Origin of the sequence: Mucilaginibacter sp. L3T2-6 (assembly GCF_030519355.1) — a bacterium.
GTDB lineage: Bacteria > Bacteroidota > Bacteroidia > Sphingobacteriales > Sphingobacteriaceae > Mucilaginibacter.
In genome coordinates, this window is the sequence record NZ_JAUMKC010000005.1 from 1 (window position 1) to 57,671 (window position 57,671).

Genomic DNA, 57,671 nt, shown 5'->3' on the forward strand with positions numbered 1-57,671 from the left:
CTCGGCTAATGGTTCCCCTTAACGGGCCCATAGCGGACTTGCACCGCCAAGTAAATGCGCCCTGCCGGGCGCACCAATAAAAAGTAAAGTCCGGCTTTCGGACTTTACTGACTTTCCCGACTTTAGGACTATTCCCCTATCTTTGCATTACTATGTCTGACAAAAAAGTTAGGGTACGTTTTGCGCCAAGTCCTACCGGTGGTTTACACCTGGGCGGCGTGCGCACCGTGCTGTTCAATTACCTGTTCGCCAAAAAATATAACGGCGATTTTATTTTAAGGATAGAAGATACCGACCAAACCCGTTATGTAGAAGGGGCTGAGGAGTATATTTTAGACTGCTTAAAATGGTGCGGCCTGGAGCCGGATGAAAGCCCGGTGGCCGGTGGCCCGTATGCGCCTTACCGGCAGAGCGAACGCAAATCGCTTTACCGCGAATATGCCGAAAAGCTGGTGCGCGAAGGCTATGCCTACTACGCTTTTGATACGCCCGAAGAATTGGATAAAAACCGGAAGGAGATCCCTAACTTTCAGTATGGCCAGGCTTACCGGGAGAGTTTACGCAATTCCATCTCATTATCAGAACATGAAGTGGATCAATTACTGGACGCAAAAACGCCTCATGTTATCCGTATAAAAATGCCGGCCGACGGGCGCGTTACCTTTAACGATATGATACGCGGGCCGGTAAGCTTTGAAACCAACCAGGTTGACGACAAAGTGCTGTTAAAGGCCGACGGCATGCCGACCTACCATTTAGCTGTTGTTGTAGATGATTACCTGATGAAGATTACGCATGCCTTCCGCGGCGAAGAGTGGCTGCCGTCTGCGCCGGTGCACCTGCTGCTATGGGAATATTTAGGCTGGAAAGCTGACATGCCGCAGTGGGCACACCTGCCGCTGATACTAAAACCGGACGGGCACGGCAAATTGAGCAAACGTGATGGCGCACGGCTGGGCTTCCCGGTATATGCCATGAATTGGTTCGACCCGAACACCGGTGAATTAACCCCCGGCTTCCGGGAGCTTGGCTTTTTACCGGAAGCATTTTTAAACCTGCTGGTTATGCTCGGCTGGAACGATGGTACTGACCAGGAGATATTCACTTTAGAAGAACTCATCCATAAATTTTCGCTCGACCGCGTAAGCAAGGCCGGCGCGAAATTCGATTTTGAGAAAGCAAAGTGGTTTAATGCAGAGTGGATAAAGAAGCTGAGCGCAGAAAGCTTAGCGCCCAAAGTAAAGGCAGTTTTAGCCGACAAAGGTATTGAGGTAGCGGATGAGGCCTACCTGCTGCAGGTTATTGATAAAGTGAAAGACCGCTGTGTACTGCTGCCGGATTTCTATCACCAATCGGCATATTTTTTTCGTCAACCTGCGGAGTACGATGTCAACGCCGTAAAACCCAAATGGACAGAAGCCAAAACGGATTTTTTCCATGCATACGTCGCTAAACTACAGGCGGTAACCAATATGGAGCCGGTTGCGCTGGAAAGCGAATTCAAAGCTTTCGCCGAAGAAAAAGGCATTAAAGCGGGCGAATTGCTATTGCCACTGCGGGTGATGCTGGTAGGTGGCAAATTTGGCCCGCATGTGTTTGATATTGCGCAGTTGCTGGGTAAGGAAGAGACGATCAGCAGAATTGAGAAGGCAGTAGCGGTGTTTGCAAATTGACCGGCTTTTGCGGTGACATCTTTTTTCTGGCACACGCATGCTGCATGTGCCAGAAAATGGGACGGTATGTTAGATGTTTAGAGGGTACCAGGGACAGCTGTTTTCTGCCAAATCCAATCAAATAATACTTGCGTAACGCGCTCTTCAACATTGACGCCGCTCAATGGCCGGTAAATCCGGACTAAACTTCTGCCTATTCCAAATCAATCCTTTGGTGTTGAAACGGAATTTCAACACCAGTAAAACTTTTGTCCAGGAGCTTCTGCCTGAAATGCTGTTGCACTTCGTACTCGCCATGAACAAGGAACACTTTTTTTACTTTTTTAGGGTCCTGGCAGCTGATAAAGCGCAGCAGATCTTCATAGTCGCCATGGGCGCTCATTGATTTAATCGATCGAACTTCGGCTTTTACCTCATAACGCTCGCCAAAAATATAAACGTCCGGATCGCCATGCAGCAGGTGGCCGCCAAGCGAGTTGGGTTCGCAATAGCCTACCATCAAAATGGTGTTCTTCTGGTTGTTTATGTTATTTTTTATATGGTGTTTTACCCTCCCGGCCTCGGCCATGCCAGATGATGAAATAATCACGCATGGTTCAGGGTTGTCGTTCAGCGCCTTCGATTCTTCCGTTGATTGTATAAAGCTCATTCCTTTAAACCCGAAGGGGTTCGCATCCACCTTCAAAACATCGGTTACATCTTTATTGTATACTTCGGGGTGATCCAGTAGAACCTGCGTGGCCTTTTCTGACAGCGGGCTATCCACATAATATTTAAAGTCGGGCAAAGCGCCTTTTAGCTCCAGTGCGTTAAGCGCATATAAAAGTTCCTGAGTGCGGCCAACGCTAAAGGCAGGGATGATCAGCTTTCCTTTCTTTATTTCGCAGGTATGTTTAATTTCCTCTAATAAGGCGTCCTCTATAGCGCCCACATCCTTGTGCAGCGAATCGCCGTATGTCGATTCCAGCAGAATATAGTCGGCCTGCCGGAACGGCTGCGGGTTTTTCAATAACATATCGCCATAGCGGCCCACATCCCCGCTAAAAGTTATCGCCGTTTCTTTGTCATCTTCATTTATCCATAAGTGTACTGCGGCGCTGCCTACCAGGTGGCCTGCGTCGGTGAAGGTAAATTTTACGCCGGGCTTAATTTCGTATTCTTCATTATAGTCTACTATTTTAAAAAACCGCAGCGATTCCATAGCCTGTTCTTCGGTATAAAGCGGCTTGAGTAAAGGCAGTCCTTTACGTTCGCGGTGCTTGTTACTGTACTCGGTATCCTGCTCCTGTATCCTGGCCGAATCCATTAAAAGTATTCGCGCAAGGTCCATTGTGGCCGCAGTACAGAATATCGGACCGTTAAAACCCTCGGTCGCCAAACGCGGAACCAAGCCGCAATGGTCGATATGCGCGTGAGATAATATCATATAGTCCACTTTTCCCGGGTTAAAACCGAAGTGTTCGTTCATATCTTCGGTATGTTCGCCCAGGCCCTGGAACATCCCGCAATCAAGCAAAATGCCTGTTCCGTCATTTAATCTTAACAAATGTTTGCTGCCGGTTACGTTTCTGGCAGCGCCGTGGAAGGTTATATTCATTTACTGAGTTATTTGCAGACGCAAGGTGAGAATATATTTTTCAAAACACTTGCAAAACTAATGCCGTAGTTTTAACTTTAGCTTTTGCGAGCCAATTAAAATAAAATAATAATATTATAATATTATTTATCTTTATTTACTAAAAAATATTAGCTGATACTCAAGAAATGGGCCGGTGCCTGCCGGCCGTAAAAACGGGACAAAACAAAAAAAACATGGAAATCAAAGAATTAACGCGAGCCGAAGAACAAATTATGCAGGTGCTGTGGCATTTGAAGAAGGGATTTGTAAAAGATGTGCTGGATGTGCTGCCTGAACCTAAACCTGCTTACAATACTGTATCTACTATTATCCGGATTCTTGAAAACAAGGGATTTGTCGGACACAAGGCGTTCGGCAAAAGCCACGAATATCATCCGGTCATCAGCAAAGACCAGTATCAAAATTTTGCGACCGACAAATTAATGCACGGTTACTTTGACAACTCGGTTAAGCGGATGTTTTCTTACTTTGTAAAGAAGGAGAAAATCGATCTTAAAGAAGCTGATGAAATAATGAAACTGATTGAGAAACTCAAAGAAAAATAAGTATGACCTGGTGGCATTATTTATTGCTGGTAAATATTTACCTGCTTTTGTTTTATGGGTTTTATTTTTTGCTGCTGCGAAAAGAAACCTTTTTTCAACTTAACAGGATTTACCTTATTCTTGCCTCCATTTTATCTTTCTTTATCCCGATGATACAATCAAGCTGGGTAAGGAACTTATTTATTACCAAAGAGGTTCAACTCACCATTTACAGCAGCCCGCTGGTTATTTATCGCTTTAAACCGATCATACAAAACACACAAGTAACATTTGGCGACATATTAGCCGCCCTTTACCTGCTGGGGATGCTTTTTTTGACCGGTCGGTTTGTTTGGCAAATGGTAATATTGCGAAAGATAATAAACCAGCCCCCCCAAACCCCGTTTTCGTTCTTTAAAAAAGTCCGCTTAAACGCAGAACACCAGGACAACGATATTATTGCCGCCCATGAGCATGTGCACGCCAGGCAGTGGCATAGCGCCGATGTGTTGCTGATGGAAGCTGTTATGATTGTAAACTGGTTTAATCCGATCGTGTATCTTTACCGCTTTACGATAAAGCACATCCATGAGTACATTGCCGACAGGCAGGCCGTAAAATTCGGCACCAATAAAAGCGATTATGCCCTGCTGCTGGTAAGCCAGACCTTTAATGCGCCCGCTCACAAGCTGGTTAATCCGTTCTTTAACCACAGCCTGCTAAAACAGCGTATCCTTATGCTGCAGAAAAACCATTCCAAAAGGGCTGCACTGATAAAATACGGATTATCAGCCCCGCTGTTTATGCTGATGCTGGTATTATCGTCGGCCACGGTATATAACAGCAAAACGGTTGGATTTGTAAATAGAAAAGTTGAACAGGTATTAGAGTTGCCAGCCAGCGTACCGTCTGTTGTGCCACATAGCAGCACAATGGTTATGGATGTTAGTCCTAAACCAAACGACCAGCCTGATAATACTGCAAAGCGTACCAGCATTCCTGACGTTATTACTGCATCAGCAGGAAAGGCCACTACTAAAGAGATAGCCGGGCCGGAGCCTGCAACGCCGGAAAAAAAAGACATTGACGACAATGAGAAAAGCCCTGTGTTTATTGCTGTGGAGAAGGTTCCTCAGTTCCCGGGGGGGATCGATGCGTTTTACCATTACCTGGCCAAAAACATCAGGTACCCTGCAGCTATGCGGGATGCCGGGGTACAGGGGAAAGTGATCGTAACTTTTGTAGTTGAACGGGATGGATCGTTAACCGACGTACGGGTTACCCGCGGGGTTGCGGCAGATATCGACATGGAAGCGCTGCGTGTTATCCAGGAGTCGCCAAAGTGGACACCCGGCATACAAAACGGACGCCCCGTAAGAGTAGCATACTCTGTACCCATCGCTTTTAACCTTGTAGACAATGATTATTCCTCATCTGCTGCTCCAGCTAAGCAAAATGTCAAAGTACCCGCCGTCCGCGTAAATACGGTTTCCATTAAACCGGATACCATTGCCAGGATCGCTCCTCAAAATCTGAAGGAGTCGTCTGCAGGAGCCCCGGTTAAACCCAATAGTAAAGAGGCAGAGAATCCTAACAAGGGAAACCACGGCACAATTGACAAGCTAGGGGTTTTGCTGGATAAAGAAGCAAGCAATGGCGCCGGTGTTAAGGCATCCGGCGGAGCTGTCCTTCATCGCACGGCCAGTCCTTCGTTAGGCCGGTACTATACTTATTAAAACAAGACTACTTAGCAATAAAATGGTAAAATATAAAGGCAGCCGCAGCATTGTGGCTGCCTTTACATTGCAACGGCATATTTTATCTGGATTATGTATTACATTTATACCTGTTAATCTTTTCACATGAACTGGAAACTCATTTTTCAATTATCAATTTTCGGTTTGATAATGGCCTTTGGCACAGTGTCCCTGATACCCCAAAAGGTTGAGCCTGTGTTCTGGGTGCTGATCTTTGCTTTTTGTGCCGCTGTAATTGCCAAAGCATGCAATGGAAAATTTTTTCTTTATGGCTTTTATACCGGCCTGGTAAATTGTGTATGGATAACCGTTGTACACTTCTTATTTTATAAAAAGTATATTGAAAGCCATAACCAGCTCGACAGCATACTAGCCTCGTTACCGCCTTCGTTCTCTACTCATCCAAGGGTGGCAACCGCGCTTGTTGGGTTAATTCCGGGTGTAATATCAGCTTTGATATTCGGCGTTTTTGCGTTTTTGGGAGCCAAAATAGCCCCCAAAAGATAAGTCCTTCGCTTTCATTGTAAAAATTAAGCTTTTCCATCCAATAATTCTAAAGAAATCGGTTCCGGATAATTTCAAAATTTATACCTTTGACCACAAATACCGTTCGCGCGGTATATTGATAAAGAAAATATAAATTAAAAATATGAAACCGTTTATTTCGACAGCTTTTTATGGCGTTTTAAATTATATCCTCGCGCTTACCATGATAGCGTCTCCATGGTTATTTGATTTGGTAAATGTTTCAAGCGGCGCATTGTTTTTACCGATCTATATCGGTTGGCTGCAGCTAATCATGGCGATATTCACCAATATTGAAACCGGTTTTATAAAACAGCTCCCTATCAGGATAAAATTGGTGCTCGACGTATTGATGGGCTTTGTGCTGTGGGTATCGCCGTTTTTATATGGCTTCGCTTTCGATTCAGTTCGTGCAGGAGGCAAAGTATTTAAAGGCGTATTTTGGCCAGAATTGTTGTTGGGCGGCTTATTATTTATCATGGGGCTGTTCACCAAGCACTCGCCATTTACAACCCGTGTTCCGGCACATCAGCCCGAAGGCCTGGTAACTTCTACAGATTCAATATAAATCCCGGCATTTATTAGCCGTATAAACGAGAAAGCCGTTGGAAACGAGATTGTTTTCAGCGGCTTTTTTAGTATGATACGATTATTCCGCCGCCAACAAGATGACCTTTACGTTTAACGCCATTCATCTGTGTTTTATCAACCTGGCCGGATGACAGGTAAAGCTGATCAGTACCATTCCCGGTTTCCCAGTTAAAGTAGCTGTACCCCGCATCGATGGCAATGTTTGGCGTGATGCTATAAGCCAGGCCTATAGATGCATTCACTCCGTATCCGTTAGCCGAATGACGGTAGCTTACCGGATGCTGAAATTGACTGATCAGGTTCCAGTCGCCGCGGGCGCTATAAGTAACCTGGTTGTAGGCAAGGTCCGCCGTCAGCTTTAAATCCCGGACTATTTTTACTGATGATTTAATCTCCAGAAACGGCCCCTTCCACTCTGTGTCGTACCTGCTGTCAAGGCCGGGGAACCGGCCGGTAAGGTCAACGATATAAAGCGATTGCGCGTTAATGCCGTAGCCGGCGAATGGGACCAGGCTAAACAAGCTGCTGTTGATAACTGCATATCCCGCTCCGGCAAACCAGGCGGAAGTATAGCCCTTTTTATCACTAAAGTTTTGATTATAGTTGGGCTGTGTCCGGTTATCAGACGTATAATCAATATCGCTGACATTGCCTGAATGCACCGATACGCGGTTATATCCGCCTGTTATAAAAACTTTCTTCCAGGGGTTCCATTGCAGCGCTGCAGCGTAATTTTGCCCGCTTACCTTTTGCCATTTAAGCTCCGAGAGTACATTAGGGCTTTGCCCGCTAATATTGCCGGCTATCGACCAACTGAAATCTTCAACCTGGCGGCCGGTGGTTAAAGACAGTTGCAACGTCTTTTCAATCCCCTGGCCATAGTCTGGGTGTGAAAAGCAAAAAAATGCTGAGCAAAAGAGAATTGAAAGGATCCGCGATTTCAAATCAAGGGGTTTATTCTGCTTTGTAAACTCTTACATAATCTACATACATTTTTGCCGGCAGCTTGCTCTCATCCACTGTCTGGCCCGGAAAATCCCCGGCTACAGCAAAGTTCAGGATGATGAAAAACGGCAAATGAAAAGCTTCTGTGCTGTTGATATTGTTTTTAATGTTGCCGGTTAGATATAGCGCATCATCAACATACCACCTAATCTCTGTCTCGTCCCATTCCACAGCATAAATATGGTAATCATCAGTGCTGGCGATAGTTGTTTGCGCGCCGTATTGTGAATGCCCGCCGCCTGCCTGCCAGTGCATGGTACCATAAATGTCATGGTTATCATTTATATGCTCCATAATATCTATTTCACCGCAGCGGGGCCATCCATAGGTATTGATATTTGCGCCCAGCATCCAGAAAGCCGGCCAAAACCCAAGACCCGAAGGCAGCTTGATCCTGGCCTCAACACGACCGTATGTCGCCGAGAATTTGCCAAGTGTATTCATCCTGGCCGATGTATACGGCATGCCGCCCACGTTCTCCTTTTTTGCCGTAATCACCAAATTGCCGTCCTCAATAGCGGCGTTTTGCGCCTGGTAATATTCCTTTTCATTATTTATACCCAGGCTGCCGGTTTCCATATTCCAAACAGCCGTATCAATGGCGGGGCCGCTAAACTCTTCCGACCAGGAAAGCGTGTACTTTACGGCCGGCTTCGGATCCGGTTTGTCGGGCGTTGTAGCGGTGATTGTTTTGGCTGGTGTATTGCTTTTGGAGCACGACTCCGCAAAAATTACAAGCGCCGCAAAAATGAGGGCGCTTGTAGTCATTTTCGAAAATATTATTCTCATAAATACAATTGGTTCACTAATATAGGAAATTTAGAAGAGGCCAGAGATCAGAGGCTGGTTTTCTCCTAATCTCCGATCTCTGGCCTTTGATCTTTCTTTCCTTTATTGATTCACCTTAAACGACTCCCATCCCGAGGCCGTGGTGCGGTTACAGGTCATGGGCTGTGTGCCGTTTTCTGACGAAACAAACTTACCATTGTTCCCTTGCAATGTTATCGTTCCATCGGCATTGGTTCCCCAGGTAAATTTCTCCCAGTCGCCAATAGTTGTGCGGTTACAGGTGATGGCCTGGGCGCCGTTCTCGCTCGATACGTACTTGCCCATGCTTTGCAGCGCCACCTTACCACCCCCGGCATCAACAATTGTAAACTGCTCCCAGGCCTGTGCAGTGGTGCGATTGCAATTCATGGCCTGCGTACCATTCTCGCCAGACACATATAAGTTGTTAAAACCTTTCAGGGTAATAGTTTGCCCTATTGGCGCGCCCGAACTGGTTACCGCTTTATATACATGCACATAATCAACCAGCATGCTTGCAGGGAGTGCGCCTGTATTAACCGTCTGGCCGGGCAAGTCGCCACCGACAGCAAGGTTAAGAATGATGTAGAACGGGTTATGAAAAGCGCCGGTATTATTGATATTATCTTGAATATTACCGGTTACATACAAGGTATTATCAACATACCAGCGGATGCTGTTGGTATCCCATTCTACGGCGTAGATATGATAGTCGGTTGGAGTAGTGGTGGTGCTGCTGCCGTATTGAACGTGTCCGCTACCGCCGTTCCAGTGCATGGTGCCCAAAATAGTGCTGCTGGTATTTACCTGTTCCATAATGTCAATCTCGCCGCAGTTGGGCCATCCAACGCCCGGATCATTGATATTTGCGCCCAGCATCCAGAATGCGGGCCAGCTGCCCTGGAACGCCGGCAGCTTAATGCGCGCCTCGATCCTGCCATAAGTGGTGGTAAACTTGTTAAAGGTCTCCAGCTTGCCCGAAGTAAAGGGCTGGCCGCCTACACTCTGGTTTTTGGCAGTAATAACCAGGTTTCCGCCGCTAACGCTGACGTTTGACGACTGATAATACTCCCGCTCGTTGTTAACCCCGGGATTGCCATTATCGATATTCCATTTGGAGCCATCTACGCTCGTGCCGTTAAATTCGTCCGACCAAACCAGCTGCCAGGTGGTGGCACGTGGTTCGGTGGTCACATCAGTATTAGCCGATGGGCTGTTGGGGTTCTTCATCTGGTTGTTGGCATCCTTTTTACAGGAGCTCACCAGCATTGCCAGCGCCATGCCTGCAATAGCAAAATAGTTAAAGAGTTGTCTTTTCATAATGGTTGTATTTAGTTAACAAATTGGTTTTGTTTTAAAGTAAGGGCCGTATTGCTCACCCCAACCCCTCTCCAAACAACTACTTGCTGCTTTCTTTCTCCTTTGGAGAAGGGGGCTGAAGCCGGATGAGGCAAGAGAATTATTTCATGAGGACTTCCCCGTTTAGGTGAGGCGGCCTCAAAGCGGCGTGTGCAATACGGCCCTGCAATTATCATCTTAACATCACTGATTCACCTTAAACGATTCCCATCCCGATACCGAGGTGCGATTACAGGTCATGGGCTGGGTGCCATTTTCGCTGGATACGTATTTACCGTTGTTACCTTGCAGCCAGATGGTGCCATCGGCGTTAGTTCCCCAGGTAAATTTCTCCCAGTCGCCAACCGAGGTGCGGTTGCAGGTGATGGCCTGCGTGCCGTTTTCGCTCGATACATATTTGCCCATACTTTGCAGCGCCACCTTGCCCGAGCCTTCGTCAACTACAAGAAATTGCTCCCAGGCCTGCGCCGTAGTGCGGTTGCAATTCATGGCCTGGGTCCCGTTTTCGCCGCTCACGTATAAATTATTAAACCCTTTAAGGGTGATGGTTTGCCCGATTGGCGCGCCGCCACCCCCGCCTGTCGACTGTGTGCCGGCCCATTTAAAGGTGGCAGCCGCCCCAGCGGGTAAAGTATAAGTGAATGATTCGGCGCCCCATTTAATTTTAAAGCTTGAGCTTGAGCTGCCGTTGTTCATGGCTACTACTACTTTGGTGCCGTCGGGGTTTTTAAAGGCAACGTTTTGTATGCTGCCTGCTATGTTTGATGATATGCGCGTAGCACCCGCCTTCACAAATTCCGACGCGTGCGCAACTGTATAGTACGCTGTATTTTTAGTGTAGTTATTACCAGATATAGTTACCGCACCAAGGCAGTTGGAGCAGCCCCCTGCAGTATGCGGGTTATAATTGGGGTCGGCGGCAAGGTTCCATTCCAGGGCTACCCGGCTCCAGTTACGCGACGCTCCGATAATAACGTTGGTCATGTGCCATGAAAAGTCGCCGCCGAAGTTACCGGGACCTCCAATATATTGCTCGGTAAAATAAATGTTCTTGGCTGGGTAAGCGTTGTGAACCGTTGTAAGTGCGCTGATGTCGCCTGCATAGAGGTGAAAAGCGGAACCATCTACGTAGGGATTTGCGCCGGCATCGCCCAATACCGCTTCCGGGTAATCGGGACGGTCGCAGTTATGATCGTATGCTATTATTTTGGTGGTTATACCATTGGCGGCAAACTGCGGCCCGAGATTGTTCTTAATAAAGTTGGCCTCCTCGCTTGCCTGCATCGTCATCGACGGATTGTTGTAAGGGTTCAGGGGCTCATTTTGCGGGCATACGGCATAAATATTAATACCCTGCCCGGCCATAGCCTGTATGTATTTAACAAAATATCGGGCATAGGCATCATAATACGCCGGGTTTAAGTTACCACCGGTAAAGCCGCCATTGCCGGTTGTGCTTTGTTTCATCCAGACGGGGGCCGTCCACGGCGTTGCTAAAATTTTAATGGAAGGGTTGATGGCGACGATCTTCTTCAGTACCGGCACCAGGTCGGTCATCTCCTGGCTGATGCTAAAATGCGTCAGGCTGTTGTCCGTTTGTCCTGAGGGCATATCGTCATACGTAAAATCAGATGAGCTTAAGTCCGACGCGCCGATGGTAATGCGTACAAATGCCGAACCTACGTGACCCGAAGCCGTTGAAAAAATATCATTCAGAAATGTGGACTGATTAGCGCCCAGTCCGTTGATCAGCGATGCGCTGCCGCCGGTAAGCGCATAGCCAAAGCCATCAATAGTCTGGTAGCCGGTGTTTTCATCAACCGTGATGGTTGTGGCGTTGGTACCCGCATCGGCTGCGAAATTAATGCTGGCCTGTTGTGCCAGCAGCTTGCTTTGGTCAGATGTGGTCATCCAAACGTTAACGGTTTCGTTGGCTGCCCGGGCCACCGTTGTCGCCCCGGTAATTGCCATGCCGGGCGCCTGCCGCGACAGATCTTTCTTGCACGAGTTGAACAACATTGCAGGCAGCAGGAGCAGCACCGCCGGCAATTTAAGGTTGCAGATAATTTTCATAATTGGTTATAGTTTGTTGATTGGTTTAAAATCAGGGCAATTTGAACCTACGATGCAACAGTTAACCCACACTTAAAAACACAGGCGCGCTTGGGCGGTTACCCCCAGGCATTTTACGTGTTTTCAATATACTGGCAGACGTTTGGTTCTGAATTGGTATCACAAAACTATAGTAATACCTGCATTATTTGCAAATAAATTTTAACATAAATAATTGATATTTAGACAGTTATAATAAATTTAATACGCTTTAAACACAAAGTGTATTTTGTACAAAAAGGGCGTTTAACCAGCTATGAGGCAGATTTTTAGATATCAGCTTGCTGAGGCTGATACGGTTAATTCGCAGTTAAAAAAATGGGCGCAGACAGTTATGAAAATTCACTATTGACCGGTTATCAGGGCAGAAAACTTAATTTCTGTAAGGCAAAACGCCGTCAGGGGGCAAGGAGGGTAGCGCACAGGCAACTTTTCCAGCGAAGAAGGCAAGGCGTTGTTTGGAGAGAAATCTGAATTGCCCGCGCAATCAGAACCTCCTCCCCGGAAAGGGCAGGGCGAGGCCACAACGCATATTGTGAGAAGAAAACGGCCCGCCGCAGCAGCAGCAGCCCAAACCCCCTCCCCTGGACAGGGCAGGGTGAGGCCACAACGCATATTGTGAGAAGAAAACGGCCCGCCGACACCGCAGCCAAAACCCTCTCCCCTGGAGAGGGCAGGGTGAGGCCACGACGCATATTGTGAGAAGAAAACGGCCCGCCGCCACCGCAGCCAAAACCCTCCCCTTGGAGAGGGCCGGATGAGGCCACGACGCATATTGTGAGAAGGAAACGGCCCGCCGCCGCAGCAGCCAAAACCCTCTCCCCTGGAGAGGGCAGGGTGAGGCTACAACACATATTTTGGAGAGGGCAGCATGAGGCCACAACGCAGCGCCTCAATAAAAATCAGGCATTAAAATGATACAAAAATACCACCTCGCCTGTATATGCCGGTTTTTTTTCTCCCTCAATCTCCATCGTAACGCCTATGCTGGCCTTGGTAATACCCCGCAGGTTAACAATCGATACCAGCCGCGCAATTAGCCTTACCCTGCTGTTCACTACCACCGGCTGGGCAAATTTTATATTATCAATACCGTAGTTTATCTGCATTTTAAGGTTACGCACGTCCGCAATCTGATGCCAGAAATAAGGGAGCAGGGATACGGTCAGGTAACCGTGTGCTATGGTCGCCTTAAACGGACTTTCAACTGCCGCCCTTTCAGGTTCGGTATGTATCCACTGGTGATCTATCGTAGCTTGGGCAAACTGATTTATTTGTTCCTGGGTGATGGTGTGCCAACCTGAGGTGCCTATTTCTTTCCCTAACAACGCTTCAAATTCGGCATGATTGTTTATAATAACCATTTATTGATATTTAGGATGATAAATAATTGGATTGTAAAAATAGTAAACTGCGCGGATTTGCAAAATGTTTGAAAGCGCGCCGCGTTCCGTTTTTCTGCACACGGAACACCCCAAAACACATGGAACACCCTGATTATCAGAGCACATTCGTTTCACCACTTTGCAACACGCTGATTTTCAGGCGTTAGCCACAGGGTTTACACACTGTAATGCCGCAAATAAATAAACAACTGGCAATCAACAACATACAAAAAAAGGGGTTTACACTTGTAACCCCTGCGCATCCGTTATTCAGCAAGACTGACGCATCACCATTTGAACATGCGCACAGTGGGAAGCCTCTTTTATTCCCTGTTGTTCTAACCAAAACTTTGTTTGTATCTTCCCGCGATAAACCATCACGAAAAATACCGCTGTTATGAGTAAACGTTATGAAACCGTCTTCATACTGTCTCCCGTGTTAAGCGAGGACCAGGCGAAAGAGGCTGCTGCAAAATTCCGAAAAATTCTCACCGGCCTGGGCTGTGAAATTACCCACGAAGAGAACTGGGGATTAAGGGCCGGTCAGCCCGCCAGGCCCGTATCTGAAGAATTGCTGGAACTGACGAAGAAAACCACGGGCTATTACAGGCTTTTGGAGTACACGACAGCCAACCCGAACGCTGTACCCGATCTCGAAATTGCTTTTAAGCGCGATGAACGTGTGTTGAGGTTTATGACCGTTAGATTGGGTAAGTGAAGGCCGGTTTAAGGCAGACCAACTGTGCCGTAAAATGCTATAGCTGAAAACCTTTAACTGTGCAGTTAATTGCAGATAGACCTTTTTCACGCGCCCCGGCGATGAGATGTAGAAGGGTTTACACTTTTTAGGTGCAACCCTGCTGTAATCACTTGACTAGCAGCCAATTTACCTGAAACCCAATGGTTACACCTGAAACCATAAAGCGTTCCGTTTTTACGTGCATGGAACACCCCGAACGCTATGTAATATACTGACTATCAGCATTATTCTATTTTAAACCACTGCAACAAACTGATTATCAACTCGTTCTACAATTGCCGAAATTTCCGTAAGGCGTTTACAGGGTTTACAAGTATAGTCGCCAGACACTTCCTAACGAGATTCAACAGATGCAATAAACTCCTCAATCGAACAGGCACTATGGGCAAGCTCATGATCGTATTCAATACCCTCGAACTCATGCCACGTCGGCTCGAATCTAAAATCGCAGTGCCTAAAAAACAATTCGGGGATGCCCCATTCCTTGGCATAAAACCATGTGCCATCGATTAGTTTGGAACGAATGAGGGATTCAATTTGTGATAGTTCAATTTCCGTTGAATTTGAAAATACTACTGAACCGTATTGCTTATAGCTGCCGCTATCACGATACAGATAATTGAATTTAACATTTGACATTTGGACAAAATCGGGATACTAAACCTTTTCGTCAATCGGATATAGGTGAACTTTCACCCTTTAAATTTTTCATTATGCATCCTCAAAAAATCTGTATCCGGGAAAAATTTTTTAGGCAGTAAGAGTGATTTGCCATCGTAATCAATAAAGTTTTGCTGAATGCTTAGCGTATCCTTTTGCCTGTAAAACTGGGGGGAAACTTTGATTTTCAGGTCTTCGGTTACGGTAATAAGGTGCTTGTCGAAGGCCCTGTCATGCAAAGCATTTAGAGCCAATCCGTTTTGCGGGCTGAGCCGGTTGCCTTTATCCTTGCTCCATGGCACAATATGACTCGCTACAATTAGGTCGAGCATTTGTATTCCGGTTATGCAGCATCGATTGTTAAAGTTGGTTAGGACTATCTTGCGGAAGTGATATTGATTTACCCGTTGCATTATCAATCGCTCACGTTCCTGCCCCTGTACCTTAGGCAAATTTTCGAGGTCCGCCTGATAAACTTTCTCAACCGACGTCTGCTTCTTTTTAGCGAGCAGTTTTTCGCCTTCGAAAAATTGCTCTTCCCAATTTTCCATATATTCGTTCCAAACCTCTAAATCTAATTTACTCGCGTTGGTTAATCCCTTAATTCCACGTTCTTTTAGCTTGGGGTCGAAACTGGCAAAATTTCCCAGCTTTCTTGCAACAGCCGCCTGTGACCTGTTGATAAGGCCTGCCAATTCATTTACATCAGCATTTGAAGCATGCATCTGCCCAAATGGAATTTTGGAATATAGGTTTACAGCCAGTATCAATTGCTCTTTAGTCCAAAGGGTCTGTCCTTCTTTCATTCGTTGTTGTCGTCAACTTCCATAAAAACGCGGTTACAATTGGGGTTTAAACAATGCTGTGCCCACATTAAAAGTTTGGTATAATAAAAAATCGCCAATAACCTCAGTGCGCGCGCTACAATATGAACACATAGGCTGATCTATCATCAAAAAATAGCAGTTTCCGGTGTCCATATTCCAAATATAATATTATTCCTCTCAACCGATTACCTTTTCAAGTCGCTGTGTAACCCATTCCAGGCCTAAACTGCTTCCTCTGTTCCCTCATGTTCACAATTTTCCCGCATAACAATACCGTTTTACCCCGATCTAACCCAAAAGCCATTGGTCAGTCCCCCTACCACTCAGGACTACCGGCTCAAGACTTTAGACTTTTTCCTATCTTCACCTTCATGAAAACCCTCTCCGATCTCCTCCTCCTCGGCGACCCGCGCCTCTACGAAACCTGCGCTCCGGTGGAAAAGTCTGAACTGCCGCTGGTGCCGGGCTGGGTGGCGGATATGGACAACGTAATGCGCGAGATCCGCGCCAGGTACAATTTCGGCCGGGCCATTGCCGCGCCGCAGCTGGGCATCATGAAGCGGCTGGTGTACATGAATATCGGCCGTCCGGTGGTTTTTATCAACCCCGAACTGCAGAACCTCAGCCCCGAACTGTTCGAGCTGTGGGACGACTGCATGAGCTTCCCCAACTTGCTGGTAAAGGTAAAGCGCCACCAGTCGCTCACCATTTCTTACCTCGACGAAAACTGGCAGCGCCAGGAATGGCACATGCAGGGCGCCCTCTCCGAGCTCCTCCAGCACGAGTGCGACCACCTCGACGGCATCCTCTGCACCATGCGCGCGGTGGATGACAAGGCGTTTAAGTGGAGGCTTTGAAAAAGCGGACAGTTGGCAGTAGCAGTTGGCAGTAAGACCTTTTAGATTTCCCGTCAGCAGACAAGCTTCGGACAAAAGGCGAAAAAACCTGCCGGCCTGTGAAGTGGGTTCGGGCATAGGAACTTTTCGGATACAGGGTAAGAAAGCGACAGGGTAGCCCGCCGAAAAGGTTCCAGCCCGCGCAGGTTTTTCGGCTTTGTGCGTAAAAGGCCTTGTGCACAAAGAAGCATTTCTGCTGACTTGATTTTTTTGGTTACTTTTTGTATCAAGACAAAAAGTAACAGCCTCCGCGGCAAATGAGCGGGGTGAAGCCTAAGTTCAACCCTGAATAATAATCGGAGCCTGGCATTAGGCCGCTTCTATATACATTCTTCATTATGACAAAATCATAATACCTTATTTACAATACTAATAATCTAAAAGAAAGATTTCTTTAGTACCCCCGTCAGCAGACAAGCTTCGGGCAAAAGGCGAAAAACCTGCCGGGCTGCGTGTTGGGCAGGGCATAGGAACTTTTCGGATACAGGGTAAGAAAGCGACAGGGTAGCCCGCCGAAACGGTTCCAGCCCGCGCAGGGTTTTCGGCTTTGTGCGTAAAAGGCCTTGTGCGCAAAGAAGCATTTCTGCTGACTTGATTTATTCGTATGTTGTTTGTTTTTTAGTGGCACTCATTATCTCGCTGTTGCTCGGTCTTTTGGTTACTTTTTGTATCAAGACAAAACGGCGCAGCCCTCTTGAGCTCCTATAAAAACAAACACACGCGAAAAACATAACAGCCTCCGCGGCAAATGAGCGGGGTGGCGCTTAAGTTCGACCCTGAATAATAAATTGGAACCTGCCCGCAGGTCGCCCGCTTAATCAACCAAATCAACACATTCAACAACAACCCTTGCAATTCCCAATCGCATCCCCTAAATTGTCACAACCAATTACTGATCTTATGAAGCCCTTTTTCGCCCTTGCCTTCCTGTTGGTTTTTAGCAGCTGCGCTATGATGCAATCGATTGTAAAATCTACCTTCCCCTATACCACCACGGTAACCATTCCGCAGGATTCAAAAGCAGGCGAAGAACTGTCGGTATCGGGCATGGCCACCAGCTTCGACCAGGACTTTAAGAAAAACGGCAATAACGCCGACAAGGTGAGCGAGGTGCGCATGGTTTCCGCAAAAATGGAGGCAATCAGCCCGACAGACTTCAACATCGGCAACCTGAGCATGGTAAAGGTTTACATGGCCAAAGCCGACGGCACCTCAGAAGTCCCGGTGGCCTCGCGCATGGACATCAGCCCCGACGCCGGGAACAGCATTGTGCTTGATATTGACAACTCCACCTTTTTAGACCAGCGTGTGCGCGAGCCGCAGGTAAAGATCAGGGTAGCCTATAAGCTGCGCAAAGCCATTAGTGTTAGCCCCAGCCTGCATATCACCCTGGGGCTGAGCGCATACCCCAACAGGTAATTCATTTTTTCGTTCCCGAATCCACAACCGGCGCTGCTGCCGGCTTGCCAATGCGACTGGTGTCAGAGGGTGCAGCCCCTGCAGCCTGGCTGGAATGCGCCGCTACAGATGTATCAGCCGGCCCGCTGTTTCCATGGGTGGCGCCTGAGTCGCGGGTTGCTCCGCCGGTTTTATGGGTCGCCCCATTGCAGGCGCCGAAGGTTAGCGCAATAAGAATGCCCGCGCTGACGGGTAAATTTTTCATGACGATATTTTAAAAGGTAACAATGGGTATTAAGGCTTGTTTAATCTTTTTGGTAGTGCATGTGTTAGAGACGCGTCAGCAGATAAGCTTCGGGCAAAAGCGAAAAATACCTGCCGGCCGGTGAAACGGGTTCGGGCATAGGAACTTTTTTTGCATTACAGGCTCTCAAAGCGATAGGGTCACAGAGCAAAAACGCAAAGCATCTTGAGCGCGCTAAAAAAACAAACAAAACCGCGAAAAACGATTCCAGCCCGCGCAGGTTTTGTCGCTTTGTGCGTGAAAGGCCCTGTGCGCAAAGAAGCATTTCTGCTGACTTAATTTATTCGTATGTTGTTTATTTTTTAGTGGCACTCATTATCTCGCTGTTGCTCGGTCTTTGGTTCTTTTGTATCAAGACAAAAGAACTAGCCCCGCGGCAATGAGCGGGGTAAACATTAAGCTCTACCTTAAAATAAAATGTCGAAACTACCCGCAGGTGATTTAAAGTCGCCTTTTTTCAATTCTAATGCCATTCTAATCCCGTCAGAAATAATAAAAGGGTATCGCAGCGTGCCGTAGGTCAATGTCATTAAATTAATCCAAAAATGCGCTTTAGGTGCAAAATATTGGTAGAAATAATAAAAGGGTATCGCATGCGTGCCGCAGGCATAATGTCATTAAATTAAGCCAAAAATGCGCCGTAGGTGCAAAATATCGGTAGAAATAATAAAAGGGTATCGCATGCGTGCCGTAGGTACGCAACCTGGCCCGCTGACCCCTGTACGCGGTGTTTCGTACCTACGGCACAGAATCCAGAGCGGCGCCATTTTTCTGTCAATATTTGACCCTGATGGGGTCTTACTGCTTAACTTAATAACATTGACCGCAGGCGGTAAAGAGAGAAGAGAAAAAATCCATTTAATCCAACTCCCGTTCCCTCTTTATGCGCAGCAAAGAGAGGGTGGCCGGGCGAAGCGATGGCCGGGTGAGTCAACTATGCGAGCGGCAATTACACCACAAATCATTATCGCCCTTTTTTCAATTCTAATCCCATTCTAATCCCGTCAGTTTCAGGCCGGCGTAATTTTGCACGTCAAAAAAATTGATGCTATGTGTTTGAGATATGCTGTAACGGCGCTGTTCCTTTTATTTATCACTTCCACCTACCAGGCAAACGCCCAAACCGATACGCTCCGGCTCAATTTCCAGGATGCCGAGAAAAGGTTTTTAGAAAGCAATTTCGACCTGCTGGCTCAAAAATATAATGTGGAGTCTGCCAAAGCACTGATCGAGCAGGCACGCCTGTGGGATAATCCAACCCTTAGCACCGATCAGAATATCTACGACAGCGGCAGCAAGAAGTTCTTTTACCATAATAGCAGCCGCCAGCTGGGGCAGGTATTTGTGCAGCTGAGCCAGGTGTTCACTACCGCAGGTAAGCGCGGCAAACAGGTAAAAGTAGCACAGGACAATGCCAAAGTGCAGGAAGCCGAATTTAACGACCTGATGCGCAACCTGCGCTATAACCTGCAATTAGATTTCGGTCAGCTGGCTACGCTGATAGACCAGGCGCAGGTTTACCAGAACGAGATCACATCGGCGACGAGCCTGGTGAGCTCTATCCAGAAATCGTATGACGCGGGTAACACCTCGATGAAAGACCTGATCAGGCTGAAGGCATTGCTGTTCGGTCTGCAGAATGATATGATTGAAAACAGCCGCCAGATCAACGATCTGCAAACCGAGCTGAAGACCTTGATCCAGGCTAATGAAATGTCCTTCGTTAAGCCTGTGATAAATGATACCCCGAAAAATAACATAGATCTGAATGTAGCGGCGCTGATTGACCGGGCATTGGCCAATCGCGCCGACTACCTTTCAAACCAGTACCAGCTGGCTTCGGCACAGCACAACCTGGAGTTGCAAAAAGCCCTGGCCGCGCCGGATATTACCATCGGCGCCTCGTACGATAAAAACAGCAGCTACGCGCAAAACTACTACGGCCTGCAGATCGGCCTGCCGCTGCCCTTTTTTAACCGCAATCAGGGCAATATCAAATCGGCAAAGTATAGCCTGATGAGCCAGGAGAACACGGTAAAAAGCAATGAATCGAAACTAAAGAACGATGTGGTGGCGGCCGTCAATCAGTACAAACTCAACCAGCAGCTGTTCACCACCCAGCAAACCGAATTTAACCAGCAGTACGACACCCTGTTTAAAGCCATGATGAAAAGCTTTAAAGAGCGGCAGATAAGCCTGGTGGAGTTTGTGGACTTTTTCGACAGCTATAAAGACACCAAGCTGAAAATACTGCAGCAGCAATACAACCTGCAAAAATCTATCGCCGACCTGAACTTTGCCGTTGGCGAGCCTGTAATTAAACCCTGATAAAACTCATACTCCGAATAAACGATAATGAAAAAACAGTTCTATATAACCGGCATTTGCTCACTGGTGCTGTTTGCGGCCTGCAAGGATAAAAAGCAGGAGGCAACGGTGGCCAAACAGGTATGTGTAAGCGATACGCTGGCAAAAATGATAACCATTGATACGGCCAAAACCACCACGATGAAGGACGAACTGAGTCTATCGGGCGAAGTATCGAATGATGATAATCACGTGGTAAAGGTGTTCCCTTTCAGCAGCGGGCAGGTGCTGGAAGTTAAAGTTTCCCTGGGCGATAAAGTAACCAAAGGCCAAACCCTGGCCGTAATGCGCAGTGCCGATATCGCCGGAAACTATACCGACCTTACCTCCACCCAATCCGATGTGGCAGTTGCCAAACGCCAGCTGGAGCAGCAGGAATACCTGTATAAGAACGGCATCGCCAGCGAACGCGACTACACCGAGGCTAAGGAGAATTACAATAAGGCCGTTGCCGCCAATGCCAAAGTAAAATCGGCCATTGCCATTAATGGTGGCGGTAATACCAGCGCCAATGGCATGCTGGTAATTAAAGCGCCGGAAAGCGGCTACATCGTAGAGAAGAACATCACCTCGGGCAGCTTTATCCGCCAGGACAACAACGGCAGCATGTTCACCATATCCAACATGAAAGATGTTTGGATCTGGGCCAACGTGTTCGAGTCTGATATCAGTAAGGTAAAAGTAGGCTACACTGCAAAGGTCACTACTATCGCCTATCCCGGCAAGGTGTTCATGGGCAAGGTGAACGAGATCAGCTCCGTGCTCGACCCGGATAACAAGGTGATGAAGATAAAGATCGCCCTGCCCAACCCGGATATGCTGCTGAAGCCCGAAATGTTTACCAATGTGGTGATCACCAACAGCGAGAACCAGCAATCGGTATCAGTGCCGTCCAGGGCGATCGTGTTCGACAGCAGCAAAAACTACGTGGTGGTTTATAACGACAGGTGCGACATGAAGGTGCGCGAGGTAAGCATCATCAAAACGGTGGACGATGTTACCTACATCGCTTCGGGCCTGAAACCGGGCGAGCGTGTTGTGTCCAAAAACCAGCTGCTGCTTTACGACCAGATAACAGGGGATAATTAATAGTTGAACACCCCAAACAGAACGACCTGACAATGAATAAATTCATTAAAAATATAATCTACTTCTCGTTAAGGCACCGCTACTTCGTGTTTTTTATGACGGCCATTTTGGTGGTGATAGGGATATGGAGCTACACCGAAACGCCCATCGAGACCTTCCCCGACGTTACCAATACCCAGATCATCATTATAGCACAATGGCAGGGCCGCAGCGCCGAAGAGGTGGAGAAATTCATCACCATCCCTATCGAAACGGTGCTGAACTCGGTGCAAAAGAAATCAAACCTGCGCACCACATCGGCATTCGGTTTATCCTATACCCGTATCATTTTTGATGATGACGTGGATGATGCCTTTGCACGCCAGCAGGTGCTGAGCCGTTTGGCCAATGCCGACCTGCCGGATGGCGTAAAACCCGAAATTGAGCCTCCTTACGGCCCAACCGGCGAGATTTACCGTTATACGCTGAAAAGCAAAACCAAATCGCTGCACGAACTGACCGCCATACAGGATTGGGTGCTCGACCGTCAGTTCAAATCTGTTCCCGGCGTGGCCGACGTAAACAGCTTTGGTGGCGAGGAAAAAGATTATGAGGTAAGCGTAAACCCGGCCATGTTGCAGAAATACGGCTTGACCTCGCTCGACGTGTACAACGCCATCAACCGCAGCAACATCAACGTAGGTGGCGATGTGATCGAGAAAAACGACCAGGCCTACGTGGTGCGCGGTATCGGTTTGATCAACAACATCAGCGAGATACAGAACATCATCGTTAAAAATGTAAACAACGTGCCCATCCTGGCTAAGGATGTAGCCGAGATAAAAGAATCCGGTTTGCCGCGTTTGGGCCAGGTGAGCCGTGATAATAAAAAGGACGTAATTGAAGGCATCATTGTAATGCGCAAGGGCGAGAACCCCGCCAGGGTGCTCGACCTGGTGCGCGCCAAGGTGAAGGACCTGAACGATAACATATTGCCCAGGGATGTAAAGATCGACACGTTTTACGACCGCACCAATCTGATGGACTTTTGTACCGAAACGGTTATTCATAACCTGCTGGAAGGTATCATCCTGGTAACGGTTATCGTGTTCCTCTTCATGGCCGACTGGCGCACCACGCTTACCGTGGCCATTATTATCCCGCTCTCGCTGCTGTTTGCCTTTATCTGTATGCGCATAAAAGGCATGAGCGCCAACCTGCTCTCTATGGGCGCGGTAGACTTCGGTATCATTATCGATGGCGCCGTGGTAATGGTGGAGGGCATCTTTGTCGCGCTCGACCATAAGGCCAAAGAGGTAGGCATGCAGAAGTTTAACGGCCTGGCCAAGCTCGGCTTGTTTAAAAATGTAGGCGCCGAGATGGGTAAGGCTATCTTCTTCTCCAAGCTGATTATCATCACCTGCCTGATACCCATCTTCGCATTCCAGAAGGTGGAAGGTAAAATGTTCTCGCCGCTGGCTTACACCCTGGGCTTTGCTTTGCTGGGCGCGCTAATATTTACGCTTACGCTGGTGCCGGCCCTCTCGAGCATTTTGCTGAGAAAGAACGTAAAAGAAAAGCATAACCCGGTAGTTACATTTTTCGAGAATGGCATCCGCCGGATGTTTAACTACACCTACAAAAACCCTAAGATAAGCCTGATCGTTGCCGTTGCCTTTATGGCGCTCACCTTCTTTTCCGCCAGGTTTTTGGGCACCGAGTTTTTGCCCGACCTGAACGAAGGCGCATTGTGGGTAGAAGCCGAACTGCCGATGAGCGTGTCGTTGCCAGAGGCGGAAAGCATCAATCAGAAGATGATGCAGATCCTCCGCAAGTTCCCGGAGGTAAAACAAACCCTGGCGCAGGTAGGCCGCACCAATGACGGTACCGACCCCAAAGGCTTCTTCGACGTACAGATACAGGTGGACCTGAAAAACAAGAAGGAATGGCCCGGCGGCCTTTCTGAAGACGACCTGATTGACCAGATGGACCACCAACTCACCAAAATTCCGGGCGCAGTGTTCAACTACTCACAACCGATTCGTGATAACGTAGAGGAAGCCGTTGCAGGTGTGAATGCCGCCCTCGCCGTAAAAATATTCGGGCCTGACTTTGACGTGCTTGATAAAAAAGCCGACGAGGTACTAAACGTACTGAAAACCGTAAAAGGTGTTGACGACCTTGGCGTGCTCCGCAACCTCGGTCAGCCGGAATTCAGGATCGAGCTCGATCAGCGCAAGATGGCCCTGTACGGCGTAGCCACTGCCGACGCCAATGCCGTTATCGAGATGGCCATAGGCGGCAAGGCTGCTACGGAGCTGTATGAAGGCGAGCGCCGTTTCGATATCCGTATCCGCTACCAGAAAGAGTTCCGCGATACGCAGGAGAAGATCGAGAACCTGATGGTGCCCACGCTTAACGGCTCCAAGATCGCCATAAAAGAGATTGCCACTATTAAAACCATTACCGGTCCGGCATTCATTTACCGCGATAACAACACCCGCTACATCGCCGTAAAATTCTCAAACCGTGGCCGCGACCTGGGCAGCACCATTGCCGAAGCGCAGGCCAAGGTAGCCCGGCAAGTACACCTGGACCAGGGTTACTCAACCACCTGGGCCGGCGAATTTGAAAACCAAACCCGCGCGTCAAACACCCTGGCGCACGTCGTGCCCATCTGCCTGCTGGTGATCTTCCTGATCCTGTTCATTACCTTCGGCAACGTGAAGGACGCCTCGCTGGTGATCCTTAACGTGCCCTTTGCACTCATCGGCGGCATACTGGCGCTGCACATTACCGGCATCAACTTCAGCATCTCGGCAGGTATCGGCTTTATTGCCTTGTTTGGCGTGTGTATCCAGAACGGGGTGATCCTGATATCCGTGTTCCGCAAGAATCTGGAGGCCGGCATGCACCTCAACGAGGCGATACTGGATGGGGTGATCTCGCGCGTGCGCCCCGTGGTAATGACCGCCCTGATGGCTGCCATCGGCCTGATGCCCGCCGCCATATCCACCGGCATAGGCTCCGAAACACAAAAGCCCCTGGCCGTAGTAGTCATCGGCGGACTCATCACCTCCACCATCCTCACCTTACTGATATTACCCGTAATATATGCTTTGGTTTACCGTCTCATCCACCGCCGCGAAAACCGCAAGCTGCTAAAGAAAATGGGCGTGATACGAAACCAATAGGCCATTATTGCCCCGTTAATACCCCTATAAAAAACTAAGCCCCCGGAGAGATCCGGGGGTTTGGTGTTACTGTATCTCCACTAAGCCCATCAATCCTCATATCTCAGCCAACCTCTCCATCGATGGCCAACCCTGTTTCCCGGCTAAAAGCTTTTGCAGGATTACGGCTATCCCTGTCACCGCAGGTTCCACTATCGGTAGAGCCTTGAACTCATTAATAAAGATAATCACCGAAAAGAAATTGTCATTTAAAACATTTTGCTTTCCTATCTTTGTTATACACAATTATCTGGCACGTTATGGTGAAAATGCAGGAGATATTAGATTTAAGCGTGGATGAGCGGTTATCAATGATTGAGAAGATTTGGGATAGCATAGACCAGACTAACATTCCCGTACCTGAAAGTCATAAACAGGAACTGGACAGACGGCTGGAGCGTTTCGAAAAAGGCGAGACTACCTTTGTTACCTGGGAGTCGATCCGTAATGAGTTAAACACAGCCCGTTAATGTATCAATTATTGATATCTGAAGAGGCCCGGCTGGATATCCTCGATACATTTTCATGGTATGAAAGTCGGCTGCCCGGATTGGGGCATGGTTTTGAAAAATGCCTTGATGACGGCTTTCGTCGAATTCTTCAACGTCCGCTTATTTACCAAAAACGGTATAAAGGTGTCAGGGTATACTTTATAGAAAGATTTCCTTACGGCATACATTATTTAATAGACGGCAAAGATTTAAGAGTTTTTGGCGTATTCCACACAAGCAGAAATCCGGGAGAATGGAAGATTCGGCTGAAGGCTTGAAACCTTCCCAAATCCTTTCCGCCCCCGCAGATTCCCCTCATTTATTAAGCCTCACATTCTAGAAGAGATTTCGTCTCGATCCTCCCGTTTTATTTTTCGTGTCCGTAATTTCAACTACGGACGCCTTGGGTCTGTAACCTGCTACCACTATTCATAAAAATTAACCTTACCGGTAAGTATGGTTTTGCAAACGGGGTGGGGAACTCGGCCATGTTAAAATCGCCGGCCGACCTGGCGATAAGCTAGTCGGGCAAGATATATATGGCAGATGAGTATAATCATATGATACGAATGATAGAAATAGGCTAGTAAGATTTTATGGCTGAGTCTGATTTAGTTGCCTTGCCATTTGCTTTTACCCCTTGCGGGGGTATCATCAAAACGGGGTAACCTTTTACCTTTAGCCCAACCAAATCATTACAAAATGAAGAAAGTACTTTTTATGGCGATTGCCTTTTTGGCCCTGTCGCCCGGGGCATTTGCTCAGGAAATAAAATTGAAGATACCCGCGTCAAGCACCGGTCAGCGCATCGAGCAGGATTTCGGTCTTGGCATTATCTCGGTTACTTATTATCGCCCCAATACCAAAGGCCGCAAGATATTCGGCGGGATGGAGCCTTATGGGGCGGTATGGCGTACCGGCGCAAATAATGCTACCGTTATTAAGCTAACCGACACCATACAGGTTGAAGGCCATACGCTGGCCCCGGGCGCCTATGCACTTTTCACTATCCCCGGTGTTGATGAATGGACCATCATTTTTAATAAGAAAGCTGCCCAATGGGGCGCCTACGCCTATGATGAAAAGGACGACCTGTTCCGCTTTAAAGTAAAACCATTTAAGCTGGCGGGCAAGGTAGAGACGCTCACTTTACAATTCGCCGACGTTACACAGGAAAAATGTAAGTTCCAGATATTGTGGGAGAACACCGGCGTGTCGTTCAACCTTACCAATAACCCCGACGACCGCATTATGGCTAACATTCTGGAAGCGATGAAAGGCGAGAAGAAACCGTATTATATGTCGGCTATTTGGTGCTATAACCACAATCGCAACCTGGAGCAGGCCCTTGGCTGGATGCAGGAAGCCGAAAAGGCAAACCCTGCCGCCGATAACATGAAATACTGGCTGGCAAGACTGCAGCTAAAAACCGGGAACAAGGAAGCTGCAATAGCTACGGCTAAAGCCGGCTTAAAACTTGCCGAAGATAGTAGGGATGCCGAATACGCCAGGCTCAACAAAGAGGTACTGCAGGATGCCGGTGTGATGTAACGCGGGAGGCCCTGCTGTCAGGATTTATTCTTTTGTTTGGCAAAATGCGCGCGGGCCTGTTTAAGGCCTGTGGCAATTGCTTCGCCTTCGTTGCCGGTTGTCTTCAGTACCTCGTTGGCAATTTCTGTAGCCTTGTCGCGTATTTTTTTTGGCTGATTTTTGTATGATGGCGGATAGTCGCCGTTGTACCATGGCATAATAATTTCCTCCTTTTAACAATAACTGAATAGGGCGGCTATTTGTTTCTTCAAAATCAATTGGCTATTTCTGTATTACCGGTTTCATCTTTTAAAAACACGCTGTCCTTCTTTGGTCAGGCCTAATATTTCTGTCATTACACCGATCTCCCGGGACGTATCAAAAAAAACAATTTTCGCAACAGAAGTGTCAAAAGAGCTTACCTCCCGGAAGCCTTTGGCCTCAAATTGTGCAATAACCCTGTCCAATTCCTCCGCAGAAGTGGTATAAGCCAGGTGCTGAATACCGCCCGCCGGGTTTTTCTTCAGGTAATCCCGGAATATACTGTTCCCTGAAACCGGCTGGATCAGCTCGATATATGCCCCGCCGGAATAGCCATGGGCAACCAGGTTTTCGGCGTCTGACGGCTTTCCATAATACGTGCCGTTATAATCGCTGGCCTTACTTGTTTCAATTGTGCCGATGCTTATGCCCAGGGTTTCCTTAAAAAATCTCTCTGCCGCGGTAATATCTTTTACCACCCAGGCTACCTGTGCCAGGCTTAAGTTAGATGCTGCGGCCTCCACGTTCGTTATTCTATCAGGATTACTTTTGTATTTCATAATGAAGCTGAACAGTATTTTTGTTCAGTTTGGTTACCTCTAATAAATTGAGTTTTAATTCCAGATCCACATCGTTTAAAAACGGCAGGCCGCTTCCAAAAATAACGGGCTCCATCACGAAGTAAATATCAGTTACTGCTCCGGCTTTTATAAACTCGCTGATGGTTTGGGTCCCGCCAATAATTACAGCTTCCGTATGCCCTTTTGCGGCAAGCATTTCCACTATTTTGCCGGCGCCATCTTGTGTAAAAACAACGGTTGAGTTTTCTGACCTCTCGTGCGGGTTGGTTGTCAGCACAACGGTAGTGCCGTCTGTTTTCAGAGGCAGGTAATCGGGCGCAAGAATGTTATAGGTGGTTTTGCCCATAATTACCGCTTTATATTTTTTACAGATAGCTTCAAAACCCTGGCCGTATTCGGCCGACAGCCAATCGGGTACATTTCTTTGGTTGGAGATCTTGCCATTGGCGGCGATTGCTATATAAATACTGATTTTCATTAGGAGATATTAATTTGTTTTTTGTTCAGGAATGTTGTTTTATTTTTATTCAAAATTGCGCAGCTACACAATGGCACGCAATAACTAACAAAATTGTTAGTCGACAACCAGCTGATTATGAGAAAAGAACAATCAACAAATTATGCTAACGAGCAGTTTTTATCCCAGGTGTGCGAGCGTAATTCTGCTATAAGCATGATTAGCGGACGATGGAAGGCTCAAATTGTTTATTACATATACGAGGGCAGCAACCGGTTCAACCTGTTACAGAAAAAATTACCTAAAATATCAGAAACAGTATTGGCGAGACAGTTAAAGGAGCTTGAAAAACATGCTATTTTGGTAAAAGCAGAAGTTCCCGGTACGGTCCCCACCGGTATAAAGTATATATTGACCAACAAAGGGCTGGACTTGGTGCCTATTTTAGAAAGCCTGTGCGATTGGGGCAAAATATATGCCGAAGGTAAAGAAATTTTTGCCGGTACCGAAGCTGAAAACGCTTAGCGATTGCAGTCATCACGTCATAAATAGCTGCACCCTATTTCTTCGGAATTGTTTAGTTTCTCAAAATTCACGCTTAACAGCATTCAAATAATCAGGCCGGTTACACTTGGCAAATGTCACATCCCGGCATTGGTTAAAATGAATAAACTCTTTCAGCGTATTAGCGAGCTTCCCGATCATGTCCTCACTAAGCGTCACGTCCTCAAAATGGAGGTTATGGATGATAAGCACCTTATTTTTTCGGTCGGCTTTTGAATCCATGCGCGCCACAAAAGTATCGCCTATCAATACCGGCAGCGAAAAATAGCCATATTTGCGTTTGGGCGCGGGGACAAAACATTCCACCTGGTAATCAAAATCAAAAAAGTCGCGCAGGCGGTGGCGAAATACATTCAGGATATCAAAAGGGGATAGAATAAAAGCATCACCGGCCAGTTCAATATCAGTTGGCTGGTCTGGCAGCATGTAAAGCGGCCCTTTTAAGCCTTCCACAATAACCGTTTGAATCAGGCCCTCCTCAACCATTTTCGGCAGTTCTTTTTTTACAAGGTTGTCTTTCACATACCGTGCCCGCCAGGCCATTTCCTTTACGTAGCCGATACCCAAAGCGCCGAGCGTCCGCCGGATTACAAAGCGGGCATATTCTTGTGGCGAAGGTTCAGTTAAATCCGTTTCATGCGGAACCAAATTCAGCGGTAAATCATATACTTTGTGAAATTTCGGCGTCCGGCAGATCATCAGATGACCTCCTAAATAAAGTCTTTCCAGCGCTATTTTTGCCGGCCGCCAGTCCCACCAGCCGGAGCTGGCTTCTGTACGGTCGTTTTCAAAATCGCCTACCATCAACGGTCCTTCGCGTTCAATACGATCAAGCACTTGCTTAGCCAATTGTGACTCGGCTTTGGTTTGATTGTCCCATCGTTTGCCAAAAGCCGCTTTTACCGGCAATGAAAATCGGAAATCCTGCATGGGGATGAACCCTGCGTCAGAGGTAAAATATTCATAAATCCGGCCGTCTTCCCGCAGCTCGTCCAGCCATACCAGTTCATAATCAGGCACCCGCGACCACATCACCTGGTGATGCGCCCGCTCTACGGTATAATTAGTGTCCAGCTGAACAAACCCTAAATGATCAATCAACTGGTAAACAGCCTCTGCACCCATGCCAAACTGCGCTTTCCGCGCCAGGCCGGCAGCATGAATAATGATCTTGCGGGCTTCGGATTGGGTGAGTTGAACAGGTTGCAGGGCAGGCATAATGAAGTTTGATATTCTTCAAAAATAACAAGTTTACGGAAGTAATGAATAAACATGGATTTGGCACGCTGATACACTTACACTACAGCCACTTCGCTGACATCACTCAAGATTTCAACTGCCTGATCGATGCTGTTTACGCCATCAATGCTTAGGCGTAGGGTGTTTTTTACCTCCTTCAAATTGGTGCGTCGCGGGTTGGCCTGCACAAAGCTTAGTACGTTCCGGAAGGCTCCCGTTTCAAAGTATGGCGATTGCTGATCCGTGATAAAATAACCGCGCAGTACATTTTTCTTGAGAGATATTTTTTCAAAACCAATAGCCTTACCCAGCCATTGCAGGCGCATGGTATTCAGCAGGTCGTTAACCTGGGGCGGCACCGGGCCAAAGCGGTCATGCAGCTGCTGCTCAAAGGCACGCAGTTCGGTTTCGTTTTCCAGCTTGGATAACTCCGTATAAAGGTTATACCGTTCAGACACGTTGGTTACATACTCATCGGGTATCAATATTTCCTGGTCGGTATCAATCTGGGTGAAAGATATAAACGGACGCGGCTTATCCTCGGGGAACACGCCTTTAAACTCGTCTTCCTTAAGTTCTTGTATGGCCTCATCCAGTATCTTATGGTACATCTCGAAGCCAATCTCAGCAATAAAGCCGCTTTGTTCTGCACCGAGCAGGTTACCGCTGCCACGGATATCCAGATCGCGCATAGCCACGTTAAAGCCGCTGCCCAAATCGCTAAACTCTTCAATGGCGCTCAGGCGTTTCCGCGCTTCATTCGTTAATGTAGATAACGGCGGACTCAACAAGTAACAGTAAGCCTTTTTGTTGCTCCTGCCTACACGGCCGCGCATCTGGTGCAAATCGCTCAGGCCGAACATGTGGGCGTAGTTAATGATAATAGTATTGGCGTTGGGAATATCCAAGCCTGCTTCAATAATGGTTGTAGCCACCAGCACATCGTACTCATGGTTCACAAATTTCAGCATCACGTCCTCCAGCGCATCCCCCTCCAGCTGACCGTGGGCTATGCCAATACGGGCCTTTGGAACCAGCTTGCGTATCATACCGCCAAGCTGCGGCAAATCACTCACACGGTTATGGATAAAAAACACCTGCCCGCCGCGGTCAATCTCGTGTTCAACGGCTTCTTTTATGAGTGTATCGTTAAATACATGCAGTTCGGTAACTACGGGTTGACGGTTGGGTGGCGGGGTAGAGATAATGGATAAGTCCCTGGCGCCCATCAGCGAGAAATGCAGCGTGCGTGGAATTGGCGTGGCGGTCAGCGTCAGCGTGTCCACATTGGCACGCATCTGCTTTAGCTTTTCTTTGGTTGATACGCCAAATTTTTGCTCTTCGTCGATAATCATCAGGCCGAGGTCTTTAAACTTAACGTCTTTGCTCACCAGGCGGTGCGTGCCAATAATGATATCTATCTTTCCCTCCTTCAGCTTTTCAAGTGTTTCCTTTATCTGCCTGCTGCTTTTAAAGCGGTTCACATAATCGATATTCGCCGGGAAACCCTTTAACCTGTCGGAAAACGTTTTAAAATGCTGCGCAGCAAGAATCGTGGTCGGCACCAGGATAGCCACCTGTTTGCTGTCGGCAACAGCCTTAAAGGCAGCGCGAACAGCTACTTCTGTTTTGCCAAAGCCTACGTCGCCGCAAATCAGCCTGTCCATCGGGTGCGGCGCTTCCATGTCCTTTTTCAGGTCTGCAGTGGCCTTTTCCTGGTCGGGGGTATCCTCGTAAATAAACGAGGCTTCCAGCTCGGTTTGCAAATAGCTGTCGGGCGAGAAAGCATTCCCCTGCTTGGTTTTACGCAGGGCGTAAAGCTTAATCAGGTCGCGGGCAATGTCTTTAACTTTTTTTTTTGTGGTTTTCTTCAGGCGCTCCCAGGTATCGGTGCCAAGCTTGTTCATCCTCGGCACGGTGCCCTCTTTGCCGCTGTACTTGCTGATACGGTTCAGCGAGTTGATGTTCACATACAGCAGGTCGTTATCGGCATAAACCAGCCGTATCATCTCCTGCATTTTGCCGTTCACTTCTACCTTTTCCAGGCCTGCATATTTGCCTATGCCGTGGTCGATGTGGGTTACATAGTCGCCGGCCTTTAGCTCACGCAGTTCTTTCAGGGTGATGGCCTGCGAGCGTTGGTAGCCTTTTTTAAGCTTGTACTTATAATATCGGTCAAATATCTGGTGGTCGGTATAACAGGCGATTTTTTGTTCCCTGTCCACAAAACCTTCACGGATAGCGATGCTTACCGGTGTAAATTTCACCGTTTTATCCAGGTCATCCAAAATGGCGTAAAGCCGCTCTATTTGCCGGGCCGAATCTGTCAGGATAAAATTCTCTATCTTATCAGCATCGTTATTTTTAAAGTTATGTATCAGCAGCGTAAAGTCCTTATTGAATGACGGCTGCGGCCGCATATCGAAGTTGATCTCCTTTGCATCGTGGTAAAAAAATTGTTTGCCAAATTCAACCAGCGGGAAATCATGCAGCTGGTCGGCGATCAGTTTCTCGTCGGTAAAACCAAATTTCGGGTCAATCCAATCAGGGTTCTTTTCTTTTTCTTCTGCGGATAAAGCTTTCCAGAGCGCGGTAGCTTTTTTATAGCCGGTCTGGATAATATCCAGCGTAAACTGCACATCCTTTATCCAAACCTGGGTGCCGGCATCCACGTATTCCAATAACGAAATGTTGTTCTCTGTCAGGAAATTCGACTGCACGTTAGGTACAATCGTAATGCTCTTAACCTGTTCAACCGATAGTTGGCTTTCCACCTCAAAGGTGCGTATCGATTCGATCAAATCCCCGAAAAACTCCACACGGTAGGGCAAGTCATGCGAGAAAGAGAATATATCCACAATACCACCCCGGATAGAGAACTGGCCGGGCTCATACACAAAATCCACCCTGTCAAAATCATATTCAACCAGGAACTCGTTAATAAAATCGATGCTCAGCTTATTGTTAACGGCAATTTCCAGTGTGTTTTTTTCGAGCGATGAACGGTCGATAACTTTTTCGGCCAAAGCCTCCGGGTAAGTAACTATCAGCTGGCCAAATTCGGTAGCATGGTTCAACTCGTTCAGTACTTCGGCACGCGCCAGAACATTGCTGCTGTCGGGCTGCGTAAATTCAAATGGTTTTCTGTAAGATGAGGGGAATAGCAGAACCTCCTTGCCGGTAAGGTTTTCCAGGTCGGCCTGAAAATAAGCCGCTTCCTCACGTTCCGGCAGCACGAAGACCATGTGCTTGTGCTGCAAAAAATACAAAGCTACCGCAATGGCGGCATCGCTTGAACCGACCAGGCCTCTCAGCTGTATTCTCGGACTTTTTGATGCGTTAAGCGCCTCCGCCAACGCTGTTACCCGGTTATCAGCCTTATATCTATCTAATATATCGCGGATATTCAAAACTGGCGCAAATATACGTAAAAAAGCTTTTGAGACGGCCGGTCGGCTCAATCATCAAAATTATTGCAAACAATATTGCGTTGTAATTACTTTTAATAGTAAATTAGGGTTAGAGATTAGAGACTGGTGGTTAGAGATTAGTTTCTGACCATTTCATTAATCTTTGGCGCCTATCCACCAGAAACAACCTTTACTATGAAAAATGCTATTATTTTCGGCCTTTTGATAGGCGTTTTAAGCGGAGCCTGGATGTTTATTATGCATGCCCTTGGTTACTCCCCTCAAACCAGCGGACTTAAACCTATAGAATACGTGTCGGTAATTATACCCTTAGTCGTTTTATTTATCGGAATTTATAGTTACCGCTCAAACGAGTGCGGCGGGCACATGGGCTTTTTGGAAGCACTGATGCAGAGTTTTAAAATATTGATTGTGGGTGGCATTGTTTCTGTGGCAGCCGCAATTATTTTCATTTCTGAGTTCGCCCCCGAAGGTGTCACCCTTCAGGATTTTTCGGGAAGAATATTTGGCGCCTTGCTGGTAGGCATCCTGTTTTCACTGGGCGTATCGGTATTACTGACCACGAAACCTAATAAAGTTGATTAAGATTGCTTTTAAAAAATATTTCGAACTTGCCTTTTGGATTGCCGCTATGGTTTCATTGGCGTTAACTAATCCATCTGATCAATCTCATTTCTCGTTATGCCCTTTTAAGCTGATGGGTATAACCTGGTGCCCCGGCTGTGGCCTGGGGCATTCCATTTGTTATTTGTTTCATGGCGACATCCGGCGCTCATTCCAGTGGCACTGGCTGGGCATTCCCGCAGTTATCTTAATATTTTACCGTATTTACTCACTCGCAAGATTAAGATTTAAAACCCGCTCACCCGTTTCGTTTTGAGGGTTTTAATTTGAGGTCGCTGCCTTACAAGCTATGTTTAAGCGCTTTATGTTGCCTGTAAAATTTCCGTTCGCTCACTTTATTGTCTTTCATTAACTCTTGAAAGTTCGGTAAGATTGATACCTTTGTTATATGGAATTAACCGAAGCAAGGCAAAAGTTTATCGAAGCCTGGGGCAAGCTGGGATCAGAGTGGGGAATTAACCGCACCATGGCGCAGGTACATGCACTACTGCTGATCAGTCCGGAGGCATTAACCACCGAGGAAATTATGGAGCAGCTCAGCATATCGCGCGGCAATGCCAACATGACTCTGCGCGACCTTATTGGCTGGGGCCTTGTTGAAAAACAGCACAAACCCGGCGAGCGCAAAGAGTATTTTTTCGCCGAAAAAGATGTGTGGGTTATTGCCCGGCAGGTAGCTAAAGAACGCCGCAAACGGGAGCTGGAGCCCGTAATCAAAATTCTTGACGAACTTTCAAAAGTTCAGGGCGATGCCAAAGACCCTACTTACAAAAATTTTCACAAATCTGTTACGGACATCAATAAGCTGGCAAAAAACGTTGATAAAACCTTCGACGCCATGCTGAAAGCCGACGAGAGCTGGTTTTGGGGTTCAATTCTAAAGGTTTTTAAGTAACCCATCATGACTTTCTACGGGGTGCCGTGCCATAAAAAACATCCCAATCATCTGCATTTTTATTTTTTTCGTATATTTGCAGCCCTAACGCTCCCTTATGGTGTAACGGTAGCACGTCTGATTCTGGTTCAGCCTGTCGTGGTTCGAATCCATGTAAGGGAACAAAGCCTTCCAAATTTGGAGGGCTTTGCTGTTTCTGCAAATGTGGCCTCTGGCCGTACACTTTTTAGAAGTTTATAGCCAGCTCAACCTGCTCCGGCTTACCGTTAGTGTTCCCAACCCATTTCGGGCCTTTTTTTATTAGGTCAATAGCCTTTTTATCAGCGTCGTCGCTCAAGCTGGTTAAAACTGTTACATTGCTGATCGCTCCGGTTTTGTCTACCCAAAATGACAGTAAGACCGTCCCTGTTTCCCGGTCGGGAGACACAGAGGCGCCGCTTAAGTACCTGTTATACTTTTTCCAGCCAATTTGAGGATGGGCAACCGAAGGATTCTTTGTGTTGTTTGATAGTGCCGCCTCCGTGGGGATATCGGCAGGCGCAAGGCTAATCGTTTTCAGCGAATCTCCTCCGGCTGCAGCGGCTCCTATTTTTGCGGTATTATACCCTAAGCGGCTAACAGTAAATCCGCGTTTAATACGCTCTGACGGAATATTAAATCTTCCATCCCGGTCGGTAACTGTGCCAAAGTTTGTACCATAGGCTTTTATGGATACACCTTGCAGCGGCGCGCCGTCTATTTCGTCGACAATGCGGCCTTGCAGATAAAACTTTTGCGAGCCGGGCGAGGTCATTCTCAAATCAGCAGGGGCAGAATTTAGCCCATCGGCCTTGCTGTTAAGCTTATACTCCGGGGCAACTGCGGCCGGAGGCGTTATTTGTGCCAAAATATTTTGGGAAGGCTTGGCAACGGTCACTTCATTCAATGCGTTGTTTTTTTTTGCCGGCCTGTAATTCATCACCACCAATTCGTTTAACGGAGTATTGTCAGCTGTATCCGCATTTGGCACAACAGCATTGGCAATAACATTCTTATCGGCCGCCGGCTCGGCAACCACAGGTACAGCATCCTGGTGACGGGTTATCTCCGGGGCTGCCTTTTTAACAATAGTTCTTGAACGAATCGCCGGTGTTGATGCCTTAGCCAGCATCTGCGCAGCGGCGGTGGTTTCTTTCGCCACCGGTTGCACCGGAGGTGTTTTTTCAACACGCTTAACAACCATTAAATGTGGTTGTACTACGTGTGAAGTTTTAATAAATACCAGCCAGCCTATCGTAAATACCACCAAAACAGATGCTGCAATGGCCAGTGTCCGGAAAGGAATCAGGCGTTTTACTTTCTTCTCTTCAACGCGCTGCCGCAACCGTTTGCTCAAGCCGGTTAAATTGGCTTGCTGACCACGGCCGGATTTTTCGTAACCCTCCAGGGCATCGGCCAGGAAAGGATCGTCCTGCGCACGAGCTTCCAGTTGGTGCATAGCACGGGCATCAAGCTCCCCGTTAAGGTACTTTTGAATTAATATTATGTCAGCATCGTGGTTAGCCACTTTTCTTCTCCAAACAAATTTTAAGGTTACGCTTTCCGTTTTGAATAAAACTTTTAACCTCATTAAGGCTAAAACCGGTTATTTCCGTAATCTCTTTATAACACTTTTCATTTAAATAAAACAAACTCACCGTTTGTTTTTGCTTAGCAGGAAGCTTTTCTATACACCCCTCCAGTGCCTGCAGGGCCTCTTCGCGGTTATTATCTTCAGGATGCAAAACCAGCGAAAATTCCATAACATCATCCAGACTGATCACCTCCATTTTTTTTGACGAGCGAAGCTGCATCAAACAATAGTTGCGGCTAAGCACGTAAAGCCAGCTTTTAAACTGTTTAATATCGTGCTGCTTAACCTTAGTGATCAATTCCTCAAATATCCCCATTACAGCATCCTGCGCCAGCTCTTCATCTTTTAAATATTTCAGGCAAACACCATAAACCAGGGGCATCTGCTTTTCATAAAGCTTGCCCAAAACCGCCAGGTCGCCGTGCTGGCGGTAACTGGTTAGCAATTGTTCATCGTCGGCGTCGGTTGGTTTAACTGGTCTCCTAAAAAAATTCATCCGGAGCGGCTAAAATAATTTTTTTTAATGGTTTATGGAAATGCGCCGGGCACAGCATCATTAGTACAAAACCAAACAGTTATGAAAAAGATTTTATTAATGATTTTAATATTGGCAGGCTTAACCGGGTTTAAGCAAACAGCCTTCCGCAATATTACAGGCGCCGTTACCGAAAAGAACACCGGTTTACCGCTGCCTGGAGTGAGCGTTACCGCGCCCGGCACCCAGGCCGCCACCCAAACGGATATTAATGGCAGGTTTACTATAAGTGTGCCAGAAAGCTGCAAATCGCTTAAGTTTACTTTTGTTGGCTACAAAACGCTAACCTTGCAATTGGGTAAAAGCGACAAACTGAATGCCGCGCTTGAATTTAACGCCAACCAACTGAACGAGGTTGTTATCACAGGATATAACACCCAGCGAAAAAAAGATGTTACGGCAGCTGTCTCTGTGGTTAAGATGGACTATGCCGCCCCGCAGCCAAATGTGGCGACCGCGCTACAGGGACGGGTATCGGGTATCACAGTTTCCAACGCGCCAGTACCGGCTGGAAACGCCGCCATAACGCTGCGCGGTACGTCTTCCTTTTCAATAGCACCACTGGTAAACGACGAAAGCTATAAAAACAATCCTGAAAACGGGTTTACTACGGTAAACGCCAACCCGCTTTCAACCTTTTCTGTAGATGTAGACGCAGCGTCGTATGCCAACATAAGGCGCTTTATCAACAATGGTCAGCTACCGCCCCCAGATGCTGTTCGCATTGAAGAGATGATAAATTACTTTAAGTATAATTTGGCCGGTCCCTCTGATAATAGTCCGGTCGCCATTCATACGGAATTATCATCGGCGCCATGGAATGCCAGTCACCGGCTACTGCGTATCGGGCTAAAAGCAAAAACTATCCAACAAAAAAAACTGCCGCCATCAAACCTCGTGTTTTTAATCGATGTATCGGGCTCCATGCTCGAACCTAATAAGTTGCCGTTGGTAAAATCCTCTATGAAAATGCTGGTGGATCAATTGCGGGCGCAGGACAAAGTGGCCATTGTTACTTATGCAGGGAATGCGGGCCTCGCCCTGGCCGCAACTCCCGGTAATAAAAAAGAAGTTATTAACGATGCGATAGACAATCTTGAGGCCGGCGGTTCTACGGCAGGTGGTGAAGGGTTGAAGCTGGCCTACAAGATTGCCCGTGAAAACTTTATGACTAAAGGTAATAACCGCATTATACTGGCTACCGATGGCGACTTTAATGTTGGCCCCTCAAGCGATGGCGATATGGAGCAGTTAATAACTAAAGAGCGCGACAGCAAAGTAGCTATCTCTATTCTTGGTTTTGGCATGGGCAACTATAAAGACAGTAAGATGGAGACCATGGCCGACAAGGGCAACGGAAACTACGCCTATATAGATAACCTTACCGAAGCGCATAAGGCCCTGGTAAGCGAGTTTGGCGGTACCCTATTTACGGTTGCGAAAGATGTAAAGATCCAGATTGAATTCAATCCGGCCAAAGTGCAGGCGTATCGCCTTCTTGGCTATGAAGACCGCATCCTGGCCAAAGAGGATTTTAATAACGATAAGAAAGATGCGGGCGATATGGGCTCCGGCCATACAGTTACTGCATTATATGAAGTAGTGCCGGTCGGTGTTAAGGATGACTATGCTGGCAATGTTGACCCGTTGAAATACCAAAAAACCGCCCCGGCGCCTCAAAGTAACTCATCAGATGAAATGATGACTATTAAATTCAGGTATAAAGAGCCGCATTCCGAAAAAAGCTTGCTTAAGGCTGTCGCTATAAAAGATAAACCCATGGCATTAAGCGCAACATCAGACGATTTCAGGTTTGCAGCTGCCGTTGCCGAATTCGGTATGTTATTGCGCGAATCAGAATTTAAACAGGGCGCTACTTTTCAGCAGGCGATCAGCCTGGCAAAAGGAGCTAAGGAAAATGACGAGGATGGCTACCGGTCGGAATTTGTGAGGCTGGCCGAAAGTGCAAAATCACTGGCCAAAAAAGAACTCGCTGCTAACAAGTAAACTATTAGCTGACCGATAGAGGCATGCCCGGCGCTGCGCAACCTTCAGGCTTAATGTCATTGTATCCGCGTTAATTCCTAAGCCAAACGGGTACTGCTGAGGCTGACATTAATGGTTGCAAAGCAAAGGGCTGTTTCTGTTTTTGGCGAAAATATCTTTTTACGGCTAACGTCATCGTTTGCCCAAAAAATTCCCCGGCGACTGTTCACAATATTCCCCTGCGTTTTACGAATTTTTAACTTAAAGGATAATTAATTTTTTTGAAGAGTAATATCATGCGATATTTGCACATAGGTGCTATTGGCACAGCTATTGCCTAATAATTAATGCTATGCTATTAATTAAGGCCTGCATCGGGTTTTTATGAAAACAATCGCCGGCTAAAGCTTTAGTTATAAAATATTTATCTTAGCAAAACTTAAACTATTTACCCATGTGCAAACTTGTAGTAATTGACGACAACCCGACAGACCATTACATTATGCAGCGTTTACTGCACAATAACTATAATTGCGAACAGGCAACCTACACTTTTGACGGCCGATTGGTGCTGGACTACCTGGAAGAAAATAAAGACACCGGCCCTCTGCCTGATGTCATTCTGCTTGACCTGGACATGCCTCAGCTGACCGGCTGGGAGTTTCTGGATAAGCTGGAAAGCTTTAATGCAGAAACCAACAAAAATGTAAGAGTGCATATCATGAGCTCATCCATCCGCACAGCTGATGTGTTTCAGTCGAAAAAATACAATTGCGTTAACTCTTTTATGACCAAACCGTTGTCCCGCGATTTAGTGAACCAGGTTTGCGAGCAGGCCAATCCCTACCATAACAATTAAGGGTCAAATACCCATTTGTAATAATATTTGTTTGATATTTTGAATTGCGGGGCGCATTCAGCAAACATAAGGCACTTTCACAGAGGTGCCTTTTTTATTTGACACGTGATTTACAGAATACAGGGCGCAATCCAAGCCGGCGCGTCAAAAAATCGGATGTAATTATATCGCCGATACCCGCCAGATTTTGTTGCCCGCGTCGTCGGCTACCAATACCGAACCATCCGGCAAAGCTGCAATACCTACGGGCCTGCCGTAAACTTTCTTATCATCAGCATCGGCAATAAAGCCCGTCAGGAAATCTTCAACCGTTCCGTTGGGCCTTCCATCCTTAAACGGAACAAATACCACTTTATACCCTACCAGCTTCGAGCTGTTCCATGAACCATGCTGCCCTATAAATGCGCCGCCCCGGTACCGCGCAGGGAATGCACTGCCGGTATAAAAAGCGAGGCCGAGCGAGGCCGTGTGCGCGCCGAGTGACAAGTCGGGCGTAATGGATTTTCTTACCAGGCCGGGCCGCTCACCAATATGGTCCGGATCTTCATGTTTACCAAAATAAGCGAAAGGCCAGCCATAAAAACCGCCTTCTTTCACACTGGTTAAATAATCAGGCACAAGATTGTCGCCAAGGTCATCCCGCTCATTAACCACGGTGAAAAGCACATTAGTTAAAGGTTCAAAATCAATGCCCGCCGGGTTTCGCAAACCGCTTGCAAAAATGCGTTCGTGTGTTCCGTCCGGGTCTGTTTCCAGGATATCGGCGCGACGGGCCTCCACTTCCAAACCATGTTCAGCATCATTGGTGCCTGAACCTACGGAAATGTATATTTTACTGCCATTCTTATTTGCGCGCAGGTTGCGTGTCCAATGGTTGTTATAGCCGCCGGCAGGCAGCGAAAGGATTTCCTTTCCGGCAGCTGTTATATTTTTTTGCCCTTCTTTATAGGGATATCGCCACAGAGCGTCTGTATTAGCTACGTAAAACCAGCCGTTTAAAATCAGCATACCGTAAGGCTGTTTCAGGTTGCTTAAAAACGTGTGCCTGGTATCTGCGGCGCCGTCGCCATTGGTATCCCTCAGCAAGCTGATTCGGTTAGCGCTTTTGTTGTAGTTCTGCGATTTACCGGCCCCGATAATATTAGCGCCAATGCGTTTTATCCCGCCAATTTCTGTATTTGCTTCCGATACAAATACGTCGCCGTCCGGAGCCACATAAATATTGCGCGGATTGTTCAAACCTTCCGCAAATAAGTTTACCTTAAATCCTGCAGGTGCAACAGGTGTTTTGCCTTGCGGCCAGCCAATCACCCTGCAAAAAGTCATAGCTGCCTTGGTTTGATAGGGCGGCGGCAGCTTTACCCGCTGGTTTGCCGATGTTACAACATCGTCGGCTTTCGAAGGGTCAGGCTTTTTTGATGAGCATCTAAAGCATAGCAGGGCGGTTGATAAAATAATTACATTAAGGCGAAAACTCATCATAAAAACAAGTATGCAATTTTAATTTAACTTCTTATGCTTTTTTTGTTTCGTTATCAGCCTGTCCGCTATGCAATAGGATGCTGTTTTTAGCTGCCTGTGGTCAAACCACAGGTATAATTAAGTACATTTGATTTTTGCTATCACCTTGTTTGATTTGATTATCCCCTAATGAAACCGGCCCGGCTTAAGATACTTTTACCCGTAATCGGTTTATTTTTTGCGAGCCAAAGCATTGCGCAGGTTTGCACTGGGGCACTTGGGGACCCTGTAATTAACCAGGATTTTGGCTCGGGCGCCGGTCCCGGCCCGCAGCTGTCATCTTCAGAAACAACCTATAGCTATCAAGCCGCCGATTGTCCGAACGATGGCAGCTACACCATAGCCAGCCAGACCAACGGCTGTTTTGGCCGCACCTGGCACAGCCTTACCGATCACACCGGAAACCCTAACGGATACATGATGATTGTAAATGCATCAAACGAGCCGGGCCTTTTTTACACGCAAACTGCCGACGCCGGTGTATTATGTGCCAATACCACCTATTACTTTTCTGCCTGGATAACTAATATAATCATTCCATCGGCGTGTGGCGGTGCATCCACGCGGCCCAATATTACTTTTTCCATCGAAACGCTTGACGGCAAACAGCTAAGTCAACCCTATAATACCGGCGATATTGAGCCTGCCGATGGCGTGGAATGGAAACAATACGGCACCTATTTTACTACACCCGCCAGTGTGAGTACCGTTGTGGTAAAAATGATAAACAATGCTCCCGGCGGCTGTGGTAACGACCTGGCACTGGATGATATTACATTCCGCGCCTGCGGACCGGTAATCCAGGCCGGGTTTGGCGCTATTGCAGGGCAAACAACGCAGGAGATCTGCGAGGGCAGCAACGCACACTTTAGCATAAATGCAAAAGTTAGCGCTAATAATCCCGTATTACAATGGCAGGTAAATTATTCAGATAATGGCTGGGTTGATATCGATCATGAAACCGGCGCCACGCTTAATATAGATTTTCAAAAGGCCGTTAAAGGTACTTATCAATACCGGCTTGGTGTAGCTAATGGTTCGGATATCACTTCCGTGCGGTGCAGGGTGTATTCGGCGCCGCTGACGGTCACGGTAAATCCGCTGCCGGTTGTCCCGGCCATTCCACCAAAGACTTTTTGTGAGGGATATCCGCTCACACTGGAAGCATCGGGCGGCGCAACATACCGTTGGGCAGGCCCCGGCATTCAACCCACATCTCAAAATCCCCTGGTTATAAATAACGCTACGCCGGCAAATGAAGGGACCTATACAGTGATAGCTACCTCGGATAAAGGCTGTGAGGCGCCGCCGGTACAGGTACAGGTTAAAATAGTGCCAAAAGTTGTGGCGAGTGTTAGTGGCAACGTGGCAATTTGCGCCGGACAAAGCACACAACTGCACGCCGCCGGCGGCCTTTATTATAAATGGACCCCTTCCGCTGGGCTTGATCATGACGATATTGCCAACCCTGTTGCCAGCCCGGCAGACACCACTACTTATTCGGTAAACGTAAGTAACGACGGCTGTAATGATGACAGCAAAAAGATAACTGTTGCAGTGCGAAAAATTCCGGCAGCAGACGCGGGAGAAAACAAAAAGATCTTTGAGGGTCAATCGGTAAAGCTGAACGGATCTGTTACCGGAGATGAGACAACCAGCGTATCATGGTCGCCGGCAACTGCGCTCGACGATCCAACCGCCGTTACACCCACGGCAAACCCTACAGACGACATCAGTTACACCATGACTGTGACTTCGGCAAACTGCGGGATATCAACCAGCACCGTTTTTGTACGGGTTTATAAAAAAATCACTATACCTAATACCTTTTCGCCCAATGGCGACGGCATTAACGACACCTGGAATATTGAAGCGCTGGTAACCTACCCTGAAAGCTCCTCGATGGTTTTCGACCGGTATGGCAAACTGGTATACAAAAGTACCGGCTACGCTAAAGCATGGGATGGCACATATAACGGCAGCAAACTGCCCGGCGGTACTTATTACTATGTTATTGATTTAAAAAACGGGACCAATAAATTAGCGGGATGGGTGTATATCGTGCGGTAAGAGGTATTTTAAAAGTTGCCTTGGTAAAAACGGGTTCCGCAACATAGGCCAACCGCTCCTAACTGCCAGCTTAAACCTGCCAACTCTTTTTTACGCCTTCTTCTTTGCCGTATTCTTCACGGGCCTTGCCGCTTTAACCGTTTCAAAAGCATCATCCGCTTCTGCTTTTATTTTAGGGGGTTCAGGCTTGTCTGCCAATTCAGCGAGAATGGTGCGGCCGCCTTTTACCACCTGGCCAAGTTCAACGTTTATTTTAGTACCAAGCGGCAAAAATACGTCCACACGGGAGCCGAATTTTATAAAGCCGAACTGCTCGCCCTGCTCAACCACATCGCCTTCTTTAACATACCACACAATACGGCGCGCAAGCGCGCCGGCTATCTGGCGGAACAAAACGACAACGCCCTCTTTATTTTCGATGGCAATAGTAGTACGTTCATTTTCGGTAGATGATTTGGGGTGCCAGGCCACCAGGTACTTGCCTTTGTGATACCTGAAATATTTAACAACCCCGGCTATTGGGTTACGGTTAACGTGCACATTTACCGGCGACATAAACACGGAGAGCTGTATCCTTTTGTCTTTCAGAAATTCGGTTTCCACCGTCTCTTCAATCACCACCACCTTGCCATCGGCCGGGCATAAAACATATTTATCATGCTTATCGATGCCGAATTTCGGGCTGCGGAAAAACTGCACGATAGTTACAAAAAGCAGGAATGAAAGGATGTAGATAATCCATTTTACCACGTGTGCTTCGGGGAAGTAAAATTGGATCAGCGCATTCAAAACAAAAATAAAAAGAATGCAAAGGGCTAACGAGGTATATCCTTCTTTATGAAAAGTCATTGTTTTGGGTATTTATTATAGCACTACCGATTGCAGGTAATAGTGCAAAGCTACTAATTTGAAATGAAGTACAGGTAAGTATATACAATAGGAGCGGCCAGCAGCAAGCCATCGAACCTGTCGAGCAGGCCGCCATGGCCGGGCAGCAAACCGCCGGAATCTTTAACATTAATGCTACGCTTAAGCATTGATTCTACTAAATCGCCGGTTGTGCCGATGATGGATATGATCAATGCGATAACAATCCAATGCTGCATGGCCAGCCCTGTGTAATAATGGCCAAGTATACGCCCTGCGGCCACACTGATAATAGCGCCGCCGATGAATCCTTCCCAGGTCTTTTTCGGCGAGTGGCGCTCAAAAAGCTTGGTGCGCCCCAATGCCCGCCCAACCAGGTAAGCGCCGGTATCGTTCGACCAAAGCATTACCAGGAAACCCAGCGGAAGGTAAAGATTAAACCCACCCAAAACATACGCCAGGGCATGGAAAAACGTAAACGGCACAACGGTAAATATCAATCCCAGGTATGTATAAGCAATATTGGTAAAGGGCGCTTCTGATTTGGCGAACAGCTCTGTTGTGAAAATAGCGGCCGATGCAACCGGGATTAAAAATAATAACTTGTGCCCGGTATTCATGCCTTCCAAACCAGGCATTGAAAAAACACCCGAATAACAAAGCACGGCGAAGGCTGCGAATATTAAAGCCCCGGTAAGTATCCCCACGGGGACGTTCGGGTTAGCCGTACCCTGCTTTATCAGGCCATAAAACTCAAAAAGGCACAGGCAGCTTATCAGCAAATAAAAGCCGGCAAAAACCAGCGGGCCCAGCATAACCGAGGCCAGCATTACAATCACAAAAATTATCCCTGTTATGGTTCTTGTCTTCATTGCATACTTTGATTCATAATCAGCACTTCTATAGCGTCGCTAAAGTTGTCCTGGTGCACGTAAACTTCGATATCGCCGAACGTGCGGTGCGACGAATCCTGTTTGTTTAGCAGTACAGTTTCAATATTTTGCCCTGCTAAGGCTTGCTTCACCATTTCGCTCTGGTAAAAGTTTGATGAAGTAAATATTCTTACCCAGTTTTTCTCCATCACTCAACACCGGTTTTATTTTTCAGGAGCATTGTACGGTGATATATAAAAAGCAAACCACCGGTTACTATAAAACTTACAAGGTAAGCCGGCGCGCTAAAAACATGCTGGTTATTTACATCGCCGGTAAACACTTTTTGCTGAAAAAGGTAAGTTACCACAACAATGGTGGCATTATTTATAAAGTGCGCCCAAACGCCGGTCCATATACTGCCGCTCCAGGCTACAAAATAACCGAACAATAACCCCAGCAGCAAACGGGGGAAAAATCCAAAATACTCCATATGGAAGGCGCTGAACAAAATCGCCGTTATCCAAATGGCAACATGTATGTTTTTGGTCCAGTTGCAAAAAATGGTTTGCAAAACGCCGCGAAACATAAACTCCTCGGCAATAGCAGTAAATAAGCCGATAAACAGCACATTTAAAATCACGTCCCACAGGCCTTTCATGTTTAGCATTTGGGTCATCAGTTTTTCGGTGTTTTTTTCATTTTCGCTCATCCATTCCAGCCAATGCGGCACCGGAACTTTTTGGTTAAGGTTTGACAGGAACTCGATAAGCGGCAACCCGACAAACATTGCAGCAAGTATCAAAACCATTAACCCCCACGGAAAATGCAGACGGGGCTTAATATATCCCGGGATATCGCGCACAATTACAGCGCTGAAAAAAATGGCCGATACCAGGATGGGCAATGTAGTGCCGGCTATCTGAAGTATCCAGATAGCGGGCATAAAATGTGGCGCTGTAAAGTTTAGTGTGCCTAAAGCCAGAAACGTCTTCTGGCCGAAAATGGCTAACACCAGGCCCGCGCCAATTAAATTACCTGCGATAAAGAAACCAATAAAAATACCCGTAAATATTAAAAATTGCACACCCGGACGTATGCGTTTGTCATTGTTTTCTAACTGTTTATAGGGCATATTTATCATCCGGGGTAAAATGCGTATTTTTGCCACGAAGATAACAGATGTCGGTACAAATAGGAAATATTGATTTAGGTGAGTTCCCGCTGCTGCTGGCGCCGATGGAAGATGTGAGCGATCCGCCATTCCGTTACGTTTGCAAGCAAAACGGTGCAGACATGATGTACACTGAGTTTATCTCGAGCGAAGGGCTGATCCGTGATGCCGCCAAAAGCCGCCAGAAACTGGATATTTTTGAATACGAGCGCCCGATAGGCATACAGATCTTCGGCAGCGATATCGACCACATGCGCGAGGCTACCGAAATTGCCACCCTAGCCAATCCCGATTTGATGGACATTAACTACGGCTGCCCGGTAAAGCAGGTGGCTTGTCGCGGCGCCGGTGCGAGCCTTTTGCAGGATATTGACAAGATGGTAGCCATGACCAAAGCTGTGGTTAATGCCACGCATTTACCTGTTACTGTTAAAACCCGCCTCGGCTGGGATGATAACACCAAAAATGTTTACGAGGTGGCTGAGCGCCTGCAGGATGTAGGTATAAAAGCCCTTACCATACATGGCCGTACCCGTGCGCAAATGTACAAGGGCGTAGCCGACTGGCGCCTTATCCGTGAAATTAAAAAAAACCCGAGGATACAAATCCCCATATTTGGGAATGGCGACATCGATTCGCCCCAAAAGGCTGCTGACTGGCGTTTGGAATACGGCGTTGATGGTATGATGATTGGCCGCGCCGCAATTGGCTACCCTTGGATTTTTCGTGAGATAAAGCACTATTTTAACACAGGGGAATTTTTAGAAAAACCAACCATTGCCGAGCGCGTTGAGGCCTGCACCACGCACCTGCAAAAATCGGTAGAGTGGAAAGGGCCAAAGACGGGTATCTACGAAATGCGCCGCCATTACAGCAACTACTTTAAGGGGATTGAAAACTTTAAGGAATACCGCATGCGCCTGGTAGTTGCAGCTACACTGGATGAGGTAATGGAAATTTTACACGAAGTGAGCGTAAACCCAAGGTACGCTTTGGAAGTCTTAAGTGAATAGATGTTAGTTGTTAGTCACAAAAAGACTTACTACTACAGGCTCAAGGCATTAGACTAAAATTATCCGCAAAAAAAATCAGAAAATGGCTTGATATTTGACTGGATAATATATATTTGACTCTCAAGATTTTGTTATATGGTTACGACTATTACAGACGGCGTTAAGGTATCGGTAGATACGATCTACCAGCCCGAGTATTCTAACCCGGCAAATGACCACTTTATGTTTGCTTATAAAGTAAGGATTGAAAACATGGGTAATTATGCGGTTAGGTTGTTGGGCAGGCACTGGTATATTTTTGATTCTAACGGCGCCAAGCGCGAAGTGGAGGGCGAAGGTGTTGTTGGCCAGCAACCGGTTATAGAGCCGGGTATGGCCCACGAGTATGTATCCGGGTGCAATTTAAAAACCGATATGGGTAGCATGAAAGGCGAATATCACATGACCCGCCTGATGGACAATCAGCCGTTTAACGTGCAGATACCCGAATTTTACCTGATCGCACCCTACCGGATGAATTAATTTCACTCAACCATAAGATTAAAGAAACCCCGGCTCATCTCAAAGCCGGGGTTTTTATTTGCATACGAAATAACAATTACTTGCAGTTTATAAGCAATAGTTTGTGAACGATGGCATACAGTTTCTATTGATGGTGTATGGTATCCTTTTTTAGTTCTCGCCGCACTTCCTGTACTTTCTTTTCATTCCGAAGATGCTTATCTGCCTGTCTTAATTGCTTGTTGATCCGTGCAGCTTTTTGTGATGAAACTTTTCGCACAACCCGCTTATGCTTCTTATAAAGTTTATGTTTTAACGTGTCGGTTTGCTGTTGCTGGCCAATAGCCACATCTATATCATTCTCTGCCTGCAGCGCAGGCGCAATTTCAATTGTCAGGCCGAGTAGCATTATTATTATCAAAAACTTTTTCATATCGAATTAAATTATAAGTATTAGACAATCAGACTATAATAAAGTTTGATTGTCTTGGGGCGGATAACAAACTTCGTCTACTGGTTATGTATTTGAAGGCGATTACCGTTATCTTTAAACCGATATGAAAGACATCGCGCGGTTCCTTTTTGTAATGCTTGCTTTGTTGGCTGTTAAGCTCACTTATGCCAAAAACAACAGGCTTAACTTTTATAAAGCCGATAACCCGGATATCCGTTATGTTGGCCGTATTGATTTTTCGGACAAGCTTAGGCCTCGCATCTGGGCCCCGGGTGTTTATATACAGGCAAAATTTAAGGGGCCGCAGTGTGAGATCATTTTGAACGATGAAGTACCCGGCGGCAACAACTTCAATTACCTGGAGATTGTAGTAGACGGCAATAAGATGCAGCGTATACAAACTACAGGCAAGCAAAACATCATTAAAGTTCCCGAAGGCCTTGCCGGTACAGAACACACCCTGCTGATCTGCAAAGACACAGAATCAAACATCGGTTATATAGATTTTATCGGGCTGCGGTGCGAAAAGCTGCTCCCATTACCGCCGCAGCCTAAACGGAAGATCGAGTGTTTTGGCGATTCGATAACCAGCGGCACCGGCATGGATCTGTCTGCCGTCCCCTGCGATAAAGGACAATGGTACGATCAGCATAACGCCTACATGAGCTACGGGCCCCGCACTGCCCGCAACCTTGATGCTGAGTGGCAGCTTACTTCGCTGGCTGGTATTGGGTTAATGCATAGCTGCTGTAATTTAAAAGTGGTGCTGCCGCAGATAGTGGATAAAGTTTTTATATATGGCGATTCTATCACCTGGAATTTTAAAAACTATCAGCCTGATGTGGTGACCGTTTGCATCGGGCAGAACGACGGCCCGCAGGACTCCACCCTGTTTTGCAGCGCTTATGTTAAATTGTTGACCCATATGCGCCACTATTACCCTAAGGCCGATATTATTTGCCTCACCAGCCCCATGGCTGATACTACTCTTTTACCCGTATTGAAACGTTATCTTACCGGAATCACCGGCCACATGAACGCAAATGGCGACCGGCGGGTATCTAAATATTTCTTCTCCAAACGGTACCACAATGGGTGCGGCGGGCATCCGGACATTGACGAGCATAAACAAATAGCCGATGAGCTGACGGCTTATATTAAGCAACTAAAGCACTGGTAGCCGAAAACTTTACATTTCCTCTACAACGCCTTCTGTAATTTTGTGTTTTAACATTTACTATGAGCACAAATAAGATACGGCTAAGCGTTTTGGACCAATCGCCTGTGCGCAAAGGCGTTACCGCAGAGCAGGCAGTTCAGGAAACTATCGCGTTAGCAAAATATACCGATGAACTGGGCTACACCCGTTTTTGGGTATCGGAACATCACAACACCGGCGCATTGGCAGGCTCTACGCCCGAGGTGTTGATGGCTTACCTGGCGTCGCAAACCAAAAACATACGCATTGGCTCGGGTGGGGTGATGATGCCCAATCACAGCGCGTTGAAAGTTGCAGAAAATTTCCGTATGCTGGAGGCACTTGCGCCCGGACGAATAGATTTAGGCATGGGCCGCGCTCCGGGAACTGACCGCCTAACTGCATCGGTACTGAACCCGTCTAACCAGTTCCGCGAGCAGGACTTTATAGAACAGCTTTACGATTTGCGAAACTATTTTCATGATACCGGCGAGCCGGGGACGTCCGTTGGCAAGATACGTGCTATCCCGCAGGTACAAACCGTGCCCGATATGTGGCTGCTCAGTTCGAGCGGACAGAGCGGATTATTTGCAGCTCATTTTGGCATGGGGCTTTCATTTGCGCATTTTATCAATCCCCTTGGCGGCCCGGAGGCGGTTAAGTTATATCGCGAACGTTTTCAGCCTTCTGACGATATGAAACATGAGCAGGCCAGCGTAGCTATTTTTGTTTTTTGCTCGGAGGATGAAGAAAAGATACGGCGGCACCAGGCGTTGATGGATTACCGCTTTACACAGTTTGAAAAAGGCGCCGGCATAAAACCGGTTGGCTACGAAGACATTAAAGATGTGGAATACACCGGCCAGGAGCTGGAACGCATCCGTTATAACCGCGCCCGCGTAGTAACCGGCACGCCCGGCGAAATTAAACTGAAACTGAAATGGCTGGCCGAAGATTATAAGGTTGATGAAATTATTGCGGTTACCATAACGGAAAATTTTGAAGACAGGCTCACCAGCTACCGGCTGCTGGCAGAGCAATTCGAACTTGAACGTTAACGGAGGGCAACCGCCTGCATCCCCGGGTTAATTTAATCAGACTTGTAAAAACCTTTTGCCTTAACACCCGTTCAAAATGTCAGGATAATTGTTTAAATTACACTACAATCATTTCCGCCATGAAGACTATTGACAAGTCGGTTGAGGTATTAAATGATCTCATCGAAATTAACAACGACCGCATGGCCGGCTTTGCACAAGCGGCAAAAGAATTGAACGAAAAGGACCTTGACTTACGCACCTTGTTTATGGAGCTCCGCACTGATAGCCGGGAGAACGTGCATGAGCTTGGCCGCTCTATACATAAATGCGGCGGCGCTGTAGAAATGGCGATGAGCGGCCGGGGCGCCCTGCACCGCATGTGGCTTGATCTTAAAGCTACTATCAGCGGCAGCGACCGTAAAAGCATTTTAAGAGAATGCGAAAGAGGCGAAGACGCGATAAAAAAAGCTTACGAAACCGCGCTTTTGCCGGGCAGCGGCCTTACAGCCGAACAGACTGAAATTGTAAGACGTCAGCAGCAACAAATCATTGCCTCGCACGACAAGGTGAAAGCTTTGCGCGATGCGGAAAAAAATAACTAAAAACAAAGCGGACCGCTGCATAACAGCCGACCCGCTTTTAGGTTAATTGTCCCTAATCAATTAAACATGGAAATCAAAAGAAATGCTTTGCGAACAGATAACCAATACCCATTAACTGGTATTTAAAGCCAGCCCTGGGTAACCGCCTTGCCAATTAGCTCGCCTGTGTTGCTTAAATTGTTGCGGCGTATCATGTTTTTGCGGTGTGTGTCTACAGTATGCTTGCTGATACTTAAAAGATCGCTTATTTCTTTGCTTAACCTGCCGTCAATCAGCAGTTTCAGAATTTCTTTTTCGCGGCCTGTGAGTGCTTTATTCTTATCCTGCTGCCTGCATTTTTCGCCAGCATTCAGGTATGACGGCTCTCCGCCCAGGCCTATAAACGCCAAAACCGGTATTCCCTCTTTTTTTAAGTGACTGATATCCGATTGTATAATTAAGATACGGCCGATGCCGCCCCGGTCGTCATGCTCAATCACTACGCCCTGGTGCTGCAGGCGCATATATTCGCCGCTCTTGTTTTTTATCCTGAAGTCATACCGTATTTTATATTTGGTAAGCTTGCCTGCAGGCAGCTTCGACAGGAAATTAGTAGCCAGATTTTCAAATTCAAAAACCCACGACCGGTCTTCCGGATGGATGTTCTCGATGAGCATAGGCAGCGTAACATCTGAGGGGCTGTATCCGAGAATTGTTTCAACCTGCGGGCTGATAAAATCAAAAGCAAATTTTTTAGGATTAAAGATAGTATAGAAGAAATCGCCTGCCTGAAAAAGCCCCGGAAGGTTTTTGTGCAGGTCTAACGCTGGATGACTTTTTACGAGGGCATTTTCGCAGGCCACCTTATTCCACAGCCCGGATGTTTGCTTAATAAAAAATGCAGTTGTCATAATGGCAAGGTTGTATCAAATCCGTAATTTATTGATAGCCGGATATTTGCAACTACCAATAATTGAATTTACTCAACCGTTATTTATCAATCGGGCCAAATGAGTGAATGGAAGGAAAACAGTGCTAAACTGCAATATTAGTTAGTTAGGACAAGCCGGATTTTGCAAATTGGCCTGCTTATAGCCACTTATACATCTCAAAAAGTTTATCCTTTTGGTTACGGGCTACCGGCAACTCTTTTTTGTTTATCATGGTAAGCGTTGACCGCGTTCTGTCCAAATGCGTAACATGGTTTAGGTTGATGATGTACTGACGGTGTATGCGCAGGAAATGGCTGTCTTCCAGCACATCCTGCAGGTCTTTCAACGTTTTGGATATTACGAACGTACGGCCGTCAGCCAGCATCAGCGTTGTATAATTACTATCAGCTTCGGCGTAAATAATACCTTTCAGGTCGATAAAGAATACGCCATTTTGCGATGAAACTGCTATTTTGTTAATGGGCTCACCCTGCAACTGTTTTTGCAATGCGCTTAAGCGGTTTTGATTTACGACATTTTCTTTTTGCGCCCGCAATACTGCGGCAACCAGGTCATCGGTGTCAATCGGTTTTACCAGGTAATCAATAGCATTGAATTTGAACGCTTTTATAGCATATTGGTTGTAGGCGGTAATAAAAATAACTGTAAAGTTAAATGGCATCAGCTTTTGCAGCAATTCAAAACCATTCAGCACGGGCATCTCTATATCCAGGAAGAGCAAATCAGGCTGCCGCAGTTCCATGTCTTCCAGCGCTTTAACCGAATTGGTGTACGTATCAATTTCGCCTATTTCGGGGCAAAACTTTGCCAGCTGCAGCTTCAACAGCTCTACAGCATCGGCCTCGTCATCAATAATTACTGCTCTAAAATTCTTCATTGCAAAAGCATTTTTATGGTTACCAGCGTTCCACAGGCAATTCCTGCATGGTTATATAAGTCGGTAATATCGACCCTGGTGTTGGTTTTATAACGTGCATTAAACATAGCAATGCGTTCATTATTCAGTGCCGATCCGTGCGAGGCATGGTTAAATTTATTTTTCTTTTTTAAAACGCCCGCCTGCTCACGGCCGATACCATCGTCAGCAATAGTTATAAGCAAACAGCTGTTTACTATCCTTACATCAATCTTAATCACCCCGCCCTCCTGTTTGGGCATCAGACCGTGCCATATTGCGTTTTCTACGTAGGGCTGTATCAATAGCGGCGGTATTTCAATAAACTCGGCATCTATATCATCAGCCACATCAATCTGGTAACGCAGTTTTTCCTTTAAACGCATCGCTTCCATTTCAAGGTAAAGCCGAATCAATTCCAGTTCGGTGGCAAGCGAGATCTTTTCAGAACGGGCACTGTCCAGGATACTGCGGATGAGCCGGGAGAACTTGGTAATATACAGGGAGGCGGCATCGGTTTCATTCTTTTCCACATAAAATTTAATAGAGTTAAGACAATTGAAGATGAAATGGGGGTTCATCTGCGATTTTAGCGAGGCGAGGGTAAGGTCGTTCAATTTACTTTCAAATCCCATTTCCTTAATCTGCTGCTGCGCTTTCTCATTTGCCAGCTGGCTTTTAAACCGTATTTGCTGCACCCTGGCACGAAAAAAAAAGTACGAGGAAATAAGCAGCAGTACCACAATGGCAACAACCCCGTAAAGCGAGCGCTGTTTCAATTTGCTATCAGCTGCCGCCCTCACTTGTGCCATCTCCTGCTTTTGCAGCCTTGCTTCGTAGTTTAACGAGTCGTGTCTCCGGGCGTACTCAAAGGCCAGTTCATGACGCGTATAATCCTTCAGCTTTTCTGAATTGTTGATGCTATCGTTATTTGCAGCGTATTCTTTATACACCTGTAAGGCTTCATTATGCCTTCCGAGGGCCTCAAGAGATTCTGAAAGCCCTTTAAGCCCGTTTGCTGCCGACTCGCGATAATTTATTGCTTTATCGATACTTACCGCCCTGCCGTAGCTTTTTACTGCCAGCTGCAAAAAATCAATTGCCTGTTTACCCTGGCTTTGTTTTGCCGCCAGGGCGTAAGCGTTACCCAGTGTAAGGTTGAACGACGATTGCATCTTTTGGGTTGGCGTCCCTTTTAGCTGCGCCAGCATGTTTAAAGCCCGCAGGCATTGTTTTATGGCTTGTGCCGGTTCTTTTTTTGCTACATACAGCCTGCTTTGCTCGTTAAGGCAAAAAGCCACACCTTCATCATTCCCCAGTTTTTCAAACAATTTAATCGCTTTGTTTACATATTCCAATGCTTTATCCTGGTCGCCTTTATAGGAATATATCAAGCCGATCTTTTGAATATAGTATGCCCCGTTAAGCGGCTTGTTGATCTGGCCGGATAGCTTTAATGAGCGATGGTAATAAGATAGCGCTTCGTCGTACTTTTTCTCATTTGAATACAGGTCGGCAATATTTGAGTAGGTACCCATTTCCAGCTCCTTGAACCCGTTTGCTGATGCCGCAGCAATTGATTCTTTGTAATACGCAACAGCTTTTTCGGAATTGCCGGTAACATCGTAACAAATACCGATGTCGTGAAGATTGATAGCGATGAACATTTTGTTATTGATTTCACGCGCAACTTTCAACGACTCTCCATAAAAATCCTGTGCACGCATGAAATCATTCCGGGCCCAATAGTTAGCAGCCAGCGAACTATATGCCCTCATCACACCCTGTTTCCAGCCTATTTTTTTTGCAAGGCTTAATGCCCGGTTACCATACTCAAGTCCTTTTTTATAATCAATGGGATAATATTTTTTTGACAGATTAGAGAGCAAATCCACCTTACTGCTATCCTCAGCGGCTTTGTTTACAAGCCAGGTAAGTGAATCAACAATGCGTTGATTTGTTAATGATAATTGCGAACAGGCCACAGCAGGCAGCAATATCAGCCACAAAAAAAAGCAAATTTGCCTCATCGCCTGCATTAGTTTCTTAAAATTAAGGGAGTTACAATATAAAAACTTCTGCGCTAATTAATCAGGTAATAAATGTAAAGGCTGCTGCCGGGGGCAACAACCTTTTACGTTCAAAACTATAAACCAAACATCATTTGCATGGGTATTTTAATGTTTCCGTTTTCGCCGGTGCGGACATTGGCCACCGCCAGGCAACCGTAAATTGTACGGTTAAATTCTTATTGGCTGCTGCACAGGCCGCCAGTATAAAATTATCAACCGCATCCTGTGGGTGGTGGCTGCCGCCGGCCGCAATTCAGCCTGCTTCCAGAAATTGTTTACAAACGAGTCGCCATAAGTTTTCTTTAACTTATCAGAAACGATGAAACCCAGCAAACAAATGCCGGCCAGGAAAAATCTGACCGGCTTTGCATAAATAACCACTTTAATTGCAGATTTTGTTTTGGGGATAACATTTTGCTTCATGACAGAGGTAGGGTTGATCTATTGCTGCATAACTTACAGATTCAAAAAAACGAAAACAACGCCGCCTGGGAAATACCCATTTACAGGTAAATTGCTGATATTGAGATTCTATTCTTCCCGAAATGCAGGCAACCGGCGGCAGTGGCTTTTTGAAGTGTGCGTTGGCCTATGGAATATTTTTTGATATGATTTGGTCTTTTGAACCCGTTACTATGAAACTACGTTACAGCAGCTTCCGTATATTTTGTAAGCAGAGCCTGTTTAATAATTGTATCTTTGCAACTAACATAAAAGTAATTCTTTAACCAATATTATAAACGTGATTATCCTTATTTTTTTTCTTGCTCATTGGTTTTTGTCGCTGTTTTTTCAGACATTTTTTCTCCACAGGTATGCATCGCACAAAATGTTCAGTACCCATAAAATCAACGAGCGTATATTCCATTTGCTTACATTTATCTGCCAGGGCTCTTCGTATTTGAACCCGAGAGCTTATGCTATAATGCACCGTGAGCATCATGCCTACAGCGACACCGAGAAAGATCCGCATTCTCCGTACTTTTTTAAAGATGTTTTCCAGATGATGTGGCGTACAGCCCAGAGCTATAAGCTTTATGAAAAGCGCCTTAAGGAGCCTGATGCGCAATTTAAGGGCAATTACCCCGAATGGCGCATACTGGACTATTGGGGCTCAACTTATATGTCGCGTATTTTGTTCGGAGTTTTTTACGTGGTATTTTATATATTTTTTGCAACACACTGGTGGATGTTTTTGTTACTCCCTATCCACTTTTTAATGGGGCCAATACACGGCGCTATCGTAAACTGGTGCGGCCACAAATACGGTTATGCAAACTTTGATAATGGCGACAAATCAAAAAACTCTACCCCTTTTGATTTTTTAATGCTTGGCGAGCTGTTCCAGAACAATCATCATAAAAGGCCAAACAACGCTAATTTTGCGGCAAGGTGGTTTGAATTAGACCCGGTTTATCCCATCATGAGGCTAATGCACTGGGTAAGGCTGATAAGATTGAGGGAAGCGTATTTATAGTATAAGGCAGAAGCCGGAGTAATTGATGTAATCTGTCAGAACTGATTGCTGTTTAAATATAAATGGCCCGGCGAAATCGCCGGGCCATTTTAGTATACGGAAGTTCCGTAAGTAATCTCTCAGATCCGCTTACTCCCGGCTGGCTTTCGCCATATCAATTACAGCCTGGTTAAGCCTTACATATTCGTCGTCATTGGTGGCCTTTGCAAGTTCCACGCCTTTTTGGGCAGCCTTGATGGCGGCTGCCTTATCGCCGGTTTTCAGCCGGATACGGGCTTCCCATAGCCTGAACCAGGGGCTTTCGGGCTCAACCTTTTCCGCCTCCAGCGCCCAGCCGAGCGCTTTTTTCAGATCCTTATTATTTTCGTAATAGTATTGTATCGCATTAAAATAATAAGGCTTGCGGTCGCCTTTCATCAGTTGATCAATGTTCGCTGTAATTTTAGCATCGTCATCAGTAGCAAGCTTAATATACACCGACGCATGGTCCCAAACCAGGTGCAGTTCAGCAGAATGTGTAGTTACATCGGCAAACTGTATAGTAAAACTTTCACGTTTCTCGGCCCGATAGGTCGATTTTACCTTTACCCGCAGAATATCATCGGCTTGTTTGTAACTATACGCGCCCCATTGCTTAGCCGTTTTGTTTAATATGATGGTCCATTCATCCTTTTCGGGAATAGTGAACAGCGCGTAGGTACCAGCTTTAACACTATGCCCCTCAAAAAAGATGTTTTCTGTAAAAGTAATAGTAGTAGCCGCATTTGCCCCGGTGCGCCAAACCTGGCCATAGGGATTTATCCCCCCAAATATCACGCGGCCTTTCACGCTTGGCCTTGAGTACGTTATGGTGATTTTACCAAGCCCAAAATCCTGTATAATAGTTTGCGTAGGGCTGGCTTCAGGTATACGGGGAGCCTGAGCTTCGGCATTTAAACAGACTGCACTAAGCAGCAATGCAAATACAAATGCGTAACACTTTGTCATATCGATAATAATTTTTTGCTTCGCTTAACTGGACATTTTAG

General features: G+C 46.8%; 53 protein-coding genes and 1 tRNA gene. 28 read left to right on the top strand and 26 right to left on the bottom strand.

All coding sequences use genetic code 11. From position 1 onward, the window contains the following. Positions 1-152: 152 nt before the first annotated feature. Positions 153-1,673, top strand: coding sequence for a glutamate--tRNA ligase (gene gltX, locus Q3W13_RS07195; protein WP_302862511.1), 1,521 nt, complete (start codon positions 153-155; stop codon positions 1,671-1,673). Positions 1,674-1,866: 193 nt separating this feature from the next. Here gltX and Q3W13_RS07200 read toward each other — a convergent pair whose 3' ends face one another. Then, positions 1,867-3,270, bottom strand: coding sequence for an MBL fold metallo-hydrolase (locus Q3W13_RS07200; RefSeq protein ID WP_302862512.1), 1,404 nt, complete (start codon positions 3,268-3,270; stop codon positions 1,867-1,869). A 215-nt stretch (positions 3,271-3,485) separates the two neighbouring features. Here Q3W13_RS07200 and Q3W13_RS07205 point away from each other — a divergent pair, with 215 nt between their 5' ends. The 4 genes from Q3W13_RS07205 (at position 3,486) to Q3W13_RS07220 (ending at position 6,686) form a co-directional block, all read left to right on the top strand. Beyond that, entirely contained in the window at positions 3,486-3,857 is a 372-nt protein-coding gene (locus tag Q3W13_RS07205; RefSeq protein ID WP_302862513.1) for a BlaI/MecI/CopY family transcriptional regulator, read from the top strand. A 2-nt stretch (positions 3,858-3,859) separates the two neighbouring features. Then, positions 3,860-5,572: a M56 family metallopeptidase gene (locus tag Q3W13_RS07210; RefSeq protein ID WP_302862514.1), complete on the top strand. Its 1,713-nt coding sequence runs from the start codon at positions 3,860-3,862 to the stop codon at positions 5,570-5,572. A gap of 126 nt (positions 5,573-5,698) precedes the next feature. Beyond that, on the top strand, positions 5,699-6,100 hold the full coding sequence (locus Q3W13_RS07215) for a hypothetical protein (protein ID WP_302862515.1): 402 nt from the start codon (positions 5,699-5,701) through the stop codon (positions 6,098-6,100). A gap of 142 nt (positions 6,101-6,242) precedes the next feature. Further along, the gene (locus Q3W13_RS07220) at positions 6,243-6,686 is read left to right on the top strand and encodes a hypothetical protein (protein WP_302862516.1); all 444 of its coding nucleotides are present in this window, start codon (positions 6,243-6,245) and stop codon (positions 6,684-6,686) included. A 67-nt stretch (positions 6,687-6,753) separates the two neighbouring features. Here Q3W13_RS07220 and Q3W13_RS07225 read toward each other — a convergent pair whose 3' ends face one another. The 5 genes from Q3W13_RS07225 to Q3W13_RS07245 form a co-directional block, all read right to left on the bottom strand. Beyond that, positions 6,754-7,653 carry a hypothetical protein gene (locus tag Q3W13_RS07225; RefSeq protein WP_302862517.1) on the bottom strand — a complete coding sequence of 300 codons (900 nt, stop codon included), beginning with the start codon at positions 7,651-7,653 and terminating at the stop codon, positions 6,754-6,756. A gap of 10 nt (positions 7,654-7,663) precedes the next feature. Further along, positions 7,664-8,482 (bottom strand): glycoside hydrolase family 16 protein, encoded by an 819-nt coding sequence (locus Q3W13_RS07230; protein ID WP_302862518.1) that lies wholly within the window; start codon positions 8,480-8,482, stop codon positions 7,664-7,666. Between the two features lie 123 nt (positions 8,483-8,605). Beyond that, entirely contained in the window at positions 8,606-9,841 is a 1,236-nt protein-coding gene (locus Q3W13_RS07235; RefSeq protein WP_302862519.1) for a family 16 glycosylhydrolase, read from the bottom strand. Between the two features lie 222 nt (positions 9,842-10,063). After that, a complete protein-coding gene (locus tag Q3W13_RS07240) occupies positions 10,064-11,953 on the bottom strand; it encodes a glycoside hydrolase family 30 beta sandwich domain-containing protein (protein WP_302862520.1) in 1,890 nt (629 codons plus the stop codon). 941 nt (positions 11,954-12,894) lie between these two features. After that, the gene (locus Q3W13_RS07245) at positions 12,895-13,356 is read right to left on the bottom strand and encodes a MaoC family dehydratase (protein WP_302862521.1); all 462 of its coding nucleotides are present in this window, start codon (positions 13,354-13,356) and stop codon (positions 12,895-12,897) included. A gap of 418 nt (positions 13,357-13,774) precedes the next feature. Between Q3W13_RS07245 and Q3W13_RS07250 the strand changes: the two genes are divergently transcribed. Then, a complete protein-coding gene (locus Q3W13_RS07250) occupies positions 13,775-14,095 on the top strand; it encodes a 30S ribosomal protein S6 (RefSeq protein ID WP_302862522.1) in 321 nt (106 codons plus the stop codon). A gap of 734 nt (positions 14,096-14,829) precedes the next feature. Here the strand turns inward: Q3W13_RS07250 and Q3W13_RS07255 are convergent. Next, entirely contained in the window at positions 14,830-15,603 is a 774-nt protein-coding gene (locus Q3W13_RS07255; protein WP_302862523.1) for an HNH endonuclease, read from the bottom strand. Positions 15,604-15,995: 392 nt separating this feature from the next. Here Q3W13_RS07255 and Q3W13_RS07260 point away from each other — a divergent pair, with 392 nt between their 5' ends. Continuing rightward, positions 15,996-16,481, top strand: coding sequence for a peptide deformylase (locus Q3W13_RS07260; protein ID WP_302862524.1), 486 nt, complete (start codon positions 15,996-15,998; stop codon positions 16,479-16,481). A 990-nt stretch (positions 16,482-17,471) separates the two neighbouring features. Continuing rightward, entirely contained in the window at positions 17,472-17,939 is a 468-nt protein-coding gene (locus Q3W13_RS07265) for a hypothetical protein (RefSeq protein ID WP_302862525.1), read from the top strand. A 1-nt stretch (position 17,940) separates the two neighbouring features. Here Q3W13_RS07265 and Q3W13_RS07270 read toward each other — a convergent pair whose 3' ends face one another. Beyond that, positions 17,941-18,183 (bottom strand): hypothetical protein, encoded by a 243-nt coding sequence (locus Q3W13_RS07270; RefSeq protein WP_302862526.1) that lies wholly within the window; start codon positions 18,181-18,183, stop codon positions 17,941-17,943. A 1,089-nt stretch (positions 18,184-19,272) separates the two neighbouring features. On the opposite strand from Q3W13_RS07270, the gene Q3W13_RS07275 reads away from it, so the two are divergent. The 6 genes from Q3W13_RS07275 (at position 19,273) to Q3W13_RS07300 (ending at position 26,932) form a co-directional block, all read left to right on the top strand. Continuing rightward, complete coding sequence (locus Q3W13_RS07275; RefSeq protein ID WP_302862527.1) at positions 19,273-20,550, top strand: TolC family protein; 1,278 nt, start codon at positions 19,273-19,275, stop codon at positions 20,548-20,550. 27 nt (positions 20,551-20,577) lie between these two features. Next, a complete protein-coding gene (locus Q3W13_RS07280; RefSeq protein ID WP_302862528.1) occupies positions 20,578-21,678 on the top strand; it encodes an efflux RND transporter periplasmic adaptor subunit in 1,101 nt (366 codons plus the stop codon). A 32-nt stretch (positions 21,679-21,710) separates the two neighbouring features. Further along, the gene (locus tag Q3W13_RS07285) at positions 21,711-24,851 is read left to right on the top strand and encodes an efflux RND transporter permease subunit (protein WP_302862529.1); all 3,141 of its coding nucleotides are present in this window, start codon (positions 21,711-21,713) and stop codon (positions 24,849-24,851) included. 299 nt (positions 24,852-25,150) lie between these two features. Continuing rightward, entirely contained in the window at positions 25,151-25,360 is a 210-nt protein-coding gene (locus Q3W13_RS07290; protein WP_302862530.1) for an addiction module protein, read from the top strand. Beyond that, the gene (locus Q3W13_RS07295) at positions 25,360-25,659 is read left to right on the top strand and encodes a type II toxin-antitoxin system RelE/ParE family toxin (RefSeq protein WP_302862531.1); all 300 of its coding nucleotides are present in this window, start codon (positions 25,360-25,362) and stop codon (positions 25,657-25,659) included. Before Q3W13_RS07290 ends, Q3W13_RS07295 begins: the two co-directional genes overlap by 1 nt. A 424-nt stretch (positions 25,660-26,083) precedes the next feature. After that, positions 26,084-26,932, top strand: a complete 849-nt coding sequence (locus tag Q3W13_RS07300) for a DUF2911 domain-containing protein (RefSeq protein WP_302862532.1) — start codon at positions 26,084-26,086, stop codon at positions 26,930-26,932. 17 nt (positions 26,933-26,949) lie between these two features. On the opposite strand, the gene Q3W13_RS07305 is transcribed toward Q3W13_RS07300, so the two are convergent. The 3 genes from Q3W13_RS07305 to Q3W13_RS07315 all read right to left on the bottom strand — a co-directional run bounded on the left by Q3W13_RS07305 (position 26,950) and on the right by Q3W13_RS07315 (position 28,231). Continuing rightward, positions 26,950-27,129: a hypothetical protein gene (locus tag Q3W13_RS07305; protein ID WP_302862533.1), complete on the bottom strand. Its 180-nt coding sequence runs from the start codon at positions 27,127-27,129 to the stop codon at positions 26,950-26,952. Positions 27,130-27,213: 84 nt separating this feature from the next. Then, the gene (locus Q3W13_RS07310) at positions 27,214-27,732 is read right to left on the bottom strand and encodes a VOC family protein (protein WP_302862534.1); all 519 of its coding nucleotides are present in this window, start codon (positions 27,730-27,732) and stop codon (positions 27,214-27,216) included. Further along, entirely contained in the window at positions 27,716-28,231 is a 516-nt protein-coding gene (locus Q3W13_RS07315; protein ID WP_302862535.1) for a dihydrofolate reductase family protein, read from the bottom strand. Before Q3W13_RS07315 ends, Q3W13_RS07310 begins: the two co-directional genes overlap by 17 nt. Before the next feature lie 117 nt (positions 28,232-28,348). On the opposite strand from Q3W13_RS07315, the gene Q3W13_RS07320 reads away from it, so the two are divergent. After that, positions 28,349-28,735 (top strand): helix-turn-helix domain-containing protein, encoded by a 387-nt coding sequence (locus tag Q3W13_RS07320; RefSeq protein WP_302862536.1) that lies wholly within the window; start codon positions 28,349-28,351, stop codon positions 28,733-28,735. A gap of 60 nt (positions 28,736-28,795) precedes the next feature. Here Q3W13_RS07320 and Q3W13_RS07325 read toward each other — a convergent pair whose 3' ends face one another. After that, on the bottom strand, positions 28,796-29,992 hold the full coding sequence (locus tag Q3W13_RS07325; RefSeq protein WP_302862537.1) for a winged helix-turn-helix domain-containing protein: 1,197 nt from the start codon (positions 29,990-29,992) through the stop codon (positions 28,796-28,798). Positions 29,993-30,069: 77 nt separating this feature from the next. Next, positions 30,070-33,423, bottom strand: coding sequence for a transcription-repair coupling factor (gene mfd, locus Q3W13_RS07330; RefSeq protein ID WP_302862933.1), 3,354 nt, complete (start codon positions 33,421-33,423; stop codon positions 30,070-30,072). A gap of 195 nt (positions 33,424-33,618) precedes the next feature. Here mfd and Q3W13_RS07335 point away from each other — a divergent pair, with 195 nt between their 5' ends. The 4 genes from Q3W13_RS07335 (at position 33,619) to Q3W13_RS07350 (ending at position 35,125) form a co-directional block, all read left to right on the top strand. Then, on the top strand, positions 33,619-34,029 hold the full coding sequence (locus Q3W13_RS07335) for a DUF4199 domain-containing protein (protein WP_302862538.1): 411 nt from the start codon (positions 33,619-33,621) through the stop codon (positions 34,027-34,029). Then, entirely contained in the window at positions 34,022-34,324 is a 303-nt protein-coding gene (locus Q3W13_RS07340; RefSeq protein ID WP_302862541.1) for a DUF2752 domain-containing protein, read from the top strand. Before Q3W13_RS07335 ends, Q3W13_RS07340 begins: the two co-directional genes overlap by 8 nt. 132 nt (positions 34,325-34,456) lie before the next feature. Then, on the top strand, positions 34,457-34,963 hold the full coding sequence (locus tag Q3W13_RS07345) for a GbsR/MarR family transcriptional regulator (RefSeq protein WP_302862542.1): 507 nt from the start codon (positions 34,457-34,459) through the stop codon (positions 34,961-34,963). Positions 34,964-35,054: 91 nt separating this feature from the next. After that, a tRNA-Gln gene (locus Q3W13_RS07350) sits at positions 35,055-35,125 on the top strand. Between the two features lie 64 nt (positions 35,126-35,189). On the opposite strand, the gene Q3W13_RS07355 is transcribed toward Q3W13_RS07350, so the two are convergent. Further along, positions 35,190-36,572: a carboxypeptidase-like regulatory domain-containing protein gene (locus tag Q3W13_RS07355; RefSeq protein ID WP_302862543.1), complete on the bottom strand. Its 1,383-nt coding sequence runs from the start codon at positions 36,570-36,572 to the stop codon at positions 35,190-35,192. Then, the gene (locus Q3W13_RS07360) at positions 36,502-37,071 is read right to left on the bottom strand and encodes an RNA polymerase sigma factor (RefSeq protein WP_302862544.1); all 570 of its coding nucleotides are present in this window, start codon (positions 37,069-37,071) and stop codon (positions 36,502-36,504) included. The genes Q3W13_RS07355 and Q3W13_RS07360 overlap by 71 nt, the downstream gene beginning before the upstream one ends. A gap of 81 nt (positions 37,072-37,152) precedes the next feature. Here Q3W13_RS07360 and Q3W13_RS07365 point away from each other — a divergent pair, with 81 nt between their 5' ends. Continuing rightward, complete coding sequence (locus Q3W13_RS07365) at positions 37,153-39,117, top strand: von Willebrand factor type A domain-containing protein (protein WP_302862545.1); 1,965 nt, start codon at positions 37,153-37,155, stop codon at positions 39,115-39,117. Positions 39,118-39,550: 433 nt separating this feature from the next. Then, positions 39,551-39,955: a response regulator gene (locus Q3W13_RS07370; RefSeq protein WP_302862547.1), complete on the top strand. Its 405-nt coding sequence runs from the start codon at positions 39,551-39,553 to the stop codon at positions 39,953-39,955. A gap of 162 nt (positions 39,956-40,117) precedes the next feature. Here the strand turns inward: Q3W13_RS07370 and Q3W13_RS07375 are convergent, their stop codons facing one another. Beyond that, positions 40,118-41,437 carry a sorbosone dehydrogenase family protein gene (locus Q3W13_RS07375; protein ID WP_302862548.1) on the bottom strand — a complete coding sequence of 440 codons (1,320 nt, stop codon included), beginning with the start codon at positions 41,435-41,437 and terminating at the stop codon, positions 40,118-40,120. Between the two features lie 168 nt (positions 41,438-41,605). Between Q3W13_RS07375 and Q3W13_RS07380 the strand changes: the two genes are divergently transcribed. Further along, positions 41,606-43,546 (top strand): gliding motility-associated C-terminal domain-containing protein, encoded by a 1,941-nt coding sequence (locus tag Q3W13_RS07380; protein ID WP_302862549.1) that lies wholly within the window; start codon positions 41,606-41,608, stop codon positions 43,544-43,546. 90 nt (positions 43,547-43,636) lie between these two features. Here Q3W13_RS07380 and Q3W13_RS07385 read toward each other — a convergent pair whose 3' ends face one another. Genes Q3W13_RS07385 through Q3W13_RS07400 form a run of 4 tightly spaced genes read right to left on the bottom strand, consistent with a single transcriptional unit; the run spans position 43,637 to position 46,420 of the window. Continuing rightward, a complete protein-coding gene (locus tag Q3W13_RS07385) occupies positions 43,637-44,395 on the bottom strand; it encodes a phosphatidylserine decarboxylase family protein (RefSeq protein WP_302862550.1) in 759 nt (252 codons plus the stop codon). Between the two features lie 53 nt (positions 44,396-44,448). Next, on the bottom strand, positions 44,449-45,285 hold the full coding sequence (locus tag Q3W13_RS07390; RefSeq protein ID WP_302862551.1) for a phosphatidate cytidylyltransferase: 837 nt from the start codon (positions 45,283-45,285) through the stop codon (positions 44,449-44,451). Next, positions 45,282-45,494, bottom strand: a complete 213-nt coding sequence (locus tag Q3W13_RS07395; protein ID WP_302862552.1) for a DUF2007 domain-containing protein — start codon at positions 45,492-45,494, stop codon at positions 45,282-45,284. Before Q3W13_RS07395 ends, Q3W13_RS07390 begins: the two co-directional genes overlap by 4 nt. Continuing rightward, entirely contained in the window at positions 45,494-46,420 is a 927-nt protein-coding gene (locus Q3W13_RS07400) for a CPBP family intramembrane glutamic endopeptidase (protein ID WP_302862553.1), read from the bottom strand. Before Q3W13_RS07400 ends, Q3W13_RS07395 begins: the two co-directional genes overlap by 1 nt. A gap of 47 nt (positions 46,421-46,467) precedes the next feature. On the opposite strand from Q3W13_RS07400, the gene dusB reads away from it, so the two are divergent. Both dusB and apaG read left to right on the top strand, forming a co-directional pair. Beyond that, on the top strand, positions 46,468-47,472 hold the full coding sequence (dusB, locus tag Q3W13_RS07405; protein ID WP_302862554.1) for a tRNA dihydrouridine synthase DusB: 1,005 nt from the start codon (positions 46,468-46,470) through the stop codon (positions 47,470-47,472). A 135-nt stretch (positions 47,473-47,607) separates the two neighbouring features. Continuing rightward, a complete protein-coding gene (gene apaG, locus Q3W13_RS07410; protein WP_302862555.1) occupies positions 47,608-47,994 on the top strand; it encodes a Co2+/Mg2+ efflux protein ApaG in 387 nt (128 codons plus the stop codon). Between the two features lie 124 nt (positions 47,995-48,118). On the opposite strand, the gene Q3W13_RS07415 is transcribed toward apaG, so the two are convergent. Further along, positions 48,119-48,406: a hypothetical protein gene (locus Q3W13_RS07415; RefSeq protein WP_302862556.1), complete on the bottom strand. Its 288-nt coding sequence runs from the start codon at positions 48,404-48,406 to the stop codon at positions 48,119-48,121. Between the two features lie 124 nt (positions 48,407-48,530). Between Q3W13_RS07415 and Q3W13_RS07420 the strand changes: the two genes are divergently transcribed. From Q3W13_RS07420 to Q3W13_RS07430, 3 genes are all read left to right on the top strand, one after another. Beyond that, positions 48,531-49,607 carry a GDSL-type esterase/lipase family protein gene (locus Q3W13_RS07420; protein WP_302862557.1) on the top strand — a complete coding sequence of 359 codons (1,077 nt, stop codon included), beginning with the start codon at positions 48,531-48,533 and terminating at the stop codon, positions 49,605-49,607. Between the two features lie 59 nt (positions 49,608-49,666). Continuing rightward, entirely contained in the window at positions 49,667-50,683 is a 1,017-nt protein-coding gene (locus Q3W13_RS07425) for an LLM class flavin-dependent oxidoreductase (protein ID WP_302862558.1), read from the top strand. A gap of 119 nt (positions 50,684-50,802) precedes the next feature. Next, on the top strand, positions 50,803-51,267 hold the full coding sequence (locus tag Q3W13_RS07430) for a PA2169 family four-helix-bundle protein (protein WP_302862559.1): 465 nt from the start codon (positions 50,803-50,805) through the stop codon (positions 51,265-51,267). 122 nt (positions 51,268-51,389) lie between these two features. On the opposite strand, the gene Q3W13_RS07435 is transcribed toward Q3W13_RS07430, so the two are convergent. The 4 genes from Q3W13_RS07435 to Q3W13_RS07450 form a co-directional block, all read right to left on the bottom strand. After that, positions 51,390-52,157 carry a LuxR C-terminal-related transcriptional regulator gene (locus Q3W13_RS07435; RefSeq protein WP_302862560.1) on the bottom strand — a complete coding sequence of 256 codons (768 nt, stop codon included), beginning with the start codon at positions 52,155-52,157 and terminating at the stop codon, positions 51,390-51,392. A gap of 178 nt (positions 52,158-52,335) precedes the next feature. Further along, entirely contained in the window at positions 52,336-53,076 is a 741-nt protein-coding gene (locus Q3W13_RS07440; RefSeq protein WP_302862561.1) for a LytTR family DNA-binding domain-containing protein, read from the bottom strand. Beyond that, positions 53,073-55,124, bottom strand: coding sequence for a tetratricopeptide repeat protein (locus Q3W13_RS07445; protein ID WP_302862562.1), 2,052 nt, complete (start codon positions 55,122-55,124; stop codon positions 53,073-53,075). Before Q3W13_RS07445 ends, Q3W13_RS07440 begins: the two co-directional genes overlap by 4 nt. 210 nt (positions 55,125-55,334) lie before the next feature. Further along, positions 55,335-55,589 (bottom strand): hypothetical protein, encoded by a 255-nt coding sequence (locus Q3W13_RS07450; protein ID WP_302862563.1) that lies wholly within the window; start codon positions 55,587-55,589, stop codon positions 55,335-55,337. Positions 55,590-55,908: 319 nt separating this feature from the next. Between Q3W13_RS07450 and Q3W13_RS07455 the strand changes: the two genes are divergently transcribed. Further along, entirely contained in the window at positions 55,909-56,643 is a 735-nt protein-coding gene (locus Q3W13_RS07455) for an acyl-CoA desaturase (protein ID WP_302862565.1), read from the top strand. 129 nt (positions 56,644-56,772) lie between these two features. On the opposite strand, the gene Q3W13_RS07460 is transcribed toward Q3W13_RS07455, so the two are convergent. Then, entirely contained in the window at positions 56,773-57,630 is an 858-nt protein-coding gene (locus tag Q3W13_RS07460; protein WP_302862567.1) for a DUF2911 domain-containing protein, read from the bottom strand. Positions 57,631-57,671: the final 41 nt, after the last annotated feature.

What these genes read in the sequence shown, in the direction of transcription:
- gltX (WP_302862511.1), top strand. Translation starts at nt 153, where the DNA reads ATGTCTGACAAAAAAGTTAGGGTACGTTTTGCGCCAAGTCCTACCGGT.
- Q3W13_RS07200 (WP_302862512.1), bottom strand. Translation starts at nt 3,270, where the DNA reads ATGAATATAACCTTCCACGGCGCTGCCAGAAACGTAACCGGCAGCAAA.
- Q3W13_RS07205 (WP_302862513.1), top strand. Translation starts at nt 3,486, where the DNA reads ATGGAAATCAAAGAATTAACGCGAGCCGAAGAACAAATTATGCAGGTG.
- Q3W13_RS07210 (WP_302862514.1), top strand. Translation starts at nt 3,860, where the DNA reads ATGACCTGGTGGCATTATTTATTGCTGGTAAATATTTACCTGCTTTTG.
- Q3W13_RS07215 (WP_302862515.1), top strand. Translation starts at nt 5,699, where the DNA reads ATGAACTGGAAACTCATTTTTCAATTATCAATTTTCGGTTTGATAATG.
- Q3W13_RS07220 (WP_302862516.1), top strand. Translation starts at nt 6,243, where the DNA reads ATGAAACCGTTTATTTCGACAGCTTTTTATGGCGTTTTAAATTATATC.
- Q3W13_RS07230 (WP_302862518.1), bottom strand. Translation starts at nt 8,482, where the DNA reads ATGACTACAAGCGCCCTCATTTTTGCGGCGCTTGTAATTTTTGCGGAG.
- Q3W13_RS07235 (WP_302862519.1), bottom strand. Translation starts at nt 9,841, where the DNA reads ATGAAAAGACAACTCTTTAACTATTTTGCTATTGCAGGCATGGCGCTG.
- Q3W13_RS07240 (WP_302862520.1), bottom strand. Translation starts at nt 11,953, where the DNA reads ATGAAAATTATCTGCAACCTTAAATTGCCGGCGGTGCTGCTCCTGCTG.
- Q3W13_RS07245 (WP_302862521.1), bottom strand. Translation starts at nt 13,356, where the DNA reads ATGGTTATTATAAACAATCATGCCGAATTTGAAGCGTTGTTAGGGAAA.
- Q3W13_RS07250 (WP_302862522.1), top strand. Translation starts at nt 13,775, where the DNA reads ATGAGTAAACGTTATGAAACCGTCTTCATACTGTCTCCCGTGTTAAGC.
- Q3W13_RS07255 (WP_302862523.1), bottom strand. Translation starts at nt 15,603, where the DNA reads ATGAAAGAAGGACAGACCCTTTGGACTAAAGAGCAATTGATACTGGCT.
- Q3W13_RS07260 (WP_302862524.1), top strand. Translation starts at nt 15,996, where the DNA reads ATGAAAACCCTCTCCGATCTCCTCCTCCTCGGCGACCCGCGCCTCTAC.
- Q3W13_RS07265 (WP_302862525.1), top strand. Translation starts at nt 17,472, where the DNA reads ATGATGCAATCGATTGTAAAATCTACCTTCCCCTATACCACCACGGTA.
- Q3W13_RS07270 (WP_302862526.1), bottom strand. Translation starts at nt 18,183, where the DNA reads ATGAAAAATTTACCCGTCAGCGCGGGCATTCTTATTGCGCTAACCTTC.
- Q3W13_RS07275 (WP_302862527.1), top strand. Translation starts at nt 19,273, where the DNA reads ATGTGTTTGAGATATGCTGTAACGGCGCTGTTCCTTTTATTTATCACT.
- Q3W13_RS07280 (WP_302862528.1), top strand. Translation starts at nt 20,578, where the DNA reads ATGAAAAAACAGTTCTATATAACCGGCATTTGCTCACTGGTGCTGTTT.
- Q3W13_RS07285 (WP_302862529.1), top strand. Translation starts at nt 21,711, where the DNA reads ATGAATAAATTCATTAAAAATATAATCTACTTCTCGTTAAGGCACCGC.
- Q3W13_RS07290 (WP_302862530.1), top strand. Translation starts at nt 25,151, where the DNA reads ATGGTGAAAATGCAGGAGATATTAGATTTAAGCGTGGATGAGCGGTTA.
- Q3W13_RS07295 (WP_302862531.1), top strand. Translation starts at nt 25,360, where the DNA reads ATGTATCAATTATTGATATCTGAAGAGGCCCGGCTGGATATCCTCGAT.
- Q3W13_RS07300 (WP_302862532.1), top strand. Translation starts at nt 26,084, where the DNA reads ATGAAGAAAGTACTTTTTATGGCGATTGCCTTTTTGGCCCTGTCGCCC.
- Q3W13_RS07305 (WP_302862533.1), bottom strand. Translation starts at nt 27,129, where the DNA reads ATGCCATGGTACAACGGCGACTATCCGCCATCATACAAAAATCAGCCA.
- Q3W13_RS07310 (WP_302862534.1), bottom strand. Translation starts at nt 27,732, where the DNA reads ATGAAATACAAAAGTAATCCTGATAGAATAACGAACGTGGAGGCCGCA.
- Q3W13_RS07315 (WP_302862535.1), bottom strand. Translation starts at nt 28,231, where the DNA reads ATGAAAATCAGTATTTATATAGCAATCGCCGCCAATGGCAAGATCTCC.
- Q3W13_RS07320 (WP_302862536.1), top strand. Translation starts at nt 28,349, where the DNA reads ATGAGAAAAGAACAATCAACAAATTATGCTAACGAGCAGTTTTTATCC.
- Q3W13_RS07325 (WP_302862537.1), bottom strand. Translation starts at nt 29,992, where the DNA reads ATGCCTGCCCTGCAACCTGTTCAACTCACCCAATCCGAAGCCCGCAAG.
- Q3W13_RS07335 (WP_302862538.1), top strand. Translation starts at nt 33,619, where the DNA reads ATGAAAAATGCTATTATTTTCGGCCTTTTGATAGGCGTTTTAAGCGGA.
- Q3W13_RS07345 (WP_302862542.1), top strand. Translation starts at nt 34,457, where the DNA reads ATGGAATTAACCGAAGCAAGGCAAAAGTTTATCGAAGCCTGGGGCAAG.
- Q3W13_RS07355 (WP_302862543.1), bottom strand. Translation starts at nt 36,572, where the DNA reads ATGAGGTTAAAAGTTTTATTCAAAACGGAAAGCGTAACCTTAAAATTT.
- Q3W13_RS07360 (WP_302862544.1), bottom strand. Translation starts at nt 37,071, where the DNA reads ATGAATTTTTTTAGGAGACCAGTTAAACCAACCGACGCCGACGATGAA.
- Q3W13_RS07365 (WP_302862545.1), top strand. Translation starts at nt 37,153, where the DNA reads ATGAAAAAGATTTTATTAATGATTTTAATATTGGCAGGCTTAACCGGG.
- Q3W13_RS07370 (WP_302862547.1), top strand. Translation starts at nt 39,551, where the DNA reads ATGTGCAAACTTGTAGTAATTGACGACAACCCGACAGACCATTACATT.
- Q3W13_RS07375 (WP_302862548.1), bottom strand. Translation starts at nt 41,437, where the DNA reads ATGATGAGTTTTCGCCTTAATGTAATTATTTTATCAACCGCCCTGCTA.
- Q3W13_RS07380 (WP_302862549.1), top strand. Translation starts at nt 41,606, where the DNA reads ATGAAACCGGCCCGGCTTAAGATACTTTTACCCGTAATCGGTTTATTT.
- Q3W13_RS07385 (WP_302862550.1), bottom strand. Translation starts at nt 44,395, where the DNA reads ATGACTTTTCATAAAGAAGGATATACCTCGTTAGCCCTTTGCATTCTT.
- Q3W13_RS07390 (WP_302862551.1), bottom strand. Translation starts at nt 45,285, where the DNA reads ATGAAGACAAGAACCATAACAGGGATAATTTTTGTGATTGTAATGCTG.
- Q3W13_RS07395 (WP_302862552.1), bottom strand. Translation starts at nt 45,494, where the DNA reads ATGGAGAAAAACTGGGTAAGAATATTTACTTCATCAAACTTTTACCAG.
- Q3W13_RS07400 (WP_302862553.1), bottom strand. Translation starts at nt 46,420, where the DNA reads ATGCCCTATAAACAGTTAGAAAACAATGACAAACGCATACGTCCGGGT.
- dusB (WP_302862554.1), top strand. Translation starts at nt 46,468, where the DNA reads ATGTCGGTACAAATAGGAAATATTGATTTAGGTGAGTTCCCGCTGCTG.
- apaG (WP_302862555.1), top strand. Translation starts at nt 47,608, where the DNA reads ATGGTTACGACTATTACAGACGGCGTTAAGGTATCGGTAGATACGATC.
- Q3W13_RS07415 (WP_302862556.1), bottom strand. Translation starts at nt 48,406, where the DNA reads ATGAAAAAGTTTTTGATAATAATAATGCTACTCGGCCTGACAATTGAA.
- Q3W13_RS07420 (WP_302862557.1), top strand. Translation starts at nt 48,531, where the DNA reads ATGAAAGACATCGCGCGGTTCCTTTTTGTAATGCTTGCTTTGTTGGCT.
- Q3W13_RS07425 (WP_302862558.1), top strand. Translation starts at nt 49,667, where the DNA reads ATGAGCACAAATAAGATACGGCTAAGCGTTTTGGACCAATCGCCTGTG.
- Q3W13_RS07430 (WP_302862559.1), top strand. Translation starts at nt 50,803, where the DNA reads ATGAAGACTATTGACAAGTCGGTTGAGGTATTAAATGATCTCATCGAA.
- Q3W13_RS07435 (WP_302862560.1), bottom strand. Translation starts at nt 52,157, where the DNA reads ATGACAACTGCATTTTTTATTAAGCAAACATCCGGGCTGTGGAATAAG.
- Q3W13_RS07440 (WP_302862561.1), bottom strand. Translation starts at nt 53,076, where the DNA reads ATGAAGAATTTTAGAGCAGTAATTATTGATGACGAGGCCGATGCTGTA.
- Q3W13_RS07445 (WP_302862562.1), bottom strand. Translation starts at nt 55,124, where the DNA reads ATGAGGCAAATTTGCTTTTTTTTGTGGCTGATATTGCTGCCTGCTGTG.
- Q3W13_RS07450 (WP_302862563.1), bottom strand. Translation starts at nt 55,589, where the DNA reads ATGAAGCAAAATGTTATCCCCAAAACAAAATCTGCAATTAAAGTGGTT.
- Q3W13_RS07460 (WP_302862567.1), bottom strand. Translation starts at nt 57,630, where the DNA reads ATGACAAAGTGTTACGCATTTGTATTTGCATTGCTGCTTAGTGCAGTC.